Annotated in this window: 41 protein-coding genes, 2 pseudogenes and 3 riboswitches; of the genes and pseudogenes, 8 read left to right on the top strand and 35 right to left on the bottom strand. The window is 38.3% G+C overall.

The window, feature by feature from the left end:
- Window positions 1-696: 696 nt before the first annotated feature.
- From purU to cdaS, 25 genes and pseudogenes are all read right to left on the bottom strand, one after another.
- Window positions 697-1566 carry a formyltetrahydrofolate deformylase gene (gene purU / locus ACSR9O_RS07675; protein ID WP_402942856.1) on the bottom strand — a complete coding sequence of 290 codons (870 nt, stop codon included), beginning with the start codon at window positions 1564-1566 and terminating at the stop codon, window positions 697-699.
- A 295-nt stretch (window positions 1567-1861) separates the two neighbouring features.
- Window positions 1862-3259, bottom strand: a complete 1398-nt coding sequence (lpdA, locus tag ACSR9O_RS07670) for a dihydrolipoyl dehydrogenase (protein ID WP_491724227.1) — start codon at window positions 3257-3259, stop codon at window positions 1862-1864.
- Window positions 3260-3365: 106 nt separating this feature from the next.
- Entirely contained in the window at window positions 3366-3677 is a 312-nt protein-coding gene (locus ACSR9O_RS07665) for an iron-sulfur cluster biosynthesis family protein (RefSeq protein ID WP_101222135.1), read from the bottom strand.
- Window positions 3678-3715: 38 nt separating this feature from the next.
- A complete protein-coding gene (gene lipA, locus ACSR9O_RS07660; RefSeq protein ID WP_101222134.1) occupies window positions 3716-4594 on the bottom strand; it encodes a lipoyl synthase in 879 nt (292 codons plus the stop codon).
- A 235-nt stretch (window positions 4595-4829) separates the two neighbouring features.
- The gene (gene gcvPB, locus ACSR9O_RS07655; RefSeq protein ID WP_491724226.1) at window positions 4830-6311 is read right to left on the bottom strand and encodes an aminomethyl-transferring glycine dehydrogenase subunit GcvPB; all 1482 of its coding nucleotides are present in this window, start codon (window positions 6309-6311) and stop codon (window positions 4830-4832) included.
- Window positions 6304-7656, bottom strand: a complete 1353-nt coding sequence (gcvPA, locus tag ACSR9O_RS07650; RefSeq protein WP_491724225.1) for an aminomethyl-transferring glycine dehydrogenase subunit GcvPA — start codon at window positions 7654-7656, stop codon at window positions 6304-6306. Before gcvPA ends, gcvPB begins: the two co-directional genes overlap by 8 nt.
- Before the next feature lies 1 nt (window position 7657).
- Window positions 7658-8053 carry a glycine cleavage system protein GcvH gene (gcvH, locus tag ACSR9O_RS07645; RefSeq protein WP_101222131.1) on the bottom strand — a complete coding sequence of 132 codons (396 nt, stop codon included), beginning with the start codon at window positions 8051-8053 and terminating at the stop codon, window positions 7658-7660.
- 157 nt (window positions 8054-8210) lie between these two features.
- Window positions 8211-9320: a glycine cleavage system aminomethyltransferase GcvT gene (gene gcvT, locus ACSR9O_RS07640; protein ID WP_101222130.1), complete on the bottom strand. Its 1110-nt coding sequence runs from the start codon at window positions 9318-9320 to the stop codon at window positions 8211-8213.
- A 138-nt stretch (window positions 9321-9458) separates the two neighbouring features.
- A complete protein-coding gene (glyA, locus tag ACSR9O_RS07635) occupies window positions 9459-10709 on the bottom strand; it encodes a serine hydroxymethyltransferase (protein ID WP_101222129.1) in 1251 nt (416 codons plus the stop codon).
- A gap of 184 nt (window positions 10710-10893) precedes the next feature.
- Window positions 10894-10998: riboswitch (glycine riboswitch) on the bottom strand.
- 329 nt (window positions 10999-11327) lie between these two features.
- Window positions 11328-12707, bottom strand: a complete 1380-nt coding sequence (locus ACSR9O_RS07630; RefSeq protein WP_101222128.1) for an amino acid permease — start codon at window positions 12705-12707, stop codon at window positions 11328-11330.
- A gap of 302 nt (window positions 12708-13009) precedes the next feature.
- A riboswitch (glycine riboswitch) is annotated at window positions 13010-13066 on the bottom strand.
- Window positions 13067-13069: 3 nt separating this feature from the next.
- Window positions 13070-13169, bottom strand: a riboswitch (glycine riboswitch).
- Window positions 13170-13447: 278 nt separating this feature from the next.
- Window positions 13448-13693 carry a hypothetical protein gene (locus ACSR9O_RS07625; protein WP_101222127.1) on the bottom strand — a complete coding sequence of 82 codons (246 nt, stop codon included), beginning with the start codon at window positions 13691-13693 and terminating at the stop codon, window positions 13448-13450.
- Between the two features lie 1212 nt (window positions 13694-14905).
- Window positions 14906-15448: an NADPH-dependent FMN reductase gene (locus ACSR9O_RS07620; RefSeq protein WP_491725457.1), complete on the bottom strand. Its 543-nt coding sequence runs from the start codon at window positions 15446-15448 to the stop codon at window positions 14906-14908.
- A gap of 69 nt (window positions 15449-15517) precedes the next feature.
- The gene (locus ACSR9O_RS07615) at window positions 15518-15841 is read right to left on the bottom strand and encodes an antibiotic biosynthesis monooxygenase family protein (RefSeq protein WP_230176296.1); all 324 of its coding nucleotides are present in this window, start codon (window positions 15839-15841) and stop codon (window positions 15518-15520) included.
- A 110-nt stretch (window positions 15842-15951) separates the two neighbouring features.
- A complete protein-coding gene (locus ACSR9O_RS07610; protein ID WP_101222124.1) occupies window positions 15952-16545 on the bottom strand; it encodes a TetR/AcrR family transcriptional regulator in 594 nt (197 codons plus the stop codon).
- Between the two features lie 213 nt (window positions 16546-16758).
- Window positions 16759-18747 carry an acetoacetate--CoA ligase gene (locus ACSR9O_RS07605; RefSeq protein WP_230176297.1) on the bottom strand — a complete coding sequence of 663 codons (1989 nt, stop codon included), beginning with the start codon at window positions 18745-18747 and terminating at the stop codon, window positions 16759-16761.
- A gap of 106 nt (window positions 18748-18853) precedes the next feature.
- Complete coding sequence (locus ACSR9O_RS07600) at window positions 18854-20056, bottom strand: ATP-binding protein (RefSeq protein WP_491724224.1); 1203 nt, start codon at window positions 20054-20056, stop codon at window positions 18854-18856.
- Window positions 20057-20329: 273 nt separating this feature from the next.
- Window positions 20330-20404: pseudogene (locus ACSR9O_RS07595) on the bottom strand (Lrp/AsnC family transcriptional regulator); the annotation flags it as partial.
- A gap of 162 nt (window positions 20405-20566) precedes the next feature.
- A complete protein-coding gene (locus ACSR9O_RS07590; RefSeq protein ID WP_157830984.1) occupies window positions 20567-20800 on the bottom strand; it encodes a hypothetical protein in 234 nt (77 codons plus the stop codon).
- Window positions 20801-21130: 330 nt separating this feature from the next.
- Window positions 21131-21256, bottom strand: a pseudogene (locus ACSR9O_RS07585) (cation transporter); the annotation flags it as partial.
- A 145-nt stretch (window positions 21257-21401) separates the two neighbouring features.
- On the bottom strand, window positions 21402-22076 hold the full coding sequence (locus ACSR9O_RS07580) for a C40 family peptidase (RefSeq protein ID WP_101222120.1): 675 nt from the start codon (window positions 22074-22076) through the stop codon (window positions 21402-21404).
- A 623-nt stretch (window positions 22077-22699) separates the two neighbouring features.
- Window positions 22700-23842 (bottom strand): acyl-CoA dehydrogenase family protein, encoded by a 1143-nt coding sequence (locus ACSR9O_RS07575; protein WP_230176569.1) that lies wholly within the window; start codon window positions 23840-23842, stop codon window positions 22700-22702.
- Window positions 23843-23958: 116 nt separating this feature from the next.
- Window positions 23959-25206, bottom strand: coding sequence for a GTPase family protein (locus ACSR9O_RS07570; RefSeq protein ID WP_230176299.1), 1248 nt, complete (start codon window positions 25204-25206; stop codon window positions 23959-23961).
- A gap of 112 nt (window positions 25207-25318) precedes the next feature.
- Complete coding sequence (locus ACSR9O_RS07565) at window positions 25319-26071, bottom strand: PadR family transcriptional regulator (RefSeq protein WP_230176300.1); 753 nt, start codon at window positions 26069-26071, stop codon at window positions 25319-25321.
- A gap of 246 nt (window positions 26072-26317) precedes the next feature.
- Entirely contained in the window at window positions 26318-27064 is a 747-nt protein-coding gene (gene map / locus ACSR9O_RS07560; protein ID WP_101222117.1) for a type I methionyl aminopeptidase, read from the bottom strand.
- A gap of 254 nt (window positions 27065-27318) precedes the next feature.
- Window positions 27319-27939: a sporulation-specific diadenylate cyclase CdaS gene (cdaS, locus tag ACSR9O_RS07555; RefSeq protein WP_230176301.1), complete on the bottom strand. Its 621-nt coding sequence runs from the start codon at window positions 27937-27939 to the stop codon at window positions 27319-27321.
- Between the two features lie 275 nt (window positions 27940-28214).
- Here cdaS and ACSR9O_RS07550 point away from each other — a divergent pair, with 275 nt between their 5' ends.
- On the top strand, window positions 28215-28535 hold the full coding sequence (locus tag ACSR9O_RS07550; protein WP_101222115.1) for a 2Fe-2S iron-sulfur cluster-binding protein: 321 nt from the start codon (window positions 28215-28217) through the stop codon (window positions 28533-28535).
- 81 nt (window positions 28536-28616) lie between these two features.
- On the opposite strand, the gene ACSR9O_RS07545 is transcribed toward ACSR9O_RS07550, so the two are convergent.
- Both ACSR9O_RS07545 and ACSR9O_RS07540 read right to left on the bottom strand, forming a co-directional pair.
- On the bottom strand, window positions 28617-28997 hold the full coding sequence (locus ACSR9O_RS07545) for a VOC family protein (RefSeq protein WP_101222114.1): 381 nt from the start codon (window positions 28995-28997) through the stop codon (window positions 28617-28619).
- 186 nt (window positions 28998-29183) lie between these two features.
- Window positions 29184-29675, bottom strand: a complete 492-nt coding sequence (locus tag ACSR9O_RS07540; RefSeq protein ID WP_230176302.1) for a hypothetical protein — start codon at window positions 29673-29675, stop codon at window positions 29184-29186.
- A 153-nt stretch (window positions 29676-29828) separates the two neighbouring features.
- Here ACSR9O_RS07540 and ACSR9O_RS07535 point away from each other — a divergent pair, with 153 nt between their 5' ends.
- The 4 genes from ACSR9O_RS07535 to ACSR9O_RS07520 all read left to right on the top strand — a co-directional run bounded on the left by ACSR9O_RS07535 (window position 29829) and on the right by ACSR9O_RS07520 (window position 32346).
- Window positions 29829-30296, top strand: coding sequence for a DinB family protein (locus tag ACSR9O_RS07535; protein WP_230176303.1), 468 nt, complete (start codon window positions 29829-29831; stop codon window positions 30294-30296).
- Window positions 30297-30358: 62 nt separating this feature from the next.
- Window positions 30359-30772: a VOC family protein gene (locus tag ACSR9O_RS07530; protein WP_230176304.1), complete on the top strand. Its 414-nt coding sequence runs from the start codon at window positions 30359-30361 to the stop codon at window positions 30770-30772.
- A gap of 285 nt (window positions 30773-31057) precedes the next feature.
- Window positions 31058-31558: a VOC family protein gene (locus ACSR9O_RS07525; protein ID WP_230176305.1), complete on the top strand. Its 501-nt coding sequence runs from the start codon at window positions 31058-31060 to the stop codon at window positions 31556-31558.
- Window positions 31559-31794: 236 nt separating this feature from the next.
- Window positions 31795-32346 carry a ribonuclease FAU-1 family protein gene (locus ACSR9O_RS07520; RefSeq protein WP_230176306.1) on the top strand — a complete coding sequence of 184 codons (552 nt, stop codon included), beginning with the start codon at window positions 31795-31797 and terminating at the stop codon, window positions 32344-32346.
- 43 nt (window positions 32347-32389) lie between these two features.
- On the opposite strand, the gene ACSR9O_RS07515 is transcribed toward ACSR9O_RS07520, so the two are convergent.
- Window positions 32390-33037 carry a lysozyme family protein gene (locus ACSR9O_RS07515; protein ID WP_230176307.1) on the bottom strand — a complete coding sequence of 216 codons (648 nt, stop codon included), beginning with the start codon at window positions 33035-33037 and terminating at the stop codon, window positions 32390-32392.
- A gap of 231 nt (window positions 33038-33268) precedes the next feature.
- Here ACSR9O_RS07515 and ACSR9O_RS07510 point away from each other — a divergent pair, with 231 nt between their 5' ends.
- Entirely contained in the window at window positions 33269-33424 is a 156-nt protein-coding gene (locus ACSR9O_RS07510) for a DUF4021 domain-containing protein (protein WP_230176308.1), read from the top strand.
- A gap of 221 nt (window positions 33425-33645) precedes the next feature.
- Here the strand turns inward: ACSR9O_RS07510 and ACSR9O_RS07505 are convergent, their stop codons facing one another.
- From ACSR9O_RS07505 to ACSR9O_RS07485, 5 genes are all read right to left on the bottom strand, one after another.
- Window positions 33646-34431, bottom strand: a complete 786-nt coding sequence (locus ACSR9O_RS07505) for a glucose 1-dehydrogenase (RefSeq protein ID WP_230176309.1) — start codon at window positions 34429-34431, stop codon at window positions 33646-33648.
- Window positions 34432-34483: 52 nt separating this feature from the next.
- Complete coding sequence (locus ACSR9O_RS07500) at window positions 34484-35236, bottom strand: SDR family NAD(P)-dependent oxidoreductase (RefSeq protein ID WP_101222106.1); 753 nt, start codon at window positions 35234-35236, stop codon at window positions 34484-34486.
- A gap of 34 nt (window positions 35237-35270) precedes the next feature.
- Window positions 35271-36059, bottom strand: a complete 789-nt coding sequence (locus ACSR9O_RS07495) for an SDR family NAD(P)-dependent oxidoreductase (RefSeq protein ID WP_101222105.1) — start codon at window positions 36057-36059, stop codon at window positions 35271-35273.
- Window positions 36060-36172: 113 nt separating this feature from the next.
- Window positions 36173-36823, bottom strand: coding sequence for a GntR family transcriptional regulator (locus ACSR9O_RS07490; protein WP_230176310.1), 651 nt, complete (start codon window positions 36821-36823; stop codon window positions 36173-36175).
- A gap of 241 nt (window positions 36824-37064) precedes the next feature.
- A complete protein-coding gene (locus ACSR9O_RS07485; protein ID WP_230176311.1) occupies window positions 37065-37862 on the bottom strand; it encodes a DUF2935 domain-containing protein in 798 nt (265 codons plus the stop codon).
- A 312-nt stretch (window positions 37863-38174) separates the two neighbouring features.
- Between ACSR9O_RS07485 and ACSR9O_RS07480 the strand changes: the two genes are divergently transcribed.
- Both ACSR9O_RS07480 and ACSR9O_RS07475 read left to right on the top strand, forming a co-directional pair.
- Window positions 38175-38813: a formylglycine-generating enzyme family protein gene (locus ACSR9O_RS07480; protein WP_230176570.1), complete on the top strand. Its 639-nt coding sequence runs from the start codon at window positions 38175-38177 to the stop codon at window positions 38811-38813.
- 172 nt (window positions 38814-38985) lie between these two features.
- Entirely contained in the window at window positions 38986-39300 is a 315-nt protein-coding gene (locus ACSR9O_RS07475; protein ID WP_230176312.1) for a hypothetical protein, read from the top strand.
- Window positions 39301-39399: 99 nt separating this feature from the next.
- Here the strand turns inward: ACSR9O_RS07475 and ACSR9O_RS07470 are convergent, their stop codons facing one another.
- Both ACSR9O_RS07470 and ACSR9O_RS07465 read right to left on the bottom strand, forming a co-directional pair.
- Window positions 39400-40950, bottom strand: coding sequence for a histidine kinase N-terminal 7TM domain-containing diguanylate cyclase (locus ACSR9O_RS07470; protein WP_230176313.1), 1551 nt, complete (start codon window positions 40948-40950; stop codon window positions 39400-39402).
- Window positions 40951-41186: 236 nt separating this feature from the next.
- Window positions 41187-42986 (bottom strand): S9 family peptidase, encoded by a 1800-nt coding sequence (locus ACSR9O_RS07465; protein ID WP_491724223.1) that lies wholly within the window; start codon window positions 42984-42986, stop codon window positions 41187-41189.
- Window positions 42987-43111 lie beyond the last annotated feature (125 nt).

Below are 43111 nucleotides of genomic sequence, written 5' to 3'. Positions count from 1 at the left end.
CGATATCCCCCTTTTCTGGGAAAAGATTTGTTTAACAGCCTTAATTATGCCGCTTTTGTTTTTCATTTGCCGAAACGGTCCTAATCTATTAATTATATGAACACGATTAAGCCATGAATTGAACTCGTACCTAACTCACAACACTGCGATTGGTGTGGCCCGTCACGGTTACATGTACAGAAGCATGGAAAAAGCTATACAAGCAGAGAACAGCCATTGAGCGCTTCAAAGCTAAAAAAAGAGTTTTTTCAACTAATAATAATTTCAGTTATTGAACAGGCGAAAAAGCTAAAAAACATTTCGATCTTATTATGTTTGTTTATATTGATAATGCTTTGAAATTAGCATTTGAGTGCCTCAATCAACAAATGTACAAAAAAAATCAAGCTGTTATTCGTTTTTTGAAATGAATGACTTAAATTCTATCACTCTAACCACGGCAAACTTTTATGGTATGGAATTGATTCGATTTTAATAGAGATTGAGATGTGGGTATTAATATAGGAATGGGAATAAATAGTAATGGTATCCCGTTTGAGATATGACAAAGTATTCCCCAAGGTCGAGTAATTAGTCTTTTTCAAGAGAATTAGTAGAGAAAAACCCTTTGAAATGTTGGAAAAATAATAAGTTCTTCAATTATCTATAAATTTAATGTTTATCTTTATCTTTATCTTTGAAGCCATAATATTTTATTCAATCAAACACGATTGTTTTATTGCCATGAATAATAACTCTATCTTCAATATGCCAAGAAACAGCTTGGGCAAGAACCTGTCTTTCTACATGACTTCCGGTAACCTTTAATTCTTCGATTGTATGTCTATGATTAACCCTCTTTACATCTTGCTGAATAATCGGTCCTTCATCAAGATCATTCGTAACATAATGAGCAGTTGCTCCAATTAACTTAACTCCCCGGTTATAGGCCCTCGCATAAGGGTTTGCACCGACAAACGCCGGTAGGAAAGAATGATGAATGTTAATAATTTGATTTGGGAACTCCGATACAAATGCAGGAGAAAGAATTTGCATATATCTAGCCAAGGCAATGAAGTCTACTTTCCCTTTCAATAGATCTAGTGCTTTCTGTTCTGCTTGTTGCTTCGTTTCATGAGCTAAAGGAATATGATAATAAGGGATGTCATAACTTTCAACTATTTTTTTAAAATCAGGATGATTACTGATCACCATCGGGATTTCCACTGGAAGTTCATTCGATTTCCAACGCCATATAAGCTCCATAAGACAGTGATCCATTTTGGATACAAAGATGGCCATTCGTTTTCTTTTATTATTACCGCTTAAGCTCCATTCCATCGCGTAAGCCTGGGCCAACACATGTAAGTCCTCTTCAAGTTTTGCATAGGAAGCATCAAAGTCGTTTAAATCAAATTCGATTCTCATAAAAAACATACCTGATTGTGGATCCGTCGTATGTTGGTCAAAATGAACAACATTTGCTCTGCTTTCTAATAAAAGGTTGGATACAGCCGAGATAATACCTGGTTTTTCTGGACAGGATATTAATAATTTAGCACGGTTTACATTCACTTCTTTATACAATGGAATCTCACCATCCTTTAGATTTGTAATTAAAATATGTAAAAACTTTCAAATTCAGAATGCTGGCCACACAACCGCTATAGGTGTCCAAACAATACCGTCACTACAATTTCATTACTAGTAATCTTGAACTACGGTAAAGGGAGGGCGGTAGACCTTAAAATTGACGCTTTCTCTTCCACAATTTCACACCATAAGTTTTCAGAGTGATACTGCCTAATGCCTTGCTTCTCCAGCTATCAAATGGTTCATCTCAAGGAAGAAGTATTCAACTCTTCTTTTAAGATTATAATAACTATGCGTGTATTTCCTTATCATATACCGCTAGGGCAGCTTCCCCAATTGCTTCCGCTAATGTAGGGTGAGGGTGTATCGTATGCGCAATATCCATAGCTGTTGCATTTAATACACGTGCAAGACCAGCTTCTGAAATCATATCGGTTACATGAGGCCCAACCATATGCGCTCCTAACAACTTACTAGACTCTTCTTCAACAACGAGTTTAACAAAACCGTCTGATTCACCAAAAACAAGAGCCTTTCCAATTGCACGGAAGGAGAACTTCCCTGTTTTTACTTGATACCCTTTCTCCCTCGCATCCTCTTCTGTTAACCCAACACTAGCTACCTCCGGGTTACTATATATGCATTTTGAAACAAGAGATTGATCAAGCGGATCAGGGTTTTCTCCTGCCATATGTTCAATTGCGATGATCCCTTCATGTGAAGCAACATGGGCAAGCTGTAATCCTCCAATCACATCTCCAATTGCATAAATGTTTGGCTCATTCGTTTGATAATACTCATTTGTTTGAATAACATGTTCGACTTCAACTTTGGTATTTTCAAGGTGAATGCCTTCTATGTTTGCTAATCTTCCGACAGATACTAATAATTTTTCCGCTGTAAATGTCGTGTCTTTCCCCTTATATTCCGCCTTTATAGAGACACCCTCACCTTTTTCTAACGATTCTGGAAGCAACTTTGCCCCTGTTACGATTTTCACACCTTTTTTCTTCATTAGTCGCTGTACTTCCTTTGAAATATCTTTATCTTCCGTCGGTAAAATGCGATCGGCATACTCAATCACAGTCACCTCTAATCCAAAGTCAATAAGCATCGAAGCCCATTCTATTCCAATAACACCGCCGCCAACAATAATGATGGAATTTGGGAGCACTTTCATTTGTAGCGCTTCATCAGATGTCATCACATATTCGCTATCTGCTTCTAGGCCGGGTAATGTCCTTGGACGGGAACCTGTAGCTATTAAAATATTTCGAGGGTTTAATATTGTTTCCCGTTCATCATTATTCAATCTCACTAAAACATCCTTTGACTGTAAAATACTCCCTTTTCCTTCAAACACATCTATTTTCCCTTTTTTCATTAAATGTTGTACACCTTTAAATAAGCGTTCAGTAATTTCTTCTTTCCTGGCCTGTACTTTTGAGAAATCCAGCCCAACTTCAGGTGCAATAACACCAAATTTATCTGCATTCTTTGCATTGGAATAGACCTCTGCACTTCTTAATAATGCTTTACTTGGAATACAACCTGCATGAAGGCAAGTTCCACCAAGTTTACCTTGTTCAACTACCGCCGTTTTGAATCCTAATTGAGACGCGCGTATGGCCGCAACATATCCACCGGTGCCGCCACCGATGATAACAACGTCATATTGTTTATTCACCTAATTCTTCCCCCTTTGGTTTTCGATAGATATGTGGATATTGTAAGAAAACTACTAACTTATTAAACACGATCTCTTCTATTAATAGGTAAACGATCACGATACTTTAATTTATTTCAATGGCACATGCACTGGATGCAAAGCTTTCTCCAACAATAAAGCCACTATCATCTATATAATCAATTTGTGTTTCTTCATCTAAATAGCGTTTTGTAAAATGATCTAATCTAAGCTGAACTCCCTCATATTCAATAATTACATCATTTCTGCGGGGCTCGTCCAATAAGAGGGAGAACTTTACCGACACCCCGCAGCCGCCGGCAATATCAGCGTCAATGCGAGGAATTTGCTTACCTTTACATGTCATTTCCTTCAGTTTATTCATGGCTGCCTCTGTTATTTTTAATTTAGCTATCATCTGCTTCTCCCCTTTCTTAATGGTTTAATGAAAAAAGATTACGCATTAGCTTTAGTTGCACGAACTTGTTCATCTGCGTGATAGGAGGAGCGAACAAGCGGACCGGCTTCGCAATGACTAAACCCTTTTGACATGGCAATGTTTTTCAGTTCTTCAAACTCTTCTGGACTCCAATATTTTTCAACCTTCAAATGTCGTTTAGTCGGCTGCAAGTATTGACCAATAGTCATAATGTCCACATCGTTAGCACGAAGATCATCCATTGTTTCCATAATTTCTTCTTTTGTTTCTCCTAGACCAATCATAATGCTTGATTTCGTAGGAATAGTTGAATTCATTTGTTTTGCCCGCCGTAAAAACTCTAATGAACGTTCGTAAGTTGCACGAGCACGAACTTTTTGGGATAAGCGTTTTACTGTTTCAATGTTGTGATTCAATATGTCTGGTCTTGCATCCATTAATGTTTTTAAATTGTCATATTCCCCATTCAGATCCGAGGGGAGAACTTCAATGCTGCAAAATGGATTTTGCCGCCTCACAGCATTTACAGTTTCTGCAAATACCTTTGCTCCGCCATCATTTAAGTCATCACGAGCAACTGCGGTAATCACCACATGCTTTAGGTTCATTTGCTTTACTGATTCTGCGACACGTTCGGGTTCTTCCCAATCTAGCTCTGATGGTAGCCCTGTTTGAACTGCACAGAACCTGCAAGCTCGCGTACATACACTTCCTAAAATCATGAAAGTTGCCGTTTTTCGTACCGCCCAGCATTCATGAATGTTAGGGCATCTCGCTTCTTCACAAACAGTATGAAGTTTTTTTTCACGCATCATTTTCTTTAAGCCAGTATATTGTTCATTCGTATTTAATTTAATTTTAAGCCATTCCGGTTTACGAAGATCTTTGATGGACATTTTATTTCTCACTCCTATGAGAATGTATTTTAGCTTGAAAGAGGTTGTTCAATTGCCTAAAAAAGACCGATAGAGTTTCTCCGTTGCTCTGTCTTTTCAGTTCACCAGACTATTTTCTCCTTGCACCTCTTGGCACTTTTTTCATCCTTTTTAAACATGCTTATGAAACCACCTAGAATGAAATATCGAAATTCATTTCTTCATATTCCATCCTTGGCGGTTCATGTTCATTCATTTATGACGTTACCGTTGCTTCCTCTACTACTTCTTTGGAATAACGCAAGATTGGTTGTCTAGCAGCTTGGACCTCATCCAATCGCCCAATCACTGTAGTATGTGGTGCTTCTAAAACAATCCCTGGGTTTTCTTCCACTTCTTTGGCAATTGTAATCATTACATCCGCAAAAGCATCAAGTGTTTCTTTCGACTCTGTTTCAGTCGGTTCAATCATCAAACATTCTTCAACATTTAATGGGAAATAGATGGTCGGCGGGTGGTAGCCGAAATCTAGCAGGCGTTTTGCTATGTCAAGCGTTCTTACACCCAGCTTTTTCTGATTGGATCCGGATAGGACAAATTCATGCTTGCAAATTTGTGAATAAGGCGCTTCAAAATATGGCTCCAATCTTTTACGAAGATAATTAGCATGAAGCACGGCACTTTCTGATACTTGGCGCAGCCCTTCAGGCCCCATCGTGCGAATATAAGTATACGCCCGTAAGAGAATTCCGAAGTTTCCATAATACCCTTTTACCCTTCCGATAGAGTCCGAATAATTCGCGTTCAGCACATATTTATCACCTTCTTTTTCGATGCGCGGTACTGGCAAGTATGGAGTAAGTTTCTCTTTCACACCGACAGGACCTGCTCCTGGGCCGCCACCTCCATGAGGAGTCGTAAACGTTTTGTGAAGATTTAGGTGTACGATGTCAAAGCCCATTTGACCTGGTGTTGTTTTACCTAAAATGGCATTTGCATTCGCTCCGTCATAATATAAAAGGCCCCCTGCGTTATGAACAACCTGAGCGATTTCCACAATTTCTTTTTCAAAAAGTCCAAGGGTATTCGGATTAGTCAGCATAAGCGCAGCTGTATCAGATCCCACATGTTTCTTTAATTCTTCTAAGTCTACTAATCCATTTTTATCGGATGGAATCGTGATCGTTTGAAAACCAGCAACACTTGCACTTGCAGGATTTGTACCGTGCGCTGAGTCTGGAACAAGTACTTTCGTTCTGGTTTCACCTTTATGAGCATGATACGCTTTAACCATCATTAAACCTGTCCATTCCCCTTGAGCACCAGCAGATGGCTGTAAAGTTACAGCATCCATTCCTGTAATGACAGCTAGCTCTTCCTGTAATTCATATAAAACCTCTAATGCTCCCTGTACTGTTTCAACGGGCTGATAAGGATGAATGCGGCTAAATCCTTCCAAACGTGCCACATCTTCATTTATTTTCGGATTGTACTTCATCGTGCATGAACCCAGAGGATAGAATCCATTATCGATTCCATGGTTTTTATTAGAGAGCGCTGTGTAATGGCGGACAAGCTGCAACTCTGATACTTCTGGCAGCTCAGCAGGTTCGTCACGAATTAAATGCTTTGGAAATTTTTCATTTATATCAACATAATCAACATCACTATCTGGAAGACTTGATCCCACTCGTCCTGGACGACTTATTTCAAAAATTAACTCATTATATTCAACCATTTACAATCGCCTCCAAAGCATCAACAAATTGGTCAATTTCTTCTTTTGTTCGCTGCTCAGTCACAGCTAGCAGCATTTTATTTTCAAAACCGTAATCACTTTCTAAATCAAATCCACCGATAATACCCGCCTTAAGAAGTTTTGCATTGACTTCCTTTACCGGACGAGGAAGCCCGACAACAAACTCATTGAAGAATGGTGCTTCATTGTATATAGTAAAGCCTTTCTGCTCTAGGATTTTTGCCATGTAATCAGCTTTCTCAATGTTTAGCTGTGCCATTTGACGAATCCCTTGCTTTCCAAGTGATGTCATACAAATAGAAGAGGCAAGAGCATTTAATGCCTGGTTGGAACAAATATTGGATGAGGCTTTATCACGGCGAATATGCTGTTCACGTGCTTGAAGTGTTAACACAAATCCACGCTTTCCTTTTTCATCTGCTGTTTGGCCTACAATACGTCCTGGGATTTTGCGCATGAGTTTTTTATTTACCGCAAAATAGCCGCAGTGTGGCCCGCCAAAGGACATCGGGATTCCTAATGGCTGCATATCACCTATCACAATATCTGCCCCAATTTTCCCCGGAGCCTGCAAGAGTGCTAGTGCAAGAGGATTGGCGCTTACGATTAAAAGGGCACCTTTTTCTACTGCAATTTTCTTAATTGCATCTATATCCTCAATGGAACCGAAGAAATTTGGATATTGAACAATTACGGCAGCAGTGTCTTTGTCAATTTGTTCTTGAAGCTTCCCTAAATCCGTAATCTCACCGGCAAGATTCACTTCCTCTGCTGTGTATCCCGGACCTGCTGCTACTGTATGTAAAATTGCACGGGATTCAGGATGTACCGCTTTGGATACAAGGACTTTTGAACGTCTTGTAGATGTAACAGCAAGTGATGCAGCTTCTGCAAGTGATGTAAAACCATCGTACATGGAAGAGTTAGCCACATCCATTCCTGTCAACTCACAGACCATCGTTTGAAATTCAAAAATTGCTTGTAATTCACCTTGACTGATTTCCGGTTGGTAAGGTGTATAGGCCGTGTAAAATTCGGAGCGTGAAATCATATGGTTTACCACACTTGGAATGTAGTGATCATATGTACCCGCACCTAGGAAAGTCGGGTAATGATTCGCATTTTTGTTTTTTGTAGCAAGCTGGTTCATTCTTTTCAAAAGAAGCGGTTCAGGAACAGCCTTTGGGATGTTTAGCTCACCCTGCAGCCTAATTTCAGCTGGAATATCTTCAAATAACTCATCTATAGAAGAAATATCTAAAAATGAGAGCATTTCGTCTTTATCTTGTTTCGTATCAGGAAGGTATCTATAAGTGGCTGTCATATTATTCCTCTCCTTCATTAGTAAATGCTTGATACTCATCTTCGTTTAGAAGTGAGTCTAGCTCTTCTGGATTGGACATTTCTACTTCGACTAACCACCCTGCTTCAAATGGATGCTCGTTAATTGTCTCTGGGGCACCTTCTAACTCTTCGTTTACAGTAACCACCGTGCCTGAAACAGGTGAGTAAAGTTCGGAAACTGCTTTAACTGACTCGATCGTTCCCATCGATTCATTGACTGTTACTTCATCATCAATCTCTGGATTTTCAACAAAGACGATATCACCTAATGCCTTTTGTGCATAATCAGAGATTCCAATACGTACACGATTTCCTTCTAATTGTTGGACCCATTCATGTTCTTTGCTATATCGAAAACTTGATATTACTTTCGTCATTGTATTTTCCCCTTTTCTTTTCGTTTTTTAACTATTGGTATAATTCAGAATATACTTTAGGTAATTTAACTCTTAGGTAATCGATTTCAGGCTGCATGCCAGGTAACGGTAATTGACTCAAGAAAACTACTCGAAAAATCTATTAAAATATTTCCGCTTATCTTTTGTAGAATGGTGTATTAACAATAACGGCTTCAATCTGTTTATTTCGGATTTCCACTTTTATCGGCGTACCCACTTCAGCTTGACCGGATGATACCAAGGCGAGACCTAAGCTTTTCTTCAAAGATGGTGATTGTGTTCCTGATGTAACAATACCTATTTCCGCTCCATCTTTAGAAATTACCTTGTAACCATGACGCGGAATCCCACGGCCTGTTACTTCAATTCCTACTAATTTTCGTTTTAATCCAGCTTCTTTTTGTTCTGTAAGAGCAGATTTTCCGATAAAGTCACTTTCTTTATTCGTCTTTACGACAAAGCCGATTCCTGCTTCAAGCGGGCTGATGTCTTTACTTAGTTCTTGGCCATAGAGTGCAAGACGTGCTTCAAGACGAAGCGTATCCCGTGCACCTAGTCCGCATGGTTTTAATCCACTCGTGGCTCCTGCTTCTAAGATCTTTTCCCAAAGTACTACCGCTTTGTCTGCGGATAAATAAATTTCAAATCCATTTTCTCCTGTGTAACCTGTACGGGATACAAGTACGTCGGTAATCCCAGAGATGTTGACATGCTGGGCGAATTTAAAAGAACCAATTTCTGATAAATCTATTTCCGTTAACTTTTGCAAAATGCTTTCTGCCTTAGGTCCTTGGATGGCAAGTTGAGCAATGTCTTCTGAAATATTCTGGAGCGCCATCTCTCCTTTTACTTGCTGCTTCATCCATTCGTAATCTTTCTCAATGTTTGCAGCATTAATGACAAGTAGATATTTTTCATTATCTAATTTATAAACTAATAAATCATCGACCGTTCCACCGTCTGGATAACACATTGCGGTATACTGTGCTTGATTGATGCCAAGCTTTGTTACATCGTTTGTAACAAGGTAGTTAATATAACTCTCGGCATCTTTCCCTTCCACAAGTACTTCTCCCATATGAGAAACATCAAAAAGTCCTGCTTGAGTTCGAACAGCCTCATGCTCTTCTAAAATGCTGGTAAATTGAACCGGCAGAGCCCAGCCACCAAAATTTATGACTTTTGCTCCGTATTTTTCATATACTTCAAAAAGCGGTGTTTGCTTTAATGCTGTTTCAATACCCATGGTTTACCCCCAATTATGATTTTCTGCAAAATAGTTCAACTGTTACTGGTTTCTTTATTGCCAGGAGACATATCTCGCTGTCATGGCCGTTGCTCAGGTTTTCTGCAAAGGCATAATTCCATTAAGCTGTCCCTTTCTTTACACAGTAATTGGCTGTTGAAATAACGGATAACCATCACAAATCCCTTTGGTCGTTTCTCTTGCTTCCTGAAGAACGTCTTTATTCCCTTTACTCTTTAGAACGGTTGCAATCACTTCACCAATTTTCACCATCTCTTCTTTCTTCATGCCTCGAGTTGTTAAAGCTGCTGTCCCCATTCGGATACCGCTCGTAACAAATGGCTTTTCAGGATCATAGGGAATCGTATTTTTATTAACGGTAATGCCTGCGTCTTCCAATAATTTCTCTGCTTCTTTTCCTGTTAAATTCCACGGACGCAAATCTAAAAGGACAATATGATTATCTGTTCCACCAGAAACAAGGGCTGCACCTTCATTTTTTAATGTTTCGCCAAGTGTTGTAGCATTTTCAATGACTTGTTTCGCATAATCTTTAAAGCTTGGTTGTAAAGCTTCGTTGAATGCAACTGCTTTTGCTGCAATGATATGCATAAGTGGACCGCCTTGAATTCCAGGGAATACGGATTTATTAATCGCTTTGATAATTACTTCATCGTTTGTTAAAATGATGCCCCCCCGAGGTCCTCTTAATGTTTTATGAGTTGTACTTGTCACAACATCCGCATATGGGATTGGGGATGGGTGAAGACCAGTAGCTACCAGACCGGCTATATGAGCCATATCCACCATAAGTTTTGCACCAACTTGATCGGCAATTTCTCTAAATCGTGCAAAATTAATCGTTCTTGGATAGGCACTGGTTCCTGCAATAATCAATTTAGGTTTTTCTTTCTTTGCGATAGCTTCCAACTCATCATAATCAATTAACTGAGTATCTTCTCTAACTCCATAGGACACAACTTCAAACCATTTTCCTGAAACGCTGACTGGGCTTCCATGAGTTAAGTGGCCACCATGTGAAAGGTCCATTCCCATCACCTTATCACCAGGCTGAAGCAGTGCGAAAAAAACTGCGAAATTGGCTTGTGCACCTGAGTGAGGCTGAACATTTGCATATTTGGCACCGAAAAGTTTTGTTAGCCGCTCAATAGCCGTTTGTTCTGCCACATCTACAAATTCACACCCACCATAATAGCGCTTTCCTGGATAACCTTCTGCATATTTATTTGTCATCACGCTTCCCATTGCCTCTAATACATCTGGGCTAACAAAGTTCTCTGATGCAATCAACTCCAGTGTTTGATGTTGACGTTGTCCTTCTTTTTCAATCGCTTCAAAAATGGTTAAATCATTTTGATGTAAACTCATTTAAATTTCCTCCTAGACATTTTTATTAATTCTGAATTTTCGTTTAATTACTAATTCCAATATGGTACTAGACACTAAATTTCTTGCCCGCTACAAGCCTGCTTTTCTATAAAACTGTTAAAAATAGTATGCTTTACAACCTTTTTTGCACGCAAAAAAGGACAGAAAAGGGTCGTAGCGTTCTCTACCCTTCTCTGTCCTTTTACCTGAGAGTTTAGCTCCATTTTTTAATAGAGCCTTTCCCCTTTGGTGGCGTATATGTTAATACGCGCTCTCCAGAGGTGCGTCCATTTGTGGTTCCATCTACCTGAGAGATTTGTTCCAAGGGTCTTTTTGGAACTTGCTCCTTCGGTGGCTTGTCGCTTTGCACTCTCCCACAACTGTCATCCGCTTATTCAATTTAGTACATTTAGAATAGTTGTTGAGCATAATTATGTCAAGCATTTTTGAAAGCGCTAACAATACTATTCTAAAATATTTATTTCGAATTATCATAAGATCAACCAGATATCTTTGTTTTTTTAAAACGGACAGATTTTTTACTCACCGAGTTGGAAAATATGGAGCGGCAACTATCTGGACAAACACCGCAAATAGAATCAAAGGATTTCTTGACTCTTAATTCCCCGCTATCTCTCTCTGATTCGCCTGATCCACCTTCGTTTTGCCCATCTTATAAATCGCAATCAGCATAATGAACCATACAGGTGTAACGAATAAGGCAACACGAGTGTCGTCCGCAAGTGCAAGAACCACAAGGACGAACGCTAGGAAAGCAAGGATCAAGTAATTGGAAATTGGATAAAGTGGTAATTTAAATTTGCTCTTTTTCACTAGATCTGGCCTTGTTTTACGGTATTTCAAATGACTGATGACTGTAATTCCCCAAATAAAGATGAAACATACTGTAGAAATACTTGTAATCAAGGTAAATACACCTTCAGGCATTAAATAGTTCAAAACAACGGAAATTAAAATGACAACAGTTGAAAAGAACAATGCATTGGAAGGTACTTTTCGGTCATTAAGTTTTGCAAACGGTACAGGTGCATTTTTATCTTTGGCAAGTGAATATACCATCCGGCTTGTACTGAAGATTGCGCTGTTACATGCCGAAGCAGCCGATGTTAGGACGACAAAATTAACGATACCAGCTGCACCAGCGATACCTACAGCCACAAATACTTGGACGAATGGGCTTTCCGTTGGGATGATTGCGTTCCACGGATAAACACTCATAATGACAATAAGTGCGCCAATGTAGAAAATTATAATCCGAATAGGAATATTATTGATCGCTTTGGGGATAACTTTTTCTGGATTTTCTGTTTCACCTGCTGTAAGTCCTACAAGTTCAATGCCCACAAACGCAAACACTACCATCTGGAATGAGAGGACAAAACCATTTATTCCATTTGGGAACATCCCTTCGTGTCTCCATAGATTCGTGAAACTTGCTGCGCCTGAATCAGTGGAAAAGCCTTTAATAATCATGAAAATACCGATAACAATTAGTGCTAGGATAGCGATGACCTTAATTAATGCGAACCAGAATTCCATTTCGCCAAAAAGTTTTACGGTTGCAAGATTCATAAATAGCAGAATGACTAGTGCAATTAATCCTGGCATCCATTGCGGTACGGAAGGAAACCAATACTGAGTATAAAGACCAACTGCCGTTAAGTCGGCCATTGCGATTGAAATCCAGCAAAACCAGTAGGTCCAGCCGGTTACAAATGCAGCCATATTACCTAAATAGTCTCTTACAAAGTCAACAAAGGAATGATAGTTCAAATTAGATAAGAGCAGTTCTCCAAGTGCGCGCATGATTAAGAAGCAAATGATGCCTGTAATCATGTAAGCAAATAGAATTGATGGCCCGGCTAAATGAATAGATTTTCCTGCCCCAAGAAATAATCCCGTTCCGATTGCCCCTCCAATAGCTATGAGTTGTACGTGCCTGTTTTTTAGCCCTCTATCCAACTTTTGTTCCTGCATAAGATTTCCCACCTTCTACTTTTTTAGGCTACTTGGAATTTTCCCCTTTTAAAGGGTCAGCCTTTCAATGAGTGTGAATTAATAGCGTACTGGAGACTGTCTCACCGCTGTAAGCGTTTTCTTTGATGGGTACTGGATATAGATTTTTAAACTAAAGCTACCAACCATTTTTGAAAATATAGCATTAATTGTACAAATCAAAGGATAGATCATTTATCTACAGATCTCAATTAACACTCCTCTCTTTTTATCTTCCCAAGTACAAAAAAGGGCAGAGGAAAGATAGGTATTTTCCTACCTTCCTCTGTCCTTTTACCTGAGAGTTTAACTCCTTCGGTGGCCTATGGCTCTCTTCAGAGACGCGTCCAATTGTAGTCCTTTTACCTGAGAGATTAGTTCCTGCTTTTATAGGATTTGCTCCTTCGGTGCTAAACATTGTTTAGACTCTCCCACAATCATCATCCGCTGATATAAAGTTGTTTTAATAGTTGTATATTATCGGTTTTTAATGGATATTTCAATGATTATCTGAAAAAACTCTATTTTCTGAAATCTAAAAATGGACAAATTTGAACTTTATGATCAGGATATTTTAGAAGTTATTAGCTATGAAAAATCAAGCTTATTAGCAGCTTTTCTATGTTGTTAGAAATCCCAAACTCGCTTATGTATATGCAAAAATATCGGCATTTTTCGATTGACAATACGGCAAAATTCAAAGCCGGGAGAGGAAATAATATCTATAGTTTTAACATAATTGATGTATGGAAAAAGAGAAAATTCGAGACTCGCGAAATTCCTTGCAGCAGTAAAGATTGTCTAGGAGCTTCCTCCCTAAGTTCAACAGTATTTTCAGAAGCCTGCTCTTCTTTAGCAACTTCCTCTTTGTCCCCACCACCAACTGTATTAGCTATGATGACAAATGCTAGAACCCATCCCCACCACTTCTTTGGCTTCTTTAGCTTGAGTTTCTTTTCCTTAACCATTTTAACCTTATACCCCCTTTACAGTTTTTCTGACGGACTGATGTAAACAAAAATAGAATAACATAATCTGGGTCAATAGGGTTTATATTTATCATCACGTATCCATTTTCACAATGCTTGACGTGTTAACGAAACCATTCCCGATTCATTTTACCAGCTTCTTTTAAAACATATTCATAAAGTATGATCAAATCTATATATACTTATTATTTTTGTATATTTCTTTTATAGATAGTAAGATATTTCACTAACAAATATTCACATCAAAAAAGGGAGGTGAATACTCAACTTAGCAAGTAAATATACCATTCGAAAGAAGTTTTGCTTTAAAATAGAAAAAGTCATTGGAGCTCATAGCAACAATGACTTTATTATATAATCACTTTTCTAATATAAAAAATGAATTCCATTAATCGTTAAATAGGAATAAAGAATGTCTTAAACAATTTTTTTAGTAAATCATACAATTTAAATATACTCGTTCTAATTCCTTTGGTTTAACAGATGTATTATAAGGCATATAAAGAGAAAGTCCCAAGTACTTAAATAGATGCGCTGTATACCTGTAAACAATGCTTCATAAAACCATAAAGCTTTTGAAAAATAATTTTCTTCATTCGCGGTCATTTATTGATATTCAATTCTGGTAAAAAAAAATGTACATTCAAGACACATCTGATTTAAAGTAAGGTGAACTTGTAGCAATAACTTCATTTGTTTCAACATTGCTGTATCCGTTTCTACGATTGATCATGTTTGGTTAGTACGGTTTCCAATATAGCTTAAAATTTCTGGTGAATTGATCAATGTTTCTGTTTCTTCTATATAATACTTTTTAACGAATCAATATATTCTAAGCATGGTGTAGCTCCGTACATTTCTTTAAAAAGACTCGTTAAGGACTTTTTATTCGCAAAGTAATAGAAAGATGCGAAAGAAAATTAAAGAAACATTTACTTTTTGCCCCTTCGGGCGTTTTATGTGCCCATATAATCGCACAGTTTGTGTCAACTCTACAATAGGTCTTATAGAACTAACCAATGGTTTGTCACCATTTTCAATAAACATATTAAATATTCCGCTATACTAAATCTTTTAAACTAGGCTGAATTTTAGAAGGCCGTTTTGCTTTTTAACTGTGCATAATCCATGTAAGAGTATAGTGGCATGGCAAGGAAAGCTACTTTAAAGGCGGTTAGTAAACTATCAAGCTTATCTTAATTTTTTTAAGGCACCGCTCCATGCAATCGTTTGATCTAACATTGCATTTACATTCCCAAGGTGTAAATCAGCTGGTTTAAACGTCTTGAAGTTTTCAAAGTCTGTAAATAGCGATAATGTTGGATTTACCCGAACGTCCGCAACTAGTAATTCCCCTAAGATGCCACGCAAATGTTCAGCTGCACGGGCTCCGCCAGTTGAACCATAGCTCACGATGCCCGCAGCTTTGTTGTTCCATTCATCACGTGCGGAATCAAGTGCGTTTTTTAGGGCCCCTGTAATACTGTGATTGTATTCTTGTACGATAAACACAAAACCATCCAAGCCAGAAAGTTTTTCTGACCAAGCTAATAATCCTGGTTCTTTACCAGTGCCTTCTCCAACAAATGGCAAGTTAAAATCTACGATATCGACGATTTCATAATTTGCGTCTTTTCGTTCATCAGCTATTTCTTTTACCCAACTTCCTACTTGTGGACTTACGCGTCCTATACGTGTGCTTCCTAAGATAATTCCGATATTTAATTTTCCCAATGTTTTCTCCTCCTCGTTAATGACTGGCAAATAAATTGGTTAAGAATAAAAACCTCATAATTTGTTTGATTACATATTTTCTATCTCTTCCACTAACGTGTAGTACCCACCTTCTGTTTCTTCAATGAGATGGTTTATTTTGTTAAGATGTTCTCTAAATTCACTTTTTTCTAACCAATTTTTATGAAAATCAATACTCTCAAAGGTAGTTACCATAATTGCCTTATTATTTTCTACAGAACGATGCCAACGACTGCTGATCCAACCAGGAACACCTTGTGATCCCTTCTTAAAATTGAGTAGTTCTTCAGCTTGGATAGCAACCAATTCATCTAGTTTGCCTGGTTTAGCTGTAAATACATTAATCCATACTATTGTATTACTTGATTTCATATTCATAATCTCCTGTCATTTAACATATTTTTTTCAATTCATTAATAATTGGCATCTCTTTTTATCATTAAAGGGTGTCAGTGCTGACTGTCATTATTTTTAATAAAAAACTAGGGAGTTAAAGCCCTAGTAAATATTTGCACACTCTCAGTTATAAATGCCTCCAGGGATACGGTTGGATAGTTTTCATCGGCATCCAGGTTGTTCATAAAGGCTCCAAAATTCATCATCATGAACGACAGTGCCTGAAGCTCTGGTTCAGTGTGAATAAGCTTTCCTTTCTCATACATCGTGTTAAAATAGTTTGTTAAAATTTTCAGTAACTGTCGAGGGTGCTTTTGTGTTTTTTCTCGAAACCCAGGTAAATTGCCTTCCTCCTTGATACTTATCATAATCATTTTACGGTTACGATTCATGATTTCATGATATGTTCGACTGATCAGTTGTAAGTCTGAATGTAAGTCCCACACGATTTGCTCTTCATTAAAAAGTATTGTCATCTCTTCGGCATAATGATATCGATCAAATGCTGTTTCTAGAAGATTTAGCTTGCTTCCAAACCGACGAAACAGTGTTTTTTCACTCAAACCTGCGGCACCAGCAATTTCCTGAGTAGTAACAGCATTGTATCCCTTCTCTGCGATTAGATCGATTGCCGCCAACAGCAGCTTATCATCGGTACTTAGCTTATTACTGCTGCTCATGCTCTCACTTCCCCTGAATAGACTGTCAGTACTTACTGACTTTATGTTTTATTCTATTCAGCTGTTTTAAAATTGTCAAGGAAATATTTCCAGCAATACATATTCTTTTTAAGACGGTAGGCCAATCCAAATGATAGAAACTTATTGGGGAATTAACACCAAGCCCATTCAGGAAAACTAATAATAGACGGACCATTTTGCTCCGCCTGATTGCTAGAATATTTTTTTCTCATTCAACTCGAGCGCTAATTCTTTAAAGAACTGTAGCGATTCTGGATTTCCCATGGAGTCTGCATTCACTACTTTATCAAACTCGAAACCTAATAACACTTTACGTATCGGGACTTCCATTTTCTTTCCGTTCAACGTTTTAGGAATTTGTTCAACGACATGGATTTGGTCAGGGATAAAGCGAGGGGACACATGCCCTCTAATTTGTTCCTTGATTTTTGCCGTCAATGCTGTATCCAGGCCATTACCGGGTTTAAGGACAACGAACAGCAGCAGTGAGGAACCGCGGCCAAGCACTTCCCTATCAATGACAAGGCTTTCCATCACCTCGTCGATCGCTTCGACGACCCGGTAGATATCACTAGTTCCCATCCGAACACCAGAACGGTTGATGGTCGAGTCGGAACGACCATAAATGATACAGCTGCCCTTGTCGTCAATCTTTATCCAATCACCATGTTTCCATATGCCAGGATACGTATCGAAATAACTCTCGTAGTATCTTGTCCCGTCATGATCATTCCAGAAGTATAGCGGCATGGATGGCATCGGTTTGGTAATTACCAATTCACCGACTTCATTAATCAATGTTTGACCATGCTCATCAAAAGCTTCCGCACAAACACCCAATGCTCTTCCTTGTATCTCTCCGATTCTTACGGGCAATGTTGGAACGCCACCTACAAATCCGGCACAAACATCGGTTCCGCCACTGGATGAACTGAGCCAGATATCCTTCTTGACATTCTCATACACCCATTTATAACCGTCGCCAGACAATGGAGCCCCAGTTGAAAAAAGAGCCTTCAATTTCGATAAATCATATTTTCCCATTGGCTTGTTTCCTAACTTCATGGAATTCGTAAGGAATGGTGCACTTGTTCCAAAGAAAGTCATGCCTGTATCTTCAGCCAATTCCCAAAGGGCATCCATATTCGGAAAAGAAGGACTGCCGTCATAAAGGACGATGGTCCCTTCATTAAGCAAACCGCCCATAAGGAGATTCCACATCATCCAGCCTGTCGTCGTAAACCAGAATACAGTATCCTCGGAAGTCATGCCTTGATGGATTCTTGTTGATTTTAAATGCTCCAATAATATACCGCCATGCCCTTGTACAATTGGTTTTGGCATTCCGGTTGTGCCTGATGAATAGAGAATCCAAAGCGGATGATCGAACGGAACATTTTCAAAAGATAATTCTGTCTTTTCTTTTAAAAGGTCATCCCAAGGAATCGTATCTGCCAGATTCACTTCCAAAATCTTTTTTTCTATGTAAGGTACCAGCACGGTATGCTTTACAGTGATCAATTCCTGTTTAAGCTGGGCGACGACTGATGTTTTATCATATACATTTCCATTGTACTGATATCCATCAACAGCCAGTAATACAACCGGTTCAATCTGTTTGAAACGATCTATGACGCTTCTTGCCCCAAAGTCAGGTGAACAACTCGACCAAATGGCACCTATGCTTGCTGTTGCCAAGAAAGCTATGACAGCTTCAGGTATGTTTGGCATATAGGCAACAACACGGTCACCGGATTTCACACCAAGTTGCCTTAATGAATGGGCGACAGAAGCTACTTTTTCTTTCAGCTCTTTCCAGCTGACTTCCTGCTGCCTGATATGTTCGGAACGGAAAAAAATCGCCGTTTTCTCTTCTTGCTCATTCCATAATGCATTTTCAGCATAATTAAGCCTTGCCCCCTCGAACCATTTCGCACCTGGCATTGATTGCTCCGCTAAAACCCTGTCATATTTCCTGGCTGCTTTTACATCACAATAATCCCAAATTGAAGCCCAAAATTCCTCCAGTTCATCTACCGACCATTTCCATAATTCATGATAATCATGAAACGTTAAACCTTTCTTTTCTTTTAACCATTTCACATATTGAGTCAATACCGTTTGCTCGATTTGTTCCTTTGTCGGTTCCCAAATGATTTGTCCATCTGTAAGCGATTTCATACAATCATCTCCCTTAGGTATCAAATGCGTCATTGAATCATTTCATAATATTGGTAGTTTACTTAAATTGTAATCTATGTGTATAAAACCGTCAATTTACACTAAACTAAATAGGCTCGTATTTATGCATGGGCAGGTTAATAGAGAAACATGTCCCTTTCCCTTGTACACTCGACACATGTACCGTTCCTTCCATGCTTTTGATAACGCTATATGAAACCATCATTCCTAATCCCGTCCCTTTATTCTTTGTCGTGAAGTAAGGTTCACCTAAACGGTATATCTGTTCCTGTGTCATTCCAATTCCCTGATCTTGGATCTTAATTTGGATGGTGGAGGCAGCATGAATTAAATCTATGTATATTTCGCCAGCATGGTCCATCGATTCTATCCCATTCTTTAAGATATTGAACAAGCACTGCTGGAATTTCTTCCTTTCCCCCATGATATAATAAGCTCCATCTTCGAATAAGGATAATTTCAATTCAGTTCCATTATTGCTAGCCAAGGGTTTTATGCTGTTCACGACATGCTGAATTTCTTCTGATACCCTTAAACGCTCCGTGTTTTCAGGGCTTATGGCAGCAAACGTCAAATAATCATTAATGACATCCGTGGCCCGATCCAATTCCTTCAGTGCAATATTTGCATATTTGACCTTTGTATGGGAAGACACGTCTTCACTTAACATTTGAATATATCCCCTGGTAACCGTAAGGGGATTTCTGACTTCATGAGATATGCTTGCAGCCAGATGACTAACGATCTGCAATTTTTCCGCTTTCACTAATTTTTCGAGAACCTGAAAATTAGTGAGGATGACCTCCCATAGTAAGATTACAACAACGATTCCAATGACTTGGATCGTGAAGTATTGTTTCCATATGCTTATGCCGATAGTAAGTTCAAATACGACTGTTGAAATAAACTGCGTAAGAATATGGACAATGAATATTAATGATGTGCCAATAAGGATTTTTTTACTGACAGACATTTTTAGATAGTACTTAGATATAAAAAACAGGGAAATTCCCATTAGTGGAAAAGTGATGCATGATATATAAAATCCATTATCACCCCCTGATAAATAGCGGATAACAAGAGTGATGACTATCAATATGATTCCTAACCGGTAGCCTCCATATAAACCGCCTAATAGAAAAGGGATCCATCTAAGATCCCAAACAAAATCCTTTTCTATAACAACGGGAAATAACATGCATAGAACAAGTGAAAGAATAGGGAAAATCGATAGGAAGGATCCTTTTAATGCATCTAAACGGTATACGTACTTCACTAGATAGCTCATTTGCAATAAAAAGATCGGAAAAAGGATAATTAAAAAGTTAATCAGTAAATCTTTTGTCATAAGATTCATTTTTACACCGAACTTTCGATATTTTTCGAAGATTTAGACAGGTATATCAATCTTAACAAGATAGAGAATAATAAGCTAGTGAAATTAACATGAAGGAATTAAAAGTTTCCTCTTCCGCCATCCAGGAAAATACCCGTTCGTAAAGTGTACTTTTACGAACGGGTATTTTCCCTCAGATTGGTAAAAATATTGAATTTTCTACTACTCACCTGTTAAACAATGAAACTCCAATACTTCTGGCATAGACGCTAATGCTCTTCCCAAAACTTCCATTTTTTCTAATAGACCAATTTTCAATTAGTATTAATGGGGAGAAGAAACGCTATTGATGGAAATATGGGCTGATTGGTATAAATGATCAGTCCATTGAATATCGCAATTTTTTCCAGAAAAGCTCCCTGTACAGAAACCCTTTTAGATATAGAAGTAAGATGTTACAGTTCATTCACTCTCATGGTTCTTGTATGTTTTCCCATCATGGTAATAAAGTTCTGAACCTAGATGAACATTTTCATTTTCTTTCAATTGACGAATAAGTTCTTTACTTTTTGTTTTATTCATTTCTTTATACCAGGTTCCTTGTGGATATAGAACAGTGATCGGCCCATGCTTGCATTGGCCGTTGCATAATGTTTTTGTTGTGTGAATCTTTTTTTGTAGTTCTAAGTTTTTCAATTCCCCTCTAATGGTTCTCTGTTACTTCTTCTGCTCCATTTTTCGTGCATGTTTTCCCGTTGCAAATTAATAGATGTTTGCTAACCCCATCTAAGTTCATAAGAAATCCCCTTTTTCCTTTTTATTTGACCTCTTTAACAAATGGATAGCTATTGACTTTACATCAAATTTAAATTCTCCCCACACTTTGTAGCAGCCAGTTTTATCAAATTTCATTTCAATAGGATGTTAGGAAACAATTAACGACCAGGGTTATAATAAACCATACCCCGGTAAAGTATATGTTATTCTAAACGAAATCGTGATTCAATATTAAATGTTATTGTACATGTCTGGATTAAATTCCACTTCAACAGTTCCTGAATCCAAGTTTTCTTTCACAGTGTTAACTCTAGGCAATTTCTCTACACTGCCTTCAATCGCTTTAATGCAATGCCCACAAGACAAAAAAGCCAAGGTTCCTTAATAATAAAGAAAAGAAGTGTGGTTATCATCTTCATAGGACTTCTCGATATAATAACCTATTTGTAGATTAATGAAAAAAAGCCAGTCCTTGAAAAAGAACTGGGCTTATTGTTATAAAAGTTAAAAGTCAACCCTATCAATTATATGTTTTTGCACCTAAATATCTTTCTGACCAATAGCTATTATTCATCGAAGTAATACTTACACCTTTTGAAGAGGAACTATGAATGAATTGGTTCCCTCCAATATAAATGCCCGCATGAGAGGCGCCAGGTTTATAGGTTTCAAAAAAAACAAGATCCCCAACTTTTGGTGAAGAAACCTTTTTCCCCTTCTTATACATTTCCGCAACAGTTCTAGGCAAAGTCACATCGGTACTTTTTTCGAAAACATATTTTAAAAATCCGCTGCAATCAAAACCTTTTGGTGTACTCCCTCCCCATACATAGGGTACACCCAAATATTTTTTAGCGTTACTTACCAGATTAGTAGATGAATTACCGTTTGACTTTTGAGCAGTTTTTTTCGTAATCCCCAAAGCCTTATATGTATTCGGACCTACAATACCGTCAGCTTTCAAGCCCTTCTTTTTTTGAAATTTCACTACCGAACTTTTAGTGACTGTGCCAAAATATGTAGTAGTGTTTTTATTAGTGAAGTACCCTTTATTCTTTAAAACCCCTTGTAATTGTTTTACTTCGGTATGAGTCATTCCACTTTTTAACGTACGATCTCCTAATGCAGCATTACTTACCAAAGGATTCGAAAGTAACAATCCCGTCACAACTACTGAAGCAATAATTTTTTTCATTTACTATTTTCCCCCGATAAAATCTCTTTTTTATAATTTTATCATCCTTAAGTGACACACATATTTTCCTTAATTTACATTATCATTACAAAATTATGCAGTATTTGAGCAGAAGTGACAAAATATCTATAATACCCCAAATATCTTCCGGAAATTGATATGTTCTTTGGTAGATTTTAAATTACTAACAGAACTTAAAATTGTGGGTATCTTATGAAAATTATCCATACTTTAATCCATCAAAAAATTGAACCCAAAATGGTTCTATGAGTTAGCTTTCAACTAATATTTGGGTGGCAGGGCACCTTCCCTTTGATTCGGTGTGAATAGTATTTTTCCTGACTCTTTTTATTTTGCATTTGAATCCATTAAATTCGTTCAGATGTTTGTTCTTAAGTTTGTGAATACCTGGCTTTTCCAACCTTAACTTTATAAATGTTTTGTTCTAATTTTCCCCACACTCTAGAAGTGGTACATGTGTACAAAAAAAGACTCACCTAATAGGTACTAGCCCCCTCCTAAAAACTGCACTTGCAACGAAAACACAAAATAATATTAGAAAAAGAATAGCAAAAAACACTGAAAACGACGAAGTCATTTCAGTGCCATATTCGAATATGAACTTAATAAAGAGCGGATTTTGCGAGCATCGTTATAGTCGCATCATCCATCGGAGGATTATGGAGACCTGCGCGTACATCCCTATAGTAGCGTTGCAGGGGATTGTTTCGTTGTAAACTTTTGGCTCCGACGACTCTCATCGCTTTATCGACGATGGAAATCGAATTATTGACGACCGATAACTTAACAGCACCCAATTGCTTCGATAGTTCATGATGATCTTCAGGCTGCCGCACCCATTTTTCTGCGACAGAGTAGAGGAAATGGTGTGCTTCGCCCAATTCCAGTTCCATCTCCCCAATTGTACGTTGAACATTCGGAAGGTCCCTGATTGGTCCTGGTAAGCTATTGGGAGAATAGGTTTTCGCAAATTCGACTGCGTAATTTCTGGCAGCCACTGCAATTCCCAAGTAGCAAGCCGGTATATGTAATAGCCACGCTTCAGGTTTTCTTTTTTTACCAGTATTGCTTTTCATGACATAATACTTTTCAGGCAGGCTGACATCAGTTAACACCAAATCATGACTTCCTGTTCCTTGCATGGAGATCATATCCCAAGTTTCTTCTATACTTACACCCGTTACATCACGATGAACTAAAAAAGTGCCTAAACACTCATCTTCGGGTACCCATGCAGTTACAAGAAAAATATCAAGGATGGGAGAGAGTGTAGTAAAAGTCTTTCTGCCATTCAAATTCCATTGTTTACCTTTTTTGATAGCGATCGTTTCCGGTCTGCCACCGCGCGTCGGGCTTCCCGTTCCAGTCTCAGATGCTGCCGTATTGATTAGAGCACCTTTCGACACTTCATCAAACAACTCTTTCATGACTTCTTTTTCCCACGGTCTCTTCTCCGTTAAGGAGAGGACGGTTCCGACATGCCAGCCTATTCCTAAGGCTGTTGGGCCGCAATATTGAGCTATTTTTTCTTGGCATAGGAGAAAATCATATAAGGAACCGCCGTACCCTCCATCCTCTTTTGCTAACGTTAATCGGGGATATCCGAATTCCTTTAACTCCTGAATGTTTTCAAAAGGAAATCCCTTTGAATCATCAAGTGCCTCAGATCGGCCGGAAAACGACTGAATCGCTTCCTCTAATTTTTGTATATATTCTTTTTGCTTCTGTGATTGAAAAAACGACATGAAGATCACCCCTCCTGTAGTAAACAAAAATCCTGGACCATCCAGCAGCAGAAACAGAACTGCTAACTCCACTTTATCATATCACCTTAGTGTAGTTTATGGTTCGAATCTGCCCATTAAGAGTCGATGTCTTCATTTTTATATTCTTTGTTCGCGTTCTTGTATGCTTCCTTAGCCTGATCAATATTTTTGTTTTCGAGAAAGTAAGCTATCGCTGCTTGCCCGATTCCATAAGTGACTGCGCCCGCTACCGCACCCGAAACGGCTAGGCCGGCTCCTGGGATGAAACGGACTGCAGCCCTGACACCTTCCCTGACAAGGAGACCGATTCCGACATTGATCCCTAATGCAGCAATGAATTCACTTGCCGTTTTTGTATTGATTTCTTTATCCGCGATAAAACCAATCACCACAATCATCAAACCTTGAATTCCTGTCAAAATGGGAAAATCGGCAAAAGGTATTGGCTCTGCACCGATTAAACCTGCGATTGCCGTAAACGTTCCCACTATCGTCCGCGCGAATTTTTTCTTTACGAATTGGCTCTGCATCGCTTTGGCTGTCTTCAGCTTCGCTTCACTGGGTAAGGCCTCAATTAAGTAATCAGACAGCAAATCTATGTTCCAACGCATATCATATTCAATATTTCCACTTTCATCAAAATCAATATACGAACAAGTAGGAATGATGTTCAAAAGTGGTATTTCACTCTCTTTAAATCTTTTTGACATCAAAGCGATGGCTTCATCAATATTCTGTTTTTTCTTAGGATTGGCATCAAAAGGTGCTTGTTTATAATGAGGCGGATCTAATTCATCCACTTGGGTGACCACACAAATGACGGGTACATCATAATGGTGATTCTCTTTAACGATCTTGCGCAGCTTATTCAATTCTTGTAAATCTTCTTCAATCCGTGAATCCGTTTCTTTTGCTTTAATCAAGAAAAGAAACACATCAGGCTGTTCTTCTGTTACCGCTTTTATCAATTCACCCAATGGTGTTTCTTCTTCGAAATCTTCCGTAGGAGCTTCACTCTCACCCAGCCCGCGGGAGTCCAGCAAACGAATCTTGGGCTCGGCATCACTCGGGTACCATAGCCATTTTCCCTTACCCGTTCCGGATTTAACGGAACTGACATATTGGAGCTCCTGACCAAACATCGCATTGATCAGTGATGATTTTCCGGAACCGCGCCTGCCGACAAGAGCAATTCGCGGTTCCCTTGCATCAACTGTCATCGTTTTAAGCTTTAAGAGCTGGTCGAGCATTTTGTTCTTTTTTGATTGTGAAATGGGCAGCTTATCTACCTGGCCTTTAATGAAACTGAATATGCTTCCCATTTCATCATGTTTTCCCACCATCACTCATTCCCCCTTGTTAAGAAGTGTTTTAAGTACCATTTACCCTTGAACGATTCAATTTAAGCATGTAACTTCATTCTCCTTGCAAAATTAAGGGGCTCCATATATTCATTTAACTCTTTTCTTTTAAGAACATAATGACACTGGCCATGTATTTTTGGATTTCCTGGACTTGAAATGCTGCAGAATCCGCAATCTGTTTGTAATGATGCTGTCCTTCATCGGTGATTCGTAAATAGCGTTTAGTTCGTTTTTCACTTTCCCACCTGCCGACAAGAAGCCCGTTCTCTTCCATTTCATGAGATAAATCGTATAAATAACCGTTAGAAGCGATCCAACCGAACTGATTCTTAAGCAGATCGCCAATTTCCCCCATGTAAATGGGCTTCTTAGTGAAAGCGGCTTTTAAGGTTACATAACGGACTAGATCCTTCACCGATATTATTTTCGAGAAATACGACCTGTATTCTTCAGGAAGCTCATTAACAACCGATGGGTTTTCACCAGATCCCCTTAAATCGAACATGAAGCGATCGATGACCTTTTTCACTTCGGAGAACCGTTCCAGGAAATTTTCTTGGTACCATATGTAAAGCTCTTTGCCTTTTTCCGTTATTTGATAATAATTTCTTCCCTTATTCGTATATAAGGATAAATGATTGGAATCGACTAGCGTATTGGATATTTTACATAAATAGTCATAGCTATGTACTTTGCCAGTGAACGTATTTTTCAGGTCCTGATGAATCGCCCTTGGATAATTCGCTTTTATCCTCAAAGAGTGAAGTAAGAAAATCGTTAAAAATTCCCGCTGGCTCAACCCAACCGTTTCAACCGTTGCAGACAGTTTTTCCCCTTTCTTCACTGTCAAAACCCCCTTTATTTACTGTTTATATAACATATCATCTAAATATTTCTTCCTTACCCTTATTATCCTGTGCTGCCACATAATAGTAAAGTTTTTAATGCCTAACTGCCTAGTACTAATTTTTCGGATTCTATCTAATGTTGGATGGGGTGGATTCTGAATATTCTGTCGAGGTTTATTATGAAATAGTGTAAAAAATAAAAAGAAGAAACGGCCCATGTTAAGGCCGTTTCTTCTTTAGGTTTACTGTTCCGTTAAAATGATCGGTTCACCTTTTGTAATGACAAGGGTATGTTCATATTGCGCGGAAAGCTTTCCATCTGCCGTTCTCGCCGTCCAGCCGTCTTGATCCATTTTCATATGCCATGTTCCTGCATTCAGCATTGGCTCGATCGTGATGACCATACCTTCTTTTAGACGGGCACCTTTACCTGGCTTACCATAATGTAGGACTGTTGGGTCCTCGTGCATGGTTTTACCAATTCCGTGGCCTGTAAAATCGCGAACAACAGAAAACTTTTCACCTTCTGCATATGACTGGATTGCATGCCCGATGTCCCCGAGACGATTTCCTGCACGTGCGACTTCGATGCCCCTGTATAAAGCATTTTTGGTTACATCCATTAAACGCTGAGCTTCATCGGAAACTTCACCGACCGCATATGTCCAAGCGGAATCCGCCAAACCACCGTTAAGGTTCACCACCATATCAATCGTAACGATGTCTCCCTCTTTTAGGGCTTTCTTTTGCGGAAAGCCGTGACAAATAACATCATTCACTGAAGCACACGTTGCATATTTGTATCCGTTATAGCCCTTTTGTTCTGGTGTAGCACCATGCTCTGCCAAGTACTTATCGACAAATTCTTCGATTTCCCAAGTCGTGATGCCCGGTTTTATCATTTTTGCAATTTCTCTATGCGTCGCAGCAAGAAGTTTGCCCGCTTCATGCATCAAATTTATTTCTCTTTCACTTTTAATGGTTATCATTTAAAATCCTCTTTCGTTTTATAACTTTTCTGATTGAGACTCCTTGTTTATCATATGCCTTTTTTTATATAAAAAGCAACCAAAAACCCGGTAAAAATCACCGGGTTAATTAATTCATGGCCTTTTTTGTACCAGTAATTCCGAGAAAAAATAAAAATGGAAGCCAGCGTTTACGTTTTTTACACAAATGAATATTCCAGGTGAGAATTACCTAGAATTTATAATCACGATTGGACTTAATTGTCTCAAAAATTTTATATAGGCCCATGTGTATTAACCGGGTACAGATTTCCATCTAACGCAAATGAAACTCTTCCTGTTTCTTCTGATACTACCAATACCAGGGCATCACTTCGTTCAGATAAACCTAATGCAGAGCGGTGACGTGTTCCAAGTTTTTTTCCCCCTGTTGATCTGTCTGAAAGCGGAAGGACATTTGCTGCGGAAACAATCTGATTTTTATTAACCAAAACGGCACCATCATGCAGTGGATTTCCAGGGAAAAAAATTGATTCGAGTAAAGAATGGGTTAACTCCGCGCCTATTGAAATACCTGGTTGAATCAATGAATCAATAGGGTCTCCCCGTTGAATCACGATCAAGCCGCCGTGTCTCAAATTCGACAAATTTTGTACGCAAGTTGATAACTCTGGATATTTGTCCGTAAACGGTGACAAATAACAATTCAAATAAAATGTAGCTGCTTTCATATCGATGTATATAAATTTATCCTTTATTTTCTCGAAATTTCCAAGAAGACAATAATTTTCATCACCCATTGCTTCTAAGTTATCCTGTAATGCTGATATTACTTGTCGTAAATCCTCTTTTAACATTTGTTTCATTGGTGAAAAATCACAATTGCCATGATTCACAGTCATGCACCTCCCCTTTATTATTTCACTCTCTTTCTTTCAATAAATCTTAATTGGCCTCGCAAAGACCAATCTTATTTTTCGTAGCTCTAGTTATGCCTAGTTAAATTAATAATTATGAATGTACTTAAAGTTTGTCTTCACGATAATTAATTATTCATCTTTACTATCAATTAAGTAATGACTTCACATTTTTTTATGTCATATGGACAAGGTAAAAGAATAGATATGTTAATGACCTGTTGAAAGATATTCTATATAAGAGGTGGTATTGGATGCCTTATGTAACCGTATTTGACCAAGGAACATTTGAAGTTGAAATGGGAAAAAAATTAGTATTAGCATTGGAAGATAACGGTATAAATATTCTCCACCGATGCGGCGGGAAGGCTAAATGTACAACTTGCAGAGTTGAAATATTGGCGGGTGATTTTTTGGAGGTCACACATAAAGAAAAAAAGATCTTTGAGGAAAAAGGAATGGAAGATCATTTACGTTTATCTTGTCAAATTTACGTGAATGGAGACATTACCGTTCGGCCGATCAAGACGGTAGAAAACTCTGGAATTCCTGCTGGGCCAAGGCCTGCCGACTGAATAGTTTCGTAAGTGTCGCAGTTTAATCAAAAAACATCAAAACAATTGTTTTGATGTTTTTTTAATCTTTAGCCAAATGAATTACTTCTTTTCCATGACCGCAAAATAATTATCTTCATTATCAGCAAAATTGAAGACTCTTCCAGATGGCATAGTTACAAGCTCTCCCACTTTGATATTCTTCTCTGAAAAGTCTTTATATAATTCATCAAGATTATCCGAGTAAAACATTAACGAAGGTGTATTAAGATTTAATTCAGGCTGCATTTTTGCAATGAATTCTTTATTATGCAGGATGATACTCGTTTCTGCTACCTTTGTTGGGGCTATTTCAATCCATCTTAGCCCTTGGCCATTATCTTCTTCAGAAATTACGCTAAAACCGAAATTTTCCGTCCAAAATTTCAATGACTCGTCTTGATCATTTACATATAACATAATTTGCCCGACTTTGTTAATCATTTGCTTCTCTCCCTTTCTGCTGGTTCCGTTATTAATTGAATCATTTATGTATAAGCATCATGTTGGTTGGAAATATATAACTGATTAAATCGTATTATATATGCTAGATTTAATCAATATTTACCAAAAATGAATTTTTGGGAGGTTTTTGAACCTGCACGATTGCTTAAGAAAAGCAGTTATCTTTTACGAATTTTGCTTAATTGTTTCTTCTACGTATTTCAAGAAATCTGTATATGTCGAATTCCCTTCCAGATATTGCGCTACCACAGTTAAAGGAACTATAACTCTATCTCTCTTTTTAGAGTAAAGAACCGTTTCTGTTTTAATGCCCCTATGCACCCCATCAAGTGCAGAAGAAAAATGATATACAGAATCATATTCATACCATTTAAAATCTTGATTTATATTCCTTTTTATAATTTCTCCAATATAGGCACCTATTCTTATCACAAAATTATCAAAATGATTCTTTAAAAGTTCACTACCCATTTGAGTAGTACATAATCTTTTCGTATAAGCATCTATATAGCGAATGCTTTCAATAGTGAAATCTAAATTTCTCTTTGTTAGGTTCTCTTGATCCCAAGTATCTTTTGATACATCCTGATACATTAATTTCGCAATGCTTTTTAAATCATTTTTTATTAATTTTGTTCTATTTAAGGAACCGAACATATGACATTTCCCCTTTATTAATTATTTAAGTGTTACTTATAAGTCTACACCGGTAGATAAAAAAAGCTATGCAATCTTTAAATACAGTAATTAGCAGGACTTTTTGATTTTTCACAGAACTTCTATACAGAGTATTTCTCAAAGGAGAGTGAAATGGTGGTTCTATCGAAAGAGGGTTTGTTAAATATATTGGAAGGCAACAGGAGCTTGACGTTGAGGGTGGTTGAAGCTTTCCCTGAAGAGGAATTGTTTAATTATGCACCGGCCAGGGAGCTTCGCCCTTTCGCAGAGATGGTTAAAGAAATCATGAACATTGAAACTGCATATATGCGTGGAATTGCACTGGGTGTTTGGGAGTTTCCAGATTCGTTTGCCGGAATTTCTACCAAAGAAGAACTTGTATCAGCATGCGAAGCAGTAAGGGATGATACGAGGAAGCTGTGGGAGGAAATGACCGAGGAAACGCTTGGAGTGGTCGAAAAGGATCCTTTTTTCGGTCCCTCACAAAGCCACTTTGATAGACTTCAATATGCCTTGGAAAACGAAATCCACCATAGGGGCCAGGGTTATATCTACCTTAGAACACTCGGAATTGAACCGCCGGAATTTTTCGTAAGGTAATAATGCATTATGTAATAAATTTGGAGCATTGAATAACAAATAAAAAAGTAGGAGTGAAAGAAATGTCAGTTGATGCATATCTTAATTTTAATGGGAATTGTCGACAAGCAGTAGAGTTCTACGCAGAGGTTTTTGGAACGGAACAACCAAATATCATGACCTTTGGGGAAACACCGCCTAATCCGGATTTTACTCTTCCAGAAGAAGCGAAAGATTTAGTCATGCATACAAGGCTAAATATAAATGGAAGCAATATCATGTTTTCAGATACTTTTCCTGGAATGCCTTTTGTTGAAGGAAACAATATCAGCCTGGCTTATGTCAGTAATGATTTGGATGAAATTAAATCGATTTTTAACAAACTAAGTGAAGGCGGTACGGTTGGTGTAGAGCTCCAAGAAACATTCTGGAGTAAAATTTACGGTCAGTTAACCGATAAATTCGGAATCAAATGGCAATTTAACTTCGAGAGCTGAGAAATGGAATTTGGATATAGTGCTTTTCACTGGTGAAAAGTTTCTATATCCTTTTGTGTTTCAGGCAAGGATATTGTAACTAGCAAAGGATTAACGCGATTAGTTTAATGATCGGTTGGAATACACAAATGGCACCCTAACCCTTACAATAGGTCATGATAAATGGTATATAGTAATAGGGTACCTTCAAGGTATTTAATCTTATCGAATAAATTCGCATTTCCATGATAATAGCAGAGTTTAGTTTTCCTGGCTAAACTTGAGAACAATAAAGGAGAAAAAATTATGAAAAATAAGATTCAAAAGATCACAACCAACCTGTGGTTTGATACACAAGCTGAAGAGGCGGCGAAGTTATACACTTCCATATTCGAAAATTCTAAGATCGGAAGAATCACTCGCTATGGTAATGCAGGAAATCAAATCCACGGGAAACCAGAGGGATCAGTGATGACCGTGGATTTTGAACTGGACGGACAAGCATTCGTAGCATTAAATGGCGGTCCGCAATTCAAATTTACCGAGGCAATATCATTTATCATCAATTGCGAGAATCAAGAAGAGGTGGATTATTATTGGGAAAAACTCTCTGAAGGTGGAGATGAAAAGGCGCAAGTGTGCGGTTGGCTGAAAGATCGATTTGGTGTGTCATGGCAAATTGTCCCTGAATATCTAACCGAGATGGTAAACGACTCCGCCACTGAAAAATCGGAAAGAGTTATGAAAGCGCTGCTCCAAATGAAGAAAATTGACATTAAAACTTTAAAGCAGGCGTATATAGGTTAGGTTCCTAAGAAACATCTATCTAGTAAAGTTGTATTCATTCCTGAAAATCATACGATTTTGAAGTAACTAAAACCTAGTTTCTCGGAATTGCAGGTGTGAAATTAGGTTTTGATATTTGAATTTCCTAAAAGTTTAAATCCGCATTTTCCTGGCGATAGCCCCTATTAGTAAGAATAAACTTTCTTAAGTATATTATCATAAATGATTTAAATGGTTTTAAGGGAGAAATAGATACAATGGAAAATATATTTATACCAGCACTACGACATGGCGATGAAATCATAGAAAGAAAAATCCGTTACGACTCCATAGTTGTAGAACATAACTGTTTGCTGTTAAAAGAACAAAATCAACATGTCGTGCTTTTTCATGAAATCATGGATTCGTTCACGATGAAAGCGGGTTCTATAAAATTAACCATTCCTGTAAGCAGTTATACAATTGCTTATTATTGGAAAGACCGTCCTTATAATTTATACATTTGGAGAGATAACGACGGAAATTATTTAGGATCCTATTTTAATATTGTAAGAAATACATATATGGCTGATAAGTTGGTATCCTTTGAGGATTTGATTATAGATATATTGGTGCTTCCGGGTGGGGAATATTTTATTTTAGACGAGGAAGAGTTACCTGTGCCATTAGAGCAATTTGAGAGTGGTTCTGTTAAACAAGCCCTAATCTCCTTACTTGATTCCATTGATATTCTTCTTTCACAAACCATTTCAGAATCCGAGAAGCTCTATAAACATAAAGACCTCCTTCCATGGCTGAACAACAAATGACATACAAAAAGCCTACTTCATTCAGTAGGCTTTTTGTTCTCCCTCACTCACTATCAGCTTGAGCCGATATACTGTCGCCAAGCTCCTCAATGTTCTTAGATACCTTCGCACTGTATGTGTAGTCACCGTAGCAATATGGATATCGAAAATTATCTTTGTCACCGCCGCAATCATAGAGCGTGGGGTTTTTTTCGACCTGAAGCATGGAGAACTTCTTTGCAAGCTCTTCATTATGCTTGCCCCCTTCATTCGCAACGAAATCAATATAACCAATTCCCATGTTATATGCTTGAAGGATCGTGGCAAAATCAACGCCCTTTTCATTGCCATATTCATTGATCCGCTTAAAATGTTTCACTCCATACTTAATGCTTTCCGTTGGATCAGTGATTGTATTTGGATCAAGGCCCGCTGACTCAGATGCCTGCATTGGGTCACCGCCCCGCCCTCGGCTTTCCTGCTGCATCAAAGCAATCAATGTCGAAGTATGCTCCTCAAGTCCGTATTTAGTCAACTCGTCTTGCAGAAGTGAACTATACTTTTTCACGTTCGCAAAGGAATCAAGCGTATTTACTGATGTGGTAACATTTTCGGAATATGGGGTTTGCATGATCTCCTTAATGAGCAAAAATACGAAAATCAGGATGAAAATGTTAAAAACTTTCTTTGATTTCTTACGTTTCTTCTTCACATTCTCTCTCCGTTATCTCTAAGTTAATATATTTATATCTTAACAAATTGTAAGAGTAATAACTATTTAGAATACCCAATTAAATGTTCTGCAAACAGGATTAGCATTAATTGTAATTAGTGTATTTTCTCAACCACTTAACTTAGCCGCCGCAAAATCTTAAAAGGAACAGAGTCACACAGTGCATATTTTTAGGTCAATGAGACACCCTACTGGTTGGAGGTGATATGTATGGACAAGAAGAGTGAAAAAGAAGAACTCCTTGATGATAAAAAGGGGAAATATAGAAACGAGTTTGGGGCAGATCCAGATGAACAAGAAATGAATGGTCTATATGGTATGTTGGAAACTGAATATGAAGATAAGCTACACGATAAAGAAAAGTAACGATGGGGTTTCTTGAATATTTGTAAATCGCCTTTTATGGCGTTTTTCTATGTGTTCAAATTCTAAAGGATCGTATATAGTTTCATATGAACTGATTTTTGAATATGCAAAAAAACGAAAACCGAAAAAGTCTTCGTTTTGTCCAAATTTAAATCCGTTTGTTCATTAACTAAAAGGATACAATTAAAAAGGGAGTGACCTACTGTCACTCCCTTTCTCAATTAGTATTGTGAAGATTGTCCGCCATCAATCGGAATGACTACACCGTTGATGAACTCTGATTCCCCTGATAATAGGAAAGCGACTAAACGGCCGACCTCTTCAGGTTTACCGAAGCGTTTCTTAGGATTCACACTGACGAATTCCGCCATTGCTTCTTCCCAATTCTCTCCGCCTATTTGCCTGAATGATCCCTCTACCATCGCTGTTAAGATTACTCCTGGTGCAATGGCATTTATGCTGATACCATATTGGCCATATTCTATGGCAGCTGTTTTTGTTAAGCCTGCTACAGCATGTTTACTTGCAACGTACGCAGCTTGGTTAAGCACAGCACGAATTCCGCCTACAGAAGCCACGTTCACCACTGCCCCTGATCCTTGTTCTTTCATGATTGGCAGAATGTATTTCATACCATAGAAAACACCATTGATATTGATGTCCGTTACTTTGTTGAAAACGTTGCTATCGTATTCAGCCATAGGGGCCTGTTTACCTTCAATACCCGCATTATTATAGAATCCATCGACTCTGCCATATTTGCTGACTGTTTGGTCTACATAGTTCTTTACTGCTTCTTCATCCGATACATCTGCAGTGACCAGAAGCACTTCCGAGTTTGGTGCCAAGTCTAAGATTAATTTTTTTGTCACTTCCAAAGATGCGTCGTTTAAATCAACTAATGAAAGTTTAGCTCCTTCTTTAGCCATTTCCAATGCGGCTGCTTGACCTAAACCTGATCCTGCCCCTGTAATGATTACAACTTTGCCATCGAATCTTTCGCTCATATGTTAAAACTCCCCTTTTAAGTTATCTTGAAAATTTATTTAATTATACTGATTACCCCTTAAAGCTTAAGAATCCATCATCAACTGGAATGACTTGTCCATTAATGGCATCCGCTTTTTCAGAGAACAAGAACGTTACAACTTCAGCAACTTTTTCTGGCTGAATCAATTTTTTCCTCATATGAAGTTGAGCCAAACTGTCCAGGAACTCTTGATCTTCACCAATGATCGGCGTTTCGATAAATCCTGGTGCCACTCCGACAACACGAATCCCATATTGAGCAAGTTCAATTGCACCGGATTTAGTCATCGCGATGACTGCTGCTTTTGCAGCATGGTAATTAAAGCTGCCAATAGAAACCATCGTCCCGTATATTGAGGCTGTATTAACGATCGTTGCGCCTGTTACACCAAGCTCGACCATCTTCCTTGCTGCATAATACATGCCATAATAAACGCCGTGTTGGTCAACATCAACTACTCTGTGGTATGATTCTGGATCCATCTCCAAAAATGGTTTTACTAGTCCAATTCCAGCATTGTTGAAAATGCCATTGATGGTGCCATGATTGGCAATTGCAGCTTCGACCATCGCTTCCACTTCTTCCGCACTAGCTACATCCACTTTCACGAAAGATGCCGTGCCTCCCTTTTGTTGAATAGCTTCAGCCGTTTCTTTAGCGGCAACATCATTGTAGTCAGCCGCTACGACAATAGCTCCCTGATCAGCTAATTTAAATGCCGTTTCCTTTCCAATTCCGCTGCCTGCTCCTGTAATAATTATGACCTTTCCTTGTAAACTCATGTATTCGTCCCCCTTTAACAAAGTTTGTTGCTTATCAGATTAAAATGGCCCCTCCGTCGATTACAAGTTCTTGACCCGTAATGTGGCTGGAAAGATCGGATACTAAGTACATCATTAGATTTGCAATTTCCTGCGGCTCAGCATACCGGCCATCCGGAGTCGTTGCTTCCAACTGTTTTCTAGCCGCTTCAGCTGCCGCGGAATCTCCTTGACCAAATCCGCTTTCAATCGACCGCATCATAGCCGTGTTGACGACACCTGGGCAGACGGCATTCACCCGGACACCATGTGGAGCTACTTCGACACCAGCTGTTTTCGTCATTCCTAGAACCGCATGTTTACTAGCGCCATACGCCACCATGTTTGGCGTTGCCAGTAAACCAGCTCCAGAAGCTGTATTCACGACCGCCCCGCTTTTTTGTTCAATCATATGGGGCAATACATGTTTCATGCCCAAGAAAACACCTCGTACATTTATTGACATTAATTGATCGAAAACCTCAGCAGGATAGTCGATAAGCGGCATTATTTTGCCTTCCCAACCTGCATTATTCAAGAAAATATCGATTTTTCCATAGAAATCTATCGTTTTTTGAACATAATTTTTTATATCGTCTTCCTTTGTAACATCGGCTTTAACGAATTTGGCTTCGCCGCCTTTTTCTTTGATTTCATTTACCGTTAGCATGCCAGCCTCTTCGGAAAGGTCTACAACAACCACTTTGGCACCATTTTCTGAAAGTGTAATAGAAGCTGCCCGGCCGATACCCCCGCCGCCACCGGTAACAATTGCTACTTTTTCTGTAAAATCAAATGCTTGCATAATATTCTCCCTTTCTCCCCTTGATCTTGGTGATAATATTCTTGCTTGAATACGATTACATAATAACATTCTTTTTGTCGATTGTCGACAATTTGGTTTTAGAGTCAAAGACTCTACATCACTCCACGATTCAAGGCTTCATGAATTTCATTTTTTGCTTTAACTAAATCATCTTCTAGAATGGCCTCAATAGACATCTTTAATCTGAAATGGAAACTTTCCATCGTTTCCGTATTCCATTGACTTTGGGCAAAAACCATGAGGATATGACTGGCTTCTTCAAAAAATCTTGCTAATGCTTTGTTATTAGCGATTGAAAAAATATATCGAAATATCTGTGTTGCCCTTTTTTGATACTCGATAACATTACCTTTTTCACACTCATCGGTTGCACTTTCCAAATGCTTTCGTAATGATTGCTTATTTTCTGAGTGCCAATTCCCTTGGGAAAATTCAATGCCCATCTGGATCAGTCCGATCGTAACATCATTATATTCAATGATTTCCCTTTGTGAAAATGGCTTGACGATCGTTCCCCGCCTAGGTATTCTCTCAACAATACCGTCAACCTGCAGTAAATAAAGGGCTTCGCGTACTGGTGCACGGCTAGTATTCAATTCTTTGGAAATGTCTTCTTCCACGATTTTCTCACCAGCTTCTATTTCACCTTCAATTATTTTTTTTAAAATGTGTTTAGCGATTTGTTGTGGTAACGATTCTCCAAAATAAATGCCATCTGTCAAATTGGAAGTATTTCCAAACATCTTTCAGCACTCCTATACTTCTATAATTAATTGTGGTTTTTTTAGTATAACATAAGGATAGGAATTAACTTCCTTTAATGCTAACCAGCCAAGAAAAACGTATTTTCCTATATGGAAAAAGCTCAAAAAGACTTAATGTCAGATCGCTTCTTCTAAGTGTTTTCCATATTCTACTGATTTTGGCGGTAAAAATGCAACAGATCTAGAGCCCCTTTTATATAAAGGGCTCCATGTGTATTTTTTAATCAACTAGCCTCGGTTTCGCTGGATCGCAGTTTGGCTTTTCCGTGTCTGTCGATTCAGCGAGTTTCGTTAAATAATAACATTCTTCTCGCCACATATGATCTGCCATTAATGGCGAAAGCGTTCCAAGAGCCTGCGCACTAAGGTCAAGCTCCTCCAATTCCAGCAGGAAGTGCTGGAAGAATTTAATTTCCAATGTGACGTCGGCATTCATTTTTTCCAATGCTGGGAATGTTGACAGATTGGTTCGTAAAAATCCAGCCATTTCAACAGCTTTTAAATAAAAATCATTAAAATGTTTTTTATATTGGTCACTTTTCTCTTTTAACCTTTTTTCAACGTCATCCATATTGGATGATATTGCACCTGCATGTCCTGCTGCATCTAATAGCCAAACTAAATGGTGATGAAGTTCATGAAAAACCGGCGGCATTTGATCTGAATTGAAATATTTCAATAATCTTAAATATTCTTCTAATTCGTTCACCATATGATTAATGAATGAAGGTGAAAGATGTATTTTTATTTTACCTACCAGATGTTCTTTAATTAGGCTTAGCTTAAACTCCCGAAATCTTAATGTCTCTTCTTCTGCGATGGCAGTAAGTTGCGAGATCTCTTCCGAATTGGCTTGACCAAGGAGAGCATCAAAAACTTGAATGAATTCAGAGGCAATTTCAATGTTTTCCACTTCAACCGGCGCTAAAGACTCATGGATGAACCTGGCATGGTCTCCTAAGATTTGCAGCCAAAACCGATGCTCGAATCTTGCTGTTTTCTCCAAAAACTCGTTCATTTTCTCTCCCCCATAATTTAAAGCATAAGAAACTCACTTATAATTTGTATTCCTAAACCTACAAACATATTAATATAAATTAAATGGGGCGTAATGAAGCCTAAGCTTGATCCTATACCTTCAGATTACTCACACACCAACAAATTAATGGGGTCTTTGAGTCGCTTTAAAAACGGTCATTTTAATACAAATTTAAACCAACCTTATATTTATATTGATTTAATAGTTCTGGAAGTGGTGAAACTTTTAAATTAAGGTCGGTAGGAGGAAGGTAGATTGTCAAAGGAAATAATGAGTTACATTGACTATTCAATGGAGAAAATTCCAGGGGGCGAAATAGAATTAAGGGACGATAGAATTAAAAGCAAATGGAAAGCTGAAATAAGACCGTTCCTTCTTGCACGTTATCCTGTTACTATGGATTTCTACTATGCCATTACAAATAAATCACCTAATTCTTTTGATCGGGATCTAAAACCTGTTGTGAATATCTCTTGGAATGATGCAATTTCTTTTTGTAATCTGCTTTCACAGAAAGCTGGACTGGGAGAGTGTTATTCTAAAAATGGGGAAAACATTGTTTGTGATTGGGAATCAAGCGGTTTTCGACTTCCTTCAGAAGCGGAGTGGCAATATGCATGTAAAGCCGGGACTCCTGGTTATAGATACGGAGAGCTGAATGAGATTGCCTGGTATAACGAAAATTCAGGGGGCATGATCCATGAAGTAGGAACAAAGGAACGGAATCCATGGGGGCTGCATGATATGTTAGGGAATGTTTGGGAATGGTGCTGGGACTTATATGATGAACAAGTGTACGGCACCTACCGTATTTTTCGAGGGGGGAGCTGGGCTGAGGATGCTAGAGGTTGTGGAGCTTCATGTCGCCGGCGCAGCCATCCGACATTTTGTATAGACGACCTAGGATTCCGTCTTGCCCGGTCTTTTTAACCTTAGCAAACAAGCCATATCCATTCAAAACTCAAAGCTTTATCTTAGTTGTACATCTATTCATATTTATTACCAGTTTCTTGGTAGAATTCCGATGGGAACAAAATAAAAACCTGAAAAATTTTCAGGTTTTTTATAATTTCTTCATTCGGTCCTTAAACTAGAAGGAACTTTGTTAACCATTGATATGACAGCGGAAACCAGCCTTGATCCTGTCTCAAAAAAAGAAATCATTAACTTTTATAATTTAAGGGAATTATTGACGCAATCCGAATGGTTAAAGGCCTTCCAACAAAACGGATTTACAGATTTAAAAATCTTGAAATCAAGTACCGTCTTAGAGGAATTAATGAATTCTTCAGCATCAAATAGATCCATTCAGCCTTTGAATGGATCCTTGGAACGAGTCATGGACGCACATTACCGCCTCATTTTATCTTACGGAAACAGCCTCGGTTATAGAGTATACAGAGCAAGTAAAAAATAGGGCATTCATCATGAATAAGGCAGCTTAATATGTGTCTGGAATCTTGAACACAATGATAAAAACCTGGAACAAGTTCAAGGTTTAAAGGGATGGTCCTATTTAGACGATGATCTGTACACAATTTCGGCCATTCTTCTTTGCGGCATATAAGGCTTGGTCGGCCCGTGGCATCAATGTTTTGATGGAAATGCTTCGGTCACCAGCTTCAATTAATGCAGTAGTCACCCCGAAACTGCAGGTAACGGAAATCATCTCTTCATTAACCACTGCAATACTTTCAGAAACCTTTTCCCTTATCATATCGGCCAACTCATATGCAGCGGGTAAAGCGGTATTCGGCAAACATATGATAAATTCTTCACCGCCATAACGCCCCAACAAATCTCCTTCCCGAATGTTTTCCTTTGCAATATTCGCTACAAGCGTTATAGCCGCATCCCCTGCTTCATGTCCAAAAGTATCATTTACATTTTTGAAATGATCGATATCAAACATGATGACTGAAACATTGCCGCCTTCCATGCTTAGAGCATCAAATAAAATTTCCGATTTTTTGATAAAAAATGTTCTATTCAATATTTGGGTTAATCCGTCCAAGCTGGCAAGTTGCTTCATCTTTTCCAGCATGAGTACTCTTTCAGTTACATCGGCGAAGGTAATGATCTGTCCGATAGACAGGTTGTTTTTGTTGAACACGGGTGAAAAACCAATATGGTAATGTACCATATCACCATTTATGCTGCAATTAAAGTCACTGTCCTGTTTAAGGTCGATTATTCCCCTAAGAAGTTGATTCCCATTTAGCACACTTGTAATCGATTTACCAATGGAATGTTCATCCAACATGGGCAAAAATTTGCGCATTCCACGGTTATAGTCGACAATCAACCCCTGTTGATTTAAAACGATTACTCCCTCTTTCATACTTTCAAAGACGGTTTCCCGAGCGATCGGGGCTACATTGAACATTTGAAAAGTCAAAAGTGCCGCACCATGAAAGATAAACGTGATACTCATGGATACAGGACCAAGATCGATACCATATGAGCTTAGTCCATTTATATAAAAATAATTTGCTATTATAGGAATAAGAAGACCTGCCACCATCATTGATATTTGCATCCTGAATCTGAATGAAGATTTTTTCACCTGTTTTAGCAATATTATTATACTTATCATCACACATAAAAAAAGAAACAGGGAGTGTACGTAAAACCAAGGGCCGCCCACCAGTTTAATAATTGGAAAAGGACTATTGCTTCTCAACTCCATTGATTTGTAATATAAGTGATGAAGGTCATTTGTAAAATGCATGAAAATGGTGATGAACGGTATGATGAAGAGTGCATATTGCCAGACCTTCTTAATTCTCTGACCTACATATTCAATGCACATCAACAAAAGGAATACTGGGATGAATGGTAATGCCAAGTACTCGACCCTTAACCAGAATATGATTTGTTCTAACGATGTACTGGAAAGTTCGAAAGCATAAGAAAAAGTAAAGATGGAAGACAATAATGTCACGAGAATATAGGCTTTTGCTCCAGGTGCATCCTTGATCTTTAACTGTGCAAATAAACACAGAAACAAGCTTGAAGCACCTGCTATTATAAGTACGAGTATGTATAACAATAACTCCCGTGGCAATGCGAATCAACTCCGTTTAACAAAAAAATAGTTTTCCGTATATTATATAGCACTTTATGACTAGGTGACTAGAGTTTATTCAGGGAATTCTGAATTTTAAATCCCTTATTTACTTACACCCCAAACCGCCGAATAAAATAAACATCCAGTTTTACAACATGAAAAACCCTGCTTCATCACCTTGAACGTGAGTGGCAGGGTTGATAATTCAAATAAATGAAGTATTTAGGTACGGATTATACCTTCTCTGTTACTGCTGTGAATCGCTTTAAGAATGAAAGTATTTTTTGGTAGACCGCAATTTCATTTTCTTTTTTGGAAAATCCATGTCCCTCATCTTCCAGAAGCATATAATCGACATCTCTTCCTTTACCCTTCAAGGCTTGAACGATTTGATCTGATTCCTCTTTGACGACACGGGGATCGTTTGCTCCTTGAATGACGAGCATTGGCTTTATCATCGATTCTAAATAGGTGATAGGCGAATACTCGATTAGTTTTTCTTTATCTTTTTCCGGATTTCCTACCCACTGATCCATGATTGCCTTCCAGTCTTCTGGAACGGAATTGATAAATGAGAAGAGGTTGGATGGACCGAAAATATCGACAACTGCCTTAAAATAATCTGCATGTCTTCCGTGGAGCAGAAGTGCCATATACCCTCCGAAGCTTCCCCCCATCAATAAGATGTTACCTTTTTGTGCATGTCCTTGGTCTATTAGCCAATCAAGGCCGGCTACATTATCAAGTCGTGGCCCATTTCCCCAATCTCCCTCTACCATTTTCGTGAATTCCAAACCATAACCAGTGGAACCGCGGAAGTTTGGCGCAAAAATACTGTAACCGTGATTCAGGAAAAATTGAAATGAAGCTCTGAAGGACTTCCGTTCTGCCGCTTGAGGTCCTCCATGAGGCCAAAAAATGATTTCACCATTGTCATTTTCCTTTTTTGCCCTAAAAAATAACGACTCGATCTCCAGGCCATCAAAGGAAGTGTATGTAATGATGTCGGGTTCAACCAATGCATCAGAATCGACGCCAGGAACAGTATATTTAGTTAATGATACCCACTTATCACCTGTATTTTTATAGATATTATGAGGTTTTGTTGCGCCCATGCCAAATAAGTAAAGCGTGCCTGATGCAGCAACCTCAAGCTTATTAATGACGCTGCATGGTACGGGGATGTTTCTCCAATTTTCATTTTGCAGATTGAATTCATATAATTGATCCTCTACACCCTTTTGGCTGGTTATATATAAAAGTTGATTCTCTTTACTATAATTAATGGCAGTAAAACTCTCATTCTCCAATTCTTTAATTTTACAGAATTTATTTGTTTCAAGGTTGTATGAAGCCATATAGGTAAAGTCCGAATCATAATCAGTCAATAAATATATCATCGAATCTGAAACAAAAACACCATCACTCACTGTGTGCTGTTTCTCAGTGGGCGGAGTGAGCAGGATATCTTCGTTCCCATTTTTTGCATAGAGTAGGGTATTTGTATTGGAAAAGTGTTTATAGTAAAGTAAGGTTTCTTCATCAGGGCTAAAGCCAAATAAATAGGTCGCTGCATCCTTCCCCTCCAATACCAGCTTTTCCTGTCCTGATTCTAAATCTAAACAATAGGCATTTAGAAAGGAAGCATTTCCTCTGGATGTCGTGTAATAGAGCTTTTTACTGTCATTCGATAATTTCGGCATGAAATTACGTGTATTTTCATGATGAACGATTCCCTTCATTGTCCCGCCATTCAAAGGAACCCCGTAAAACTGGGTATTTTCATTACCGTCTTGATCGAAACCAGCAATTATGAACCGGCTCTTCTTATCATATATCAGTGCTTGGCAGCTTTGATCAATGGATGTAAGCGGATAAGGAAAGGAGTTTGGCAAATCCATTCCCCATAAATTATACTTGCCGCTCAAATTGGTACTGAAAACCAGATGTTTTTCATCTGGACTTACGGCAAAATCAGCAATGGAAAAAGTTCGTAAAAATTGTTCAACATCAGATTTTGGAAAAGTGATCATTTTGGCAGCCCCTCACATTTATAATATAAAGAAAAATCTGTAGTTAATTATACCATATTTTTCCTTGGTGGTATAAGTAAACTGTCTATGGAAGCAGACGATTCTAGTTTGCTATTCTAGTAAAA

It is taken from the genome of Peribacillus sp. B65, from assembly GCF_058513295.1.
Note: the sequence above shows the minus strand (reverse complement) of the source record. Positions and strands in the feature narration are given on the sequence as shown.

Excerpts from the sequence above, each read along its gene's own strand:
- ACSR9O_RS07665 (WP_101222135.1), bottom strand. The coding sequence starts at position 3,677 with ATGATAGCTAAATTAAAAATAACAGAGGCAGCCATGAATAAACTGAAG.
- lipA (WP_101222134.1), bottom strand. The coding sequence starts at position 4,594 with ATGTCCATCAAAGATCTTCGTAAACCGGAATGGCTTAAAATTAAATTA.
- gcvPB (WP_491724226.1), bottom strand. The coding sequence starts at position 6,311 with ATGGTTGAATATAATGAGTTAATTTTTGAAATAAGTCGTCCAGGACGA.
- gcvPA (WP_491724225.1), bottom strand. The coding sequence starts at position 7,656 with ATGACAGCCACTTATAGATACCTTCCTGATACGAAACAAGATAAAGAC.
- gcvH (WP_101222131.1), bottom strand. The coding sequence starts at position 8,053 with ATGACGAAAGTAATATCAAGTTTTCGATATAGCAAAGAACATGAATGG.
- gcvT (WP_101222130.1), bottom strand. The coding sequence starts at position 9,320 with ATGGGTATTGAAACAGCATTAAAGCAAACACCGCTTTTTGAAGTATAT.
- glyA (WP_101222129.1), bottom strand. The coding sequence starts at position 10,709 with ATGAGTTTACATCAAAATGATTTAACCATTTTTGAAGCGATTGAAAAA.
- ACSR9O_RS07630 (WP_101222128.1), bottom strand. The coding sequence starts at position 12,707 with ATGCAGGAACAAAAGTTGGATAGAGGGCTAAAAAACAGGCACGTACAA.
- ACSR9O_RS07625 (WP_101222127.1), bottom strand. The coding sequence starts at position 13,693 with ATGGTTAAGGAAAAGAAACTCAAGCTAAAGAAGCCAAAGAAGTGGTGG.
- ACSR9O_RS07615 (WP_230176296.1), bottom strand. The coding sequence starts at position 15,841 with ATGAAATCAAGTAATACAATAGTATGGATTAATGTATTTACAGCTAAA.
- ACSR9O_RS07610 (WP_101222124.1), bottom strand. The coding sequence starts at position 16,545 with ATGAGCAGCAGTAATAAGCTAAGTACCGATGATAAGCTGCTGTTGGCG.
- ACSR9O_RS07605 (WP_230176297.1), bottom strand. The coding sequence starts at position 18,747 with ATGAAATCGCTTACAGATGGACAAATCATTTGGGAACCGACAAAGGAA.
- ACSR9O_RS07600 (WP_491724224.1), bottom strand. The coding sequence starts at position 20,056 with ATGAGCTATCTAGTGAAGTACGTATACCGTTTAGATGCATTAAAAGGA.
- ACSR9O_RS07580 (WP_101222120.1), bottom strand. The coding sequence starts at position 22,076 with ATGAAAAAAATTATTGCTTCAGTAGTTGTGACGGGATTGTTACTTTCG.
- ACSR9O_RS07575 (WP_230176569.1), bottom strand. The coding sequence starts at position 23,842 with ATGTCGTTTTTTCAATCACAGAAGCAAAAAGAATATATACAAAAATTA.
- ACSR9O_RS07570 (WP_230176299.1), bottom strand. The coding sequence starts at position 25,206 with ATGGTGGGAAAACATGATGAAATGGGAAGCATATTCAGTTTCATTAAA.
- map (WP_101222117.1), bottom strand. The coding sequence starts at position 27,064 with ATGATAACCATTAAAAGTGAAAGAGAAATAAATTTGATGCATGAAGCG.
- ACSR9O_RS07550 (WP_101222115.1), top strand. The coding sequence starts at position 28,215 with ATGCCTTATGTAACCGTATTTGACCAAGGAACATTTGAAGTTGAAATG.
- ACSR9O_RS07545 (WP_101222114.1), bottom strand. The coding sequence starts at position 28,997 with ATGATTAACAAAGTCGGGCAAATTATGTTATATGTAAATGATCAAGAC.
- ACSR9O_RS07540 (WP_230176302.1), bottom strand. The coding sequence starts at position 29,675 with ATGTTCGGTTCCTTAAATAGAACAAAATTAATAAAAAATGATTTAAAA.
- ACSR9O_RS07535 (WP_230176303.1), top strand. The coding sequence starts at position 29,829 with ATGGTGGTTCTATCGAAAGAGGGTTTGTTAAATATATTGGAAGGCAAC.
- ACSR9O_RS07530 (WP_230176304.1), top strand. The coding sequence starts at position 30,359 with ATGTCAGTTGATGCATATCTTAATTTTAATGGGAATTGTCGACAAGCA.
- ACSR9O_RS07525 (WP_230176305.1), top strand. The coding sequence starts at position 31,058 with ATGAAAAATAAGATTCAAAAGATCACAACCAACCTGTGGTTTGATACA.
- ACSR9O_RS07520 (WP_230176306.1), top strand. The coding sequence starts at position 31,795 with ATGGAAAATATATTTATACCAGCACTACGACATGGCGATGAAATCATA.
- ACSR9O_RS07510 (WP_230176308.1), top strand. The coding sequence starts at position 33,269 with ATGGACAAGAAGAGTGAAAAAGAAGAACTCCTTGATGATAAAAAGGGG.
- ACSR9O_RS07505 (WP_230176309.1), bottom strand. The coding sequence starts at position 34,431 with ATGAGCGAAAGATTCGATGGCAAAGTTGTAATCATTACAGGGGCAGGA.
- ACSR9O_RS07500 (WP_101222106.1), bottom strand. The coding sequence starts at position 35,236 with ATGAGTTTACAAGGAAAGGTCATAATTATTACAGGAGCAGGCAGCGGA.
- ACSR9O_RS07495 (WP_101222105.1), bottom strand. The coding sequence starts at position 36,059 with ATGCAAGCATTTGATTTTACAGAAAAAGTAGCAATTGTTACCGGTGGC.
- ACSR9O_RS07490 (WP_230176310.1), bottom strand. The coding sequence starts at position 36,823 with ATGTTTGGAAATACTTCCAATTTGACAGATGGCATTTATTTTGGAGAA.
- ACSR9O_RS07485 (WP_230176311.1), bottom strand. The coding sequence starts at position 37,862 with ATGAACGAGTTTTTGGAGAAAACAGCAAGATTCGAGCATCGGTTTTGG.
- ACSR9O_RS07480 (WP_230176570.1), top strand. The coding sequence starts at position 38,175 with ATGGAGAAAATTCCAGGGGGCGAAATAGAATTAAGGGACGATAGAATT.
- ACSR9O_RS07465 (WP_491724223.1), bottom strand. The coding sequence starts at position 42,986 with ATGATCACTTTTCCAAAATCTGATGTTGAACAATTTTTACGAACTTTT.